The sequence below is a fragment of the Mesorhizobium sanjuanii genome, from assembly GCF_002529485.1.
GTDB classification, from domain to species: Bacteria; Pseudomonadota; Alphaproteobacteria; order Rhizobiales; family Rhizobiaceae; genus Mesorhizobium; species Mesorhizobium sanjuanii.
Map to the genome: position 1 here is coordinate 1 of NZ_NWQG01000052.1, position 45,744 is coordinate 45,744.

Below are 45,744 nucleotides of genomic sequence, written 5' to 3' on the forward strand. Positions count from 1 at the left end.
CGCACATAGCCTTCCTCCGGCGTGTCGCCATAGAGCAGGCCATCTATGCCGGCGAGGAAGGAATCGCGGTCGCGCGAGCCGACGCCGGGCGCGCCGAACTGGCGGGCATGGCGCTGCGCCAGATCGATGCGCTGCGGCGTGTTGGGATGCGTCGCCAGGAAGTCGAGGCTGGCGTCGGTGGCGCCGCTGATCGAGCGGAAATCGGTATAGGCCGACATCGACTGCAGGAAGCGGCCGGCGGCATAGGGATCGAAACCCGCCTCGCCGATCGACTTGATGCCGATGGCGTCGGCCTCGAGCTCCTGGTTGCGCGAGAATTGCGCCAACCTGAGCTTGCCGCGGATCAGCGCCGCCTTGGCTGTCGGGCTATCGCCGAGCACATCGGAAACCACCTTGGTCGCCAACCCCTCCTCGGCCTCCAATTGCTGGCGCTGCAGGCCATGGTTCGCGGTGACATGGCCCATCTCATGCGCGATGACCGCGGCAAGCTCGGCCGAATCGTTGGCCAGCGCCAGCAGCCCGCGGGTGATGTAGAGATAGCCGCCCGGCAACGCGAAGGCGTTGACGTTGGGCGAATTGAGGATGGTGATGCGGTAGGTCTGGGTCGGGTTGGCCGACACCACGGTCAGGCGGCCGACGACCTTGGCGACCATGCGCTCCAGCTTAGGATCGGAATATTCGCCGCCATAGGTGGCCAGGATGCGCGGATGCTGCGCCTTCGCCATTTCGGCGAGCTTGCTGTTGGCGGCGACGTTGTCGACCGTGATCGGCTTGTCGGAAGGCTGAAAGCCGGATTCCTGGACGTCGGGAGGCGTGAACATCTGGCAGCTTGCCAGCGCCACGGCAAAGCCGGCCAGCACGAGAAAGCGCGCCAGCGAATTCATCCTCACTCTGTCAGTGCCAGTTGGCAGAACAGCTTCCTTTCGGGTCTCAACGCACGACTTCGAAAATCGATGCCGATTTTCGGAAAGACATGCACAAAATCAAACTGCTACCGCACCCTTTGCGCCTCGAATAGGGCGCGTGGCGCCGTAGTCGCAAATCACGGCCTGCGCCGGACCGGACCGGTATGGGCCGACCTAGCCACACTACTCACACCATGGCAAGCAAACGTCGCATCGCCTGAAGCCGGTTTGGCCATAAATTATGTCCGCTTCCGGGCAACATCTCGTGATCCGTCGCCAAACGGACCTGCACCGAGATAGCGCCGGAAAGCTTCCGGTCCAGAGCGGTCGAAGAAATCAGCGGCGACACCCGTCGCGGCAACCGTGCCATTGTCCAGGAACACCATGTTCTGACTGACGCGGCGCGCATCTTCCGGCTGGTGCGTGACGAACACCACCGTCATGCCCCGCTCCGCATGAACGCCGGCCACGAGATCGAGCATATCGTCGCGCAGGGCCGGCCCAAGCGAGGCGAATGGCTCGTCGAGCAGGAGCACCGGCCGGTCCCGCACCAGGACGCGGGCGAGCGCCACGCGTTGCCGCTCGCCGCCCGAGAGTTCGCGCGGCAGGCGCTGTTGCTTGCCGGTGAGACCGACGCGCTTGAGCGCCTCGGCGACGGCGGCATGGTCGGCCTCGGTCAGCCTGAGCGAAGGCGAACGGCCGAGCCCGACATTGCGTTCGACGGAAAGATGGGCAAAGAGATTGTTTTCCTGGAACACCATCGACACCGGCCGCGCCGAAGGCGGTTCGGTGCCGACATCGGCGCCGCCGATCAGCACGCGTCCCGATCGCGGCGTCTCGAACCCGGCCACCAGATTGAGCAGCGTCGATTTTCCCGAGCCGCTCGGCCCCATGATCGCGGTTATCTTCGACGCCGCGAACTCGACATCGAACAGGAACGGCGCTTCGCCATAGCTGAACGAGACTTGTTCCAGCCGCACCGCCGCGCCTTTCTCCACTCCGGCAACTTTCCCGGCAGGCGTCATGTTCTTTCTCCTCGTCCCAGCCGGTCGGCGGCAAGGACCAGCGCGAGGCAGACGAAACCGAGCAGCAGCGCCAGCCCGGCGGCATCCGCCGTGCGATAGCTGCCCATGCGCGCCAGCAAGAGATAGGGCAATGTCTGTACCGAATCGCTGCCGAACAGCGCAATGACGCCGAGATCGCCGAGCGACAGCGCCATGGCGAAGGCAAAGCCGGTGGCGAGCGGCCGCCTGAGCGACGGCCAGTCGACCAGCCGGAGCCGGTTCCAGCCGGAAATACCGAGTTGTGCGCAGAGCCGTTCATGGCGTTCGCTCGCCGCATCGTAGGCGGGGCGGACCGCACGGATGGCAAAGGGCATTGCCATCACCGCGTTGACGGCAACGACCATGACCGGAGCGATGGCGAAGACATCGCTGACCGTGCGCAGCAACAGGAACCAGCCGGCGCCGATGACGATGGGCGGCACGACGAGGACGAAGCCGGCGCCGGTATCGGTGGCGTGTTCGAGCAGCGTCCTGGCGCCAATGCCGCGGCTCAAGGCCAGCGCCCGCCGCGCCATGATCAGCGACAGCGACAGCGCCACCGAAAGCAACGCCGACAGCAAGGCGAGCACGGCGCTGGTCAGTGTCGCCTGCCGCACCGCGCTCTCGCCCGCCAGTCGGCCGAGATCGGCGCCAAGGCCTGCAGCCACCGTGGCCGCCATCGGCCCGCCGACGAACACCAGCGCGGCGATGATCACCAAAGCGTTCAGCGATGTCTCGGCGGCGCCCGCCGAAAGATACCGGCGCGGCGCTACCGGCAAATTGGCGTCGCCGACCGTATTGGCGCCAAGCCGCATCAATGCCAGCACCACGACGAATGTCAGGCCAATCTGCAGCAGTGTCAGCGTCACCGCGCGGGCCGGATCGAAATCGAAGCGCAGCGCCTGGTAGATGGCGACTTCCAGTGTCGTCGCGGCCGGCCCGCCGCCCAGCGTCAGCACGATGGTGAAAGAGGTGATGCAGAGCATGAAGACGAGCCCGGCGACGCCGGGCAATGCCGCCCGCAGCACCGGCCATTCGATCAGCCGGAAGGCCGGTCTGGCGCCCATACCGAGTTGGCTCGCCAGCCGCCACTGGTCGGCCGGCACCGTTCCCAGCGCTTCAAGGAACAGCCGCACGCTGAGCGGCAGATTGAAGAAGACATGGGCGACGAGAATGCCGGACAGGCCGTAGATGCCGGGCCAGCTTTGGCCGCCGATCTGACTGAGAATGTCGGCGAAATAGCCGGCCCGGCCATAGAGGGCCAGAACGCCGAGCGCCGCGACGATGGCCGGCAGCGCCAGCGGCACGGCAAAAAGCTGCAGGATGAAGCCGCGACCGAAAAAGCGCGGGTGCCGCGACAGGGCGCGAGCCACAAACAGCGCCGGCACCACTGAAAGCAGAGTCGAGAGAAGCGCCTGCCAGAGAGTGAAGCGGGCGACGCGGAAGAGATAGGGATCGAAGGCGGACGCAGCACCGGACAAGTCGCGCGCGCCTTCGAGGATCAGCCCGGCGAACGCGCCGCCGATCAGAAGCGCGATCGCCGCAAGCGCGATGACGCCGGCGGTGATGCGGGGATCAGTCGGACGCGCCGGCATCGCGGTGGCTATTTGCTCATCACCGCCAGCCACTCGTCGACCCAGGCCTTGCGATTGGCCGCGACCTCATCGGGGCTGAACAGCAAGGTCTTGGTCGGCTTGACCAATTTGTCGAAGGCCGGATTGAGCGGCTTGTCGGTCTTGCCGGCCGGGAACATCCAGTTGGTCTCGGGAATGACGTCCTGAAATTTCGGCCCAGTCATAAAGGTGATAAACTTTTGCGCCAGCGGGTTCTTCGCGCCTGAAGTGGTGATGCCGGCAACCTCGATTTGCAGATACTCGCCCTCCTCGAAGGAGGCAGCCTGGTAGCGTTGGGTGTTTTCGGCAACCATGTGGTAAGCCGGCGAAGTGGTGTAGGACAGCACCATCGGCGCCTCGCCCTTGGTGAACAGGCCGTAGGCCTCGCTCCAGCCTGGCGTCACTGTCAGCACCTTTGCCTTAAGTTTGGCCCAGGCTTCCGGCGCCTTGTCGCCATAGACCGACTTTACCCAAAGAAGCAGGCCGAGACCCGGCGTCGAGGTCCGCGGATCCTGGATGACGATCTTGTCGGCGGCATCGCCCTCGACCAATTCCTTCAGGCTCTTCGGCGGCGTCTTCAGCTTTTCGGTGTCGTAGACGACAGCGAAATAGCCATAGTCGAACGGCACGAAAATATCGTCGCTCCAGCCGCCCGGCACATTGACATCCGAGACCCCGCCATGCGGCGCAAACAACCCGGTCGCCTTGGCCTCGGTGGTCAGATTGGTGTCGAGGCCGAGCACGATGTCGGCCTTGGTCGCCGCCCCTTCCAGCCTGACGCGGTTGAGCAGCGCCACGCCGTCGGCGACCGAGACGAAATCAAGAGTGCAGCCGCATTCGGCCTCGAATGCTTTCTTCACTGCGGGGCCTGGACCCCATTCTGCGGTGAAGCTCTCATAGGTATAGACGGTGAGTTTGTCCTGCGCGGATGCCGGCACGGAGCCAGCAAGCACAATTGCCGAGATAAGGGAGTATAAAAGCGTGCGCATCGGCGCCTCCTTCGTTCGCATTGAAAGGAATTGAGGCGTCGGGTTGTCCGAAACGTCTAATCCCTCCGCCGGTACAAACCGGATCAGGTTCAGCGGGTTGGCAGGTTTGCCTCTCAGCCGGTCCGCGAAGATCGCGTCCGGCACCCCGTTAGAGCGTTTCGACACATAAGCCCGGCCGAAGTGCCGCGCAAGCGGAAGTTTGCCGACGGCCAAGGCATGGCCTTGCGTTTCGTCTTTCGTTTCCGGGGCAGGGCTGGTAAGGGCCACGCGATATGAGCACATTCACCATCCTGCTTGGCGGCGATCTCATCCGCACGCCGCTGCTCGACCGCCAGGTCGAAGGCTCGCGCGTCATCGCCGCCGATGCCGGCATCGGCCATGCTCGTCTGCTGGGCCTGACGCCGGAACTCTGGGTCGGCGATTTCGATTCCGTGCCAGCCGATCTGCCGGACGATCTGGCGGCAGTGCCACGAAAAGTGTTTCCCGCCGAGAAGGACAGCACCGACGGCGAACTCGCCATCGCCGCCGCCCTCGAACGCGGCGCGACCAGCCTCGTGCTCGCCGGCGCGTTCGGCGGCAAGCGCGCCGACCACGCGTTCCTGCATCTGGCGCTCGGCGTCCGGCTGGCTGAAGAAGGGACGAAGGTGCTGTTGACCAGCGGCGCCCAGGAAGGCGTCCCCCTGTTGCCGGGCAAGGCCGGCTTCGACTATGCCGGCGGGACGCTCTTTTCGATCCTCGGCTTCTCCGATCTTTCCGGCCTGACCGTGACCGGCGCCAAATGGCCGCTGAACCATGTCGAGGTCGCGTTCGGCTCATCGCTGACCATTTCCAACGAGGTCAAGGGCAGGCTCGAGATCGCGCTGGACCATGGCCGTGCGCTGTTGCTCGCCCATCCCTACCCGCTTCCCGAAAGTTGATGCATGGCGCCGCCGCTTCTCAATCTCGACGGGATAAAACTGACCTTTGGCGGCACGCCGCTGCTCGACGGCGCGGAGCTGACGGCATCGGCGGGCGACAAGATCGCCCTGGTCGGCCGCAACGGCTCGGGCAAGTCGACGCTGCTGAAGATCGCCGCTGGCCTGATCGAGCCGCAGGACGGCGAGGTGTTCCGCCAGCCTTCGGCAACGGTGCGCTATCTGCCTCAGATGCCCGACATGGATGGTTTCGCCAATGTCCGCGCCTATGTCGAGGCGGGGCTCGGTCCGGCCGACGATCCCTACCGCGCCACCTATCTGATGGAGCATCTCGGCCTCTCCGGCGAGGAGCGGCCGAACGACCTTTCCGGCGGCGAAGCACGGCGCGCGGCGCTCGCCCGCGTCATGGCGCCGGAGCCCGACATTCTTCTCCTCGATGAGCCGACCAACCATCTTGACCTCTCGGTCATCGAATGGCTGGAGGAGGAGCTCAGCCGTACCTCCTCGGCGCTGATCGTCATCTCGCACGATCGCCGCTTCCTCGAGCGCGTGTCTCGCGCCACCGTCTGGCTTGACCGCGGCCAGACCCGCAGGCTCGACAAGGGTTTCGGCCATTTCGAGGAATGGCGCGACCAGGTATTGGAGGAGGAAGAGCGTGAGCAGCACAAGCTCGGCCGCCAGATCGTGCGCGAGGAGCACTGGCTGCGCTACGGCGTGACGGCGCGGCGCAAGCGCAACATGCGTCGGCTCGGCGAATTGCAGACCATGCGCCAGCGCTTTCGCGGCCATCGCGGCGCGGAGGGCACGGCGACCATGGTGGCCAGCGACGCGGCGGAATCCGGCAAGCTGGTCATCGAGGCGAAAAACATCGAGAAGAGCTTTGGCGATCTTACGGTGGTCAAGGGGTTCTCGACCCGCATCCAGCGCGGCGATCGCGTCGGCCTGGTCGGCCCGAACGGCGCCGGCAAGACGACGCTTTTGAAGATGCTGACCGGCGAATTGCAGCCGGATGCCGGAACGGTGCGGCTCGGCACCAATCTGGAGATCGCCACGCTCGACCAGAAGCGCGAGGCCGTCGATCCGCAAGAGACGCTGGCCAACTATCTGACCGACGGGCGCGGCGAGAACCTCGTCATCAATGGCGAGCAGCGCCACGTCGTCTCCTACATGAAGGATTTCCTGTTCAAGCCGGAGCAGGCGCGCACGCCGGTGCGCGAACTTTCCGGCGGCGAGCGGGCGCGCCTGCTGCTCGCCCGCGTGCTGGCACGGCCTGCAAACCTCCTGGTGCTCGACGAGCCGACCAACGATCTCGACATGGAGACGCTGGAACTGCTGCAGGAACTGGTCGCCGGTTTTGCCGGGACGGTGATCCTGGTCAGCCACGACCGCGATTTCCTCGACCGCACCGTCACTAGCGTGATCGCGCCCGACGGCGCCGGCCGCTGGATCGAATATGCCGGCGGCTACTCGGACATGCTGGCGCAACGCGGCGGCACAAGGCTCGACGACCGCAAGGCGCGGACAAGGTCAGAAAACGGCGACGCGGCGGCGGGCAAGGCTGAGGTGGCTCAACCCAAGGGGCCGGCCAAAAAACTGTCGTTCAAGCAGAAATTCGCGCTGGAATCCCTGCCGAAGAAGATCGAGGCGGTGACGGCCTCAATCTCGCGGCTGGAAAACAACATCGCCGATCCCGCCTATTACGAGCGCGACCCGGCCTCGTTCCAGAAGACCATCGCCGCGCTCGACAAGGAGCGCGCCACGCTCGCTGCGCTCGAGGAGGAATGGCTGGAACTGGAGATGCTGCGCGAGGAGATGGAGGGTTAAGTCGCGATTCAAGCACCTTGTCGTTGCGAACTGGACAGGAATGCGCATACATTATGCGCATGTTGCGGAGGTCATCATGCGCAAGATAGCTGTGAATGCGGTTCGCCAGCCGGCAAATCTGTCGATCGACTCAAAGCTCATGAAGGAAGCCAAGGGACTCGACGTGAACGTCTCGCGCGCCGCGGAAGCCGGCATTGCAGAGGCAGTGGCGGCCGAAAAGACGCGGCTGTGGAAGCTTGAGAACCGCGCGACGATAGATGCGTGGAACGAATATATCGAAAAACACGGCATTCCGCTGGCAGAACATCGGCAGTTCTGATGGCGCTCTACGACGTCTTCGCAAGTAGCATCGAAGGCGGCTATCTCCTTGACGTTCAGGCCGATCTTCTCGAGCACTTCAAGACCCGGGTGGTCGTCCCGCTTCTGCCGGCCGCGATGGCGCCATCGCCGATGCGAAAGCTCCATCCCATATTCGAGATCAATGGGCGGAAATTGGTCATGGCCACCCATTTGATCGCCACGGTTGCGACGACGGAACTGGGCGAAAGCCGGCTGAACCTGACGAGGCATCACGACGACATCGTGGCTGCGCTCGACATGCTGTTCCAGGGCTTCTGAACCGTTGAGCCTCAACCCGCCGTTTTGGCTTGCCAGGCCTTCAGCGCCTCGTCGAACACCTTCTCGCCGGGAATGCCCTTTTCCATGGTCAGCAACGCCCGCCGGCCCGTCTTGTAGACGACCGGCACGTCGATCCAGTCCTGGCCCCTGAGCAGGGTCAGATTGGCGTCCTCATCCGCCTTGGTGTCGTTGAGCGCGACCAGGAAGAAGCCGTCGGCGATCTTGGCCGGGATACCGATCAGCGGGCTGCCGGCATCCTGTTCCGAGCTCTTCATGGCGACCCGCAGGATGTTGTCGACCCCGCCGCCGTCGAAGCCTTCTGGTGTCAGGAAGATCATCTCAATGATGTGGCTGGCCGGCAGTGTCTGGTCGGTATTGCGGCGGATGGTCATCCGCAATTGCACGTTCTTGCCGGGAATGGTCGCCTCGGCGCGGATCGCCGGCTCGGGCGGCAGGTTGCCGCCGGGCGACTCCTGCACCAGCGACCAGACAATGCTGCCGGGCTCGGCCGAGCCCTGGGCGGTGCTGGTGCGCTCCTCATAGAAGATAGCCTTCTGGCCGACCGGCACTGCTGTTTCCGCCGGCGCCGCTGCCGGCGTAGCCGGTGCGGCACCTGGGGCTGGAGCTGCCGGAGCGGCTGCGGCATCGGCCGGTGCCGCTGGTGCAGCGCCGTCGGCTGGCGGTGTCGCAGGAGCCGTGCCCGGCGCCGGCGCATTGGCGACGGGCGCCTCGCCAGCGGGAGCCGCGGGCGCGGGCGGCGGCGTGGTCAACGCCGCGACGGATTCGCCCTCGCCGATGCCGGTGTGCCCTGCCGCGGGGCCGGGATCGACCTCGCCGCCCTCGGGCGTCAGGCGCTGGGTGAACTTGGCGCTTTCGGCGGCGTCGTTGGCGGCCGGCGTTGCCGGCGGCGGCGTTGCCGCGGCATCGGTTGCCGGCTTGGCCGGAGCCGGCTTCACCAGCGGTTCGGTGGTTGCGACCTTGGTGTCGCTGAGGCCCAGCATATCGCTGAACGCATCCTTGTTGAGCCAGATACCATAGCCACCGCCGGCGACGACGAGCAACGCGACGACTGCGGCGATCAGACCGCCATAGCCGCGCTTGCGCTCGGCAGGGCGCAAGCGCGGGAAGGTGTCCGCCGCCGGCTCTTCGTCATTGGAAAAGGCGTCGGTCCTGAAGCCATCGTCCCTGGACACATCGTTCCTGTCGACCGCCGCTTGAAAATCTTTGCCCAAGGGCGCCGGATCGACGCGGTTTGGGGGAAGAGGAGCGGGCTGCGGTTTTTGCCAGTTAGGCGCAGGTGTGTTCGGCGCCGTCTTCGCGGCAGGCGCGGGCTGCCATGCTGGCTCGGCCTTTGCCGGCTGCCGGACATGGCTGGACTGGTTCTTGTTGCGGTCGATGGACGAGAAAATGTCTTCCAGTTCGGCCAGCGGATCGGACGCCGGTGCGGGCTTGATATACTCCCGCTCGATACTTTGGATGGCGTCTTCCAGGGTGCGCTTATGCTGGGCGATGGCCGAAGGCGCCAGCGGCGGCGTATGCTTGGCAAGCTTTTCCGCGATGGTGGAGCGAGCCTTGTCATAGACACGCGCGCGTATCTCCGGCGTCGGGTCAACGATGCCACTAAGCGTTTTTTTCAGAGGACTAACAAAATCTACCATGCTTCAGTCGACCTGCATTTTGTCTCTGGGCCGGCCCCCGCAAATCAACCGCGATGCCCGGAAAGGCTGAGAAACTAGTCTTGAAAAGGGTCGGTCACAAGTATCGTGTCGTCCCGTTCCGGGCTGGTGGAGAGGAGTGCGACTGGCGCGCCGATCAGTTCTTCGATGTAACGGACATATTTGACGGCCTGGGCCGGCAGATCGTTCCAGCTTCTGGCGCCGGCGGTGGTACCTTTCCAGCCCTCGAGCGTCTCGTAAACCGGTTCGACGCGCCCCTGCGCACCCTGGCTGGCCGGCAGATAATCGATCATCTCGCCATCGAGCCGATAGCCGGTGCAGACCTTGATCTCGTCCAGTCCGTCGAGCACGTCGAGCTTGGTCAGCGCGATGCCCTTGATGCCGTTGACCGCGACGGCCTGGCGAACCAGCACGGCGTCGAACCAGCCGCAGCGGCGCTTGCGGCCAGTGACGACGCCGAATTCGTGGCCGCGCGTACCAAGGAACTCGCCGATCTCGTTCTTCTGTTCAGTCGGAAACGGACCTTCGCCGACACGCGTCGTATAGGCCTTGGTGATACCGAGCACATAGCCGATGGCGCCCGGACCGACGCCGGAACCGGCGGAAGCCTGGCCGGCGACCGTGTTGGACGAGGTGACGAACGGATAGGTGCCGTGGTCGATGTCGAGCAGCGTGCCCTGCGCGCCCTCGAACAGGATGCGCTCGCCGGCGCGCCGCTTGTCGTCGAGTATCTTCCAGACCCGGTCCATATAGGGAAGGATCTCGTCGGCCACCGAACTCAGTTCCTGCATGATCGCGTCATGCGTGACCTCGTCATGGCCGAGCCCGCGGCGCAGCGCATTGTGGTGCGTCAGCAGCCTGTCGACCTTCAGGGGCAGTGTTTCCAAATCCGCCAAATCCATCACCCGGACCGCGCGCCGGCCCACCTTGTCTTCATAGGCGGGGCCGATGCCGCGACGGGTCGTGCCAATCTTTGTTCCGGAATTGGAGGCGGCGTCCTCGCGGAACCCGTCCAGTTCCCGGTGCAGGGACAGGATAAGCGCGGTGTTTTCGGCTATTTTCAGGCGCTCCGGCGTCACCTCGACGCCTTGTGCCTTCAATTTCGTCACTTCCGCGACGAAGGCGTGCGGATCGAAGACGACGCCATTGCCGATGATCGAAAGCTTGCCTGGCCGCACCACGCCGGACGGCAGCAGCGACAGCTTGTAGACCTTGCCGTCGACAACCAGCGTGTGGCCGGCATTGTGGCCGCCCTGGAAGCGCACGACGACGTCGGCGCGTTCCGACAGCCAGTCGACGATCTTGCCTTTGCCCTCGTCGCCCCACTGCGAGCCGACGACCACCACATTGGCCATGTTTCATTTCCCTTGAGACGCCGCTCGATGCGGCTTGAATGGTTCGAGACGACAGGCCTCTACCGCATCCGCCGGAAAATCGGAATCGATTTCCCGAAATCGATGCGAAGGTTCAAAGCCTTGAGACGCGTACTTTGTGCATCCAATTGGACGCATGTCGCTCTATAGCGTCTAGAGCAGGCTGACGCGACCATTCTTTGCCGCTGAAAACGCCCTGAGGCACAACAATTTTCAGCTTTGCCATCATTTACTTGGGCAGACCGTGGCAATAATGCATGTCGCGCAAAAGTGCGCAGCGGTTTTGCGACAAACGACATGCACAACAACAAGAGCTTAAAGCGCGTCGCATGAACCTGTTTAAACGCGACGCGCTTTAAGGCCGGCGCACACCCTCGACACCCTCCGTCGGCCGGAACTTCAGCCATGCATCGAAGCGCCTATCTGCTCCTGATGATCACCACCTTGCTGTGGGGCGGCAACTCCGTGGCCGGCAAACTGGCGGTCGATCATATTTCACCGATGACGCTGGTCTTCCTGCGCTGGGTACTGGCCGTTTTGATAATGCTGCCGATCGGCTGGCGCGCACTGCGCGAGGACTGGCCCTTGGTGCGCAGACACTGGCTGATACTGGCGGTGCTTGGCGCCAGCGGTTTCACCTTCTTCAACGCGATCTTTTACACGGCCCTCAACTACACCACCGCGATCAACGTCTCGATCGAACAGGCGGCGATGCCGATCCTGATCATCGTGGCCAATTTCCTATTTTTTCGCCTGCGCGTGAATTGGGCCCAGATTGTTGGCGTGGTGCTGACCATCGCCGGCGTGATCCTCACCGCCTGCCACGGCGATCCGCGACGACTGCTGACGCTGGAGCTCAATTTCGGCGATGCGATCATGCTGGTCGCCGTGATTCTCTACAGCGGCTATTCGGTCGGGTTGCGATTGAAACCGGCCATGCGCTGGCAGAGCCTGATGCTGGCGCTGTCGATCGCGGCCCTCGTCACGTCGCTGCCGTTCTTCCTCTGGGAGATCGCCGCCGGCAAGGTCATCGTGCCTGATGCCCGCGGCTGGGCGGTTACGCTCTACACCGCCATCGGCGCCTCGATCGTCTCGCAGATCTTCTACATCAGGGGCAACGAATTGATCGGCGCCAACCGGGCCGGCCTGTTCATCAACTTGGTGCCGATCTTCGGCACGCTGCTTTCGGTGCTGATCGTCGGCGAGACGTTCCACCTTTATCAGGCCCTGGCGCTCGTGCTGGTGCTCGGCGGCATCAGCCTGGCCGAATACAAGGGAAGGAAGATGGCGATATAGCCGGCCTGTGCCCGCGGTTAGGGATCGGGCAAGCCAAAGCCCGTCGTTGCCGGCCGCACAAGCCGCAGTGCAAGATCGCGCCAGCTTCCCCTGCAGATAACGGCGATCAGGCAATTATAGCAAGCCGCTCCGCGCGCCTCCCAAGGCACGCAGGGCTGCCATGATGCGGTGTTCCCAAACGCGATCGACTGGAAACTTCTGACTTCGTCTCACGCACTGCCCACATCGAAATGCAGCCTCTTGGCCGAGTCGATCGATTTGTGCGAACGCACCTGCTCCAGCACGTTTTCCGGGAACGGCGCGTCGAGATAGAGCAGCGCGATGGCGTCGCCGCCGGGCCGGTTGCGGCCGAGCTGGAAATTGGCGATGTTGACGTCGTTCTCGCCGCAGACCGTGCCGAGCAGGCCGATGATGCCGGGCGCGTCGGCATTGGTCGTATAGAGCATGTGCTGGCCGACCTCGGCGTCGAGATTGATGCCCTTGATCTGGATGAAGCGCGGCTTGCCGTCCGAAAAGCAGGTGCCGGCGATCGAACGCGTCATGTGCTCGGTCTTGACCGTCAGCTTGATATAGCCGTCGAACACGCCCGATTTGTCGCGCTTGACCTCGGCGACGATGATGCCGCGCTCCTTCACCATGATCGGCGCCGAGACCATGTTGACGTCGGAGACCTGCGGCCGGATCAGCCCGGCAAGCGCGGCGCTGATCAGGGCGCGTGTGTTCATCGTCGCGGTCGAACCATCGAACAGGATCTCGACCTCCTTGATCGGATCCTCGGTAACCTGGCCGACAAAGGCCCCGAGCACCTCGGCCAGCTTGACGAAAGGCTTGAGCCGCGGCGCTTCCTCGGCGGTGATCGACGGCATGTTGATGGCGTTGGAGACGGCGCCCTTGATCAGATAGTCGGCCATCTGCTCGGCGACCTGCAGGGCGACATTCTCCTGCGCTTCGGTTGTCGAGGCGCCGAGATGCGGAGTCGCCACCACATTCTCCATGCCGAACAGTTCGTTGTTCTCCGCCGGCTCGACCTCGAACACATCGATGCCGGCGCCAGCCACCTTGCCGCTCTTCAGCGCCGCGATCAGGTCGGCCTCGACTATCAGCCCGCCGCGGGCGCAGTTGATGATGCGCACGCCGGTCTTCATCTTGGCGATGGCGGCTGCGTCGATGATATTGCGCGTCTTGTCGGTCAGCGGCGTGTGCAAGGTGATGAAGTCGGCGCGGGCGAACAATTCGTCCAGCTCGACCTTTTCAACGCCGAGCTCTTCGGCACGGCTGTCCGACAGGAACGGGTCGAAGGCGATGACGTGCATCTTCAACCCGACACCGCGCGTGGCGACGATCGAGCCGATATTGCCGCAGCCGATGACGCCCAGCGTCTTGCCGGTGATCTCGATGCCCATGAAGCGGTTCTTTTCCCATTTGCCGGCATGGGTCGAGGCATTGGCTTCCGGTATCTGGCGGGCCAGTGCGAAGATCATGGCGACGGCATGTTCCGCCGTGGTGATCGAATTGCCGAAGGGCGTGTTCATCACGATGATGCCCTTGCGGCTCGCCGCCGGGATGTCGACATTGTCGACGCCGATGCCGGCGCGGCCCACCACCTTCAGTTTGGTGGCGGCGTTGATCAGCTTTTCGGTGACCTTCGTCGCCGAACGAATGGCGAGGCCGTCATACTGGCCGATCACTTCGAGCAGCTTTTCCTTGTCCTTGCCGAGATCCGGCAAATAGTCGACTTCGATGCCGCGGTCCTTGAATATCTGCACGGCGGTGGTGGAGAGTTTGTCTGAGACGAGAACGCGGGGCGCCATGGCGGCCTCCTTCAAATGGGATTGATCCGTTTGGGAATGGGCGGCCCGAGGGCCGCCACTGGAAAACTCAGGCGGCCGCCTTGAGCGCAGCCTTCTGCTGGGCGAAGGCCCAGTCGAGCCAGGGCAGCAGCGCCTCAACGTCGGAGGTTTCGACCGTCGCCCCGCACCATATGCGCAGGCCGGGCGGCGCGTCGCGATAGGCGCCGATGTCGTAGGCGACGCCCTCCTTGTCGAGCGCGGAGACCAGCCCCTTGGCGAAGGCCGCCTGCCCGTCGGCGTCGAGGGCTGCAACTTGCCGGTCGGTGAAGGAAAGGCAGACGGATGTGTTCGACCGCGTCGTTGGGTCGACAGCGAGATGGCCTAGCCACGAGGATTTGCCGACAAAGCCCTCAAGGACGGCGGCATTGGCGTCGGCGCGGGCAATCAATGCGTCGAGCCCGCCGATCGACTTCGCCCAATGGAGTGCATCGAGATAATCCTCCACGCAAAGCATCGATGGTGTGTTGATGGTCTCGCCCTTGAAGATGCCTTCGATGAGCTTGCCGCCCGAGGTGAGGCGGAAGATTTTTGGCAGCGGCCAGGCCGGCTTGTAGCTCTCCAGCCGCTCGACGGCGCGCGGGCTGAGGATCAGCATACCGTGTGCGCCCTCGCCGCCCAGCACTTTCTGCCAGGAGAAGGTGACGACATCCAGCTTGCTGAAATCGAGGCGTTGCGCAAACGCCGCCGAGGTCGCATCGCAGATGGTCAGACCTTTGCGAGCGGCCGGAATGAAATCGCCATTGGGAACGCGCACGCCTGAGGTCGTGCCGTTCCAGGTGAAGACCACATCGCGGTCGAAATCGATCTTTGCAAGGTCGGGCAGCACGCCGTAGCCGGCTTCGATCTTGCGTACGTCGGCGAGCTTCAGCTGCTTGACCACATCGGTGATCCAGCCGGAGCCGAAGCTTTCCCAGGCGACCATGTCGACGCCGCGCTCGCCGAGCAGCGACCACAGCGCCATCTCAACCGCGCCGGTGTCCGACGCCGGCACGATGCCGATGCGATAATCAGCCGGGACCTGAAGGATCTCGCGCGTCAGCTCGATCGCCTGTTCGAGCTTGGCCTTGCCGATCTTGGCACGGTGGGAGCGTCCAAGCGCGGCATTGCTCAGCGCCTCGACCGACCAGCCGGGGCGTTTTGCGCAGGGACCTGAGGAAAAATGGGGGTTCGCCGGACGGAGTCCGGGCTTCGTATGCGTCGTCATCGTGGTCTATCCTTCCAGATAGTGGCCCCTCGTTGGGGAGGGGTGGCCCACGGACGGCGATATGCGTTCAGGTTTCCGGCGTCAAGAGGAAAGTCTTTGTCGCTGGAAGGATACTGGCCGGCTGCGGCGAAAGGGCCGTAACGCAAACGGCGGGCCAAAGACCCGCCGCTGCAATTTGCTTCGCTTCGATCGAGCCTACCAGAGGTCGTAGCGAAAGCCGAGTTTGACAGTCTGATAATCTATACCTTTGTGAATATTGAAAAGGCCCCCATCAAACGCGACGTATTTCGCGTTTGGCACGGAGAAATATTCGTAGCCGAGGTCGACCGACACATTCTTGGTCACCTGGTAGGAAAGACCGGCGCCGATCGAGTAGGCGAGATTGAATTTGGCCTCCGAGTCGGTCGTGCCCCCGTATCCTGCAGGGTCATCGCAGGAGAATCCACCGGTTCCGGAAGGGTCTGGGGCCGCTTCGACGCAATCGCGCGCGCCGAGATTCCTGTAGTACTTGGTGTAGGCCACGCCGAGCCCGCCACCGACATAGGGCGTAATCCCGACGTATGTGCCGAGGTCGACATAGCCATTGGCCATCAGGCTGTAGCCCTTGTTGGACGCGCTGTCGGACCTGTCACAGTTCTGCGTAGCGGCGGCGCTTACAATGTCGTCGTTGGCATCCCTGATAAGCGTCGAACCGTCGCAGGTGGCCGCAAGATCTTGATGGTCGCCGAACTTGTTGCTCGGCAGAATCCCGGCGTTCAACTCCGCGCGAAGATAGTCGTTGAAATGGTACCCCATGCCGATGCTGCCCGTAAACAGGCTGTCATTCGACCAAAAACTGTTCAAGGGATCGATCGCTGTCTCCTGGCGCTCGAACGGATGGCTGAACGCGTAGCCGACATCGCCGCGCAGATACCATCCTGAGCCGACCTCGACCGGCACATAGTCAGGCGCCTGGTCGACATAGACAGGCGGATCGTAGTCGGCGCCGAGCGCCTGCGACAGCGGCGTAAGCATGATTGCGGCGAGCGCCAGCGCTATGCGCGTTTTAAATGTCATGGTCCCCGACTCCCGAACTTGGCACCTTTCGCAAGCGCCATCTCAGGAGGCATTGTTAACCATAGTGGTTAAGTGGGGGTTAAGGATAACAGGGAGTTACCGAATTGATTTGAACGACTCTCGTCTTGTGGATGTCGTGCAAAAGTGTGCCGCGGTTTTGCGACAACGACATGCAATGCGCTTCGCACAAGCTTAGATCGGTTCTCATCTGGAGCAGCCTAAATGAAAACCGCCCGGCGCTGGCCGGGCGGTTCGGGGATGCTTGTCTTTTGAATGCGCTTACTTGGTGTAGACCGGCTCGGGTTCCGGTTCGTAGACAGCCTGCGGCGCGGCACACCCATTGTTACCGCCGAATTGATAGCGCAAACCGCCGCGCACCTCGTGCGTATTGAAGCCGCGATCGAAGCCTGGGCCGGAGCTGCTTACGTCATACTCGAACATGCGGCCTCCCTGGATGTGGGAGAACCGGTAGCCTGCGTCGAGGATCACTTTGTCAGTCAGGCAGTAGGAAGCACCGGCCATCAGAGCGTAAGCGAACCGCCAGTTGGAGGTACCGGGGTTGAATTCGGTGGTATTCGGATCCCTGACATTGTCCCATTTCACGCGTGCGCCGCCGATGCCGGCGCCGACATAGGGGGTGATGCCTTGCCATGTGCCGATATCGACATAGGCGTTGGCGAGCAGCAACAAGGCGCTCATTTTCGACACCTCGGTCGATGTCGTTACGCCATCTGTAGTTGCGCCATCGAAGTCCGAGTTGAACCAGTAGTCGGCGGTCAAATCCGTACGGAAATGATCGTTCATCTTGTAGCCGACACCGCCGCCGAACGAAAAGGCCCCTTTCAGATCGCCGCTGCTGAAACTGTTTGTGCCGGGCGGCGGCCCGTAGGTGATGTAGTCGGCGCCACGGAAATCCGACCAGTGATAATCGATATCACCGCGAATATACCAGCCACCAACATCCACCGGCTGTTCATAGACGGGCGCCGGCGGCGCCTGCTCGACCACGGGCGGCTCCACGAAGTCGGCGGCGAACGCCGGTCCGGCTACGCCCGCCAACAGCGCGGCAAAGAGGGCCATTCTTGCTGTATTGAACATACTTGTCACCCCTAAGAACCCTCGGAACGGCGAATGCGTCCGGCTGCGGTTGATTTCAACGTGGATAATGAATTGCAAAGGTTAAAAGGCATTTAACCCTATTGCTTAACCACGAATCTTTAGAATTCCAGGGATTGGGACAGCCGTGGCTGCAGGTGGCGGACGCGCAAATCAAACGAAAAAGCCCGCCGGAGGGCGGGCTTTCTAGCAGACTTCAGTTTGGACAGGCGCAGGGATCAGGCTGCGCTGCGCGCTTCCGAAATGACCCCGACGATGTCGTTGACGACCGCCTCGACCAGTTGCTGGTCGTCGCCTTCCGCCATGACGCGAATGAGCGGCTCCGTGCCGGACGGCCGGATGACCAGGCGCCCGGCTTTGCCGAGGCGATGGCGCGCATCCTCGATCGCCGCCTTGACCGGGGCTTCCTCGAGCGGCTTGCCGCCGGAAATATGGACGTTCTTCAGAAGCTGCGGCACCGGCTCGAACTTCTTCGACAATTCGCTGACCGGCCGGTTCTGCCGTTTGATGCAGGCGAGCACCTGCAGCGCCGAGACGAGGCCGTCGCCGGTCGTGGAAAAATCGGACAGCACGATGTGGCCCGACTGTTCGCCGCCGACATTCAGACCATGCGCGCGCATGTGCTCAACGACGTAGCGGTCGCCGACCTTGGTGCGGTGCAGTTGCAGGTTCATGTCGCCGAGGAAGCGTTCGAGGCCGAGATTGGACATCACCGTCGAGACGACGCCGCCGCCGGCCAGTCGTCCGCTCTGCTGCCAGGACTCCGCGATCAGCGCCATGATCTGGTCGCCATCGACGATGGCGCCATTTTCATCGACGATGACGACGCGGTCGGCGTCACCGTCGAGCGCAATGCCGATATCGGCGCGCACTTCGTGCACCTTCTTCTGCAGGCCGGCCGGATGGGTCGAGCCGCATTCCTTGTTGATGTTGAAGCCGTTGGGGTCGACATTGAGGGCGACGACATCGGCGCCGAGTTCCCACAGCGCCTCGGGCGCCACCTTGTAGGCGGCGCCATTGGCACAATCGACGACGATGCGCAGCCCCGAAAGCGACATTGACCGTGGCAGCGTGCGCTTGGCGAATTCGATATAGCGGTCATGCACGCCGTCGACGCGCTTGGCGCGGCCAAGCCCGTCCGAATCGGCGAGCGCCAGCTCGATGTCCTTGTCGAGCATCCCCTCGATGCGCTCCTCGATCTCGTCGGAGAGCTTGTAGCCGTCGGGGCCGAACAGCTTGATGCCGTTGTCGTAGTAGGGATTGTGCGAGGCCGAGATCATCACACCGATATCGGCGCGCAGCGAGCGCACCAGCATGGCGACAGCAGGCGTCGGGATCGGGCCGAGCAGGAACACGTCCATGCCGGCGGCGCACAGGCCAGCCACCATCGCATTCTCGATCATGTAGCCGGAAAGCCTGGTGTCCTTGCCGAGCACGACGCGGTGGCGGTGGCTGCCGCGCTGGAACGAAAGGCCGGCGGCCATGCCGACCCTCATCGCGACCTCCGCCGTCATTGGAAACCTGTTCGCGCGCCCGCGAATACCGTCCGTGCCGAAATAACGTCCTGCCATGCCAGCCACCTTCCTCGATGGTTCTTCCCGAGAACTCATGCCACAATTGGCCGGAGCCCCTATCATCACATTGAATGATTGTGCGTTATCAATCCTTAGAAAATCATTGTTTTGTGTGTTTTGTGTCACGCCGGCGCGGTGGATTTAAAGCTTTCGCCAATGAAACCGCGTCGGGGTTCAGGAACTCCAGGCCAAACCGGGCGATTGCTACCACAGGACGGCCTTGCTGCGATAGTCTGGTACCGGCAAAAGCGCAAATTGGTGCGAATGCAGCCGCCAAAACCTCTTGCCTGGAACCGATGATCGGCAACGATTTCATCACCTTGTCGCAAAGAACGCGTTTTCTTTACGCTCCCTGCGGACTAGCATCTGGCGCAACCGCCCGTTGAGCGCTATGGATTTTGCTAGGGACATAATATGGGCGGCAGCAACGGAGAAAACGCCATGCTCATCCATCGACTTGCCACTATGACGGGCCTTGCCGTCGCGACCTTGTTCCTGGCGGCGCCGGCCAACGCGCTGACCATGGCCGAGTGCAGCACCAAGTACAACGCGGCCAAGGATGCGGGAACACTGAACGGGCAGAACTGGAACCAGTTCCGCAAGGCCGAATGCGGCGCCGACGCCAGTGCCACCACCACTGACACCAAGCCGGCCAAGAAGACGGCAAAGGCCACCGACACGACCAAGGCCGCGGCCACGGACGACGCGGCGCCGGGTCTGACGGCGAAGGAATGCAGCACCAAGTATCAGGCCGCGAAAGCCGCCGGTACGCTGAACGGGATGAAGTGGAACGATTTCCGCAAGACCGAATGCGCCGCCGGTACCACCGCCGCGGTCGACACAACGCCTGCCAAGACGACCAAGTCGGCAGCGGCGGCTGATGACACCGCACCAGGGCTGACGGCGAAAGAATGCAGCACCAAGTATCAGGCCGCGAAAGCCGCTGGCACGCTGAACGGCATGAAGTGGAACGACTTCCGCAAGAGCGAATGTGCCGCCGGCGCCAACGCCGCGGCAGAACCCGCCAACACGACAACCACGGCTGCGACCACCACTGACACCGGCAAAGGCCTCAGCATGGCCGATTGCAGCGCCAAATATCAGGCTGCCAAGGCCGGCAACACGCTGAACGGCATGAAGTGGAACGATTTCCGCAAGAGCTCGTGCGGCGCCGGTGCATCCGACGACGACACCGTACCGGCTCCCGATGAGGCAAGCTATACCAGCGACCCGGAAACACCGACCGTCACGGCGCCCAGGGGCGTCAAGTTCCCGACGGCGATCTCGAAGAAGTTTGCCGGCGAGACTCCCGCCAAGGGCCGCATGCACACCTGCCTCGAAACCTACTATGCCAACAAGGACGCCAATACGCTGGGCGGCCTCAAGTGGATCCAGAAAGGCGGCGGCTTCTACAGCCTGTGCAACGCCAGGCTGAAGAGCTGATCGGCGACAGTACGATCTGAACGAACCGAAAGCCCGCGAACCGCAAGGTTCGCGGGCTTTTTGCCGCCGCGCGGGGGGCATGTCGGCTGAGTCGAAGCAGTTGGCGATGACATTCGCGAGCGCTGGTGCCGCCCCCTCATCTGCCGGCATCATTTCCCGTATAGTGACGGGGCCCTGTCAAGAACGATTCCGCCAATCACCAACGTTGCGGGAAAGGCGCCGAGGTTGCGGCCAGCCCCCTTCTCGCTGTCACTATACGGGCAGTAAGGTGCCGGCAGGCGGATGAGGGGCAGCACCAGTTTCGACAATTGGTCCGTCCTGACGTCAAATCCAAGCGAACAGCGCCCACCCTTGCGGCAAGATTTCAAGCTACGACTGACCGACAACGAGGCCTTCCAAACAAAAACGCCGCGGTCCAGCCGCGGCGTTTCGAAATCAATTGTCCCGGCCGACCTCAGCTTGACGGCTGGGGCTCCATGCCGCCTTCGGGCTCCGGGCCCTTCTTGCGGCGGCCGGACTTCGGCACGGCCGAGCCTCGGCTCGGCGGCGTGTCGTCGCCGAGATCGCGCGCTGGCTTGTGGCCGGCGATCAGCTGCTTGATCTCCTCGCCCGACAGCGTCTCGTACTCCAGCAGCCCTTCAGCCAGCGCGATCCATTCCCTCTTCTTCTTGGTCAGGATGGACTTCGCCGTCGAATAGGCCTCGTCGATCAGCCGGCGCACTTCGGCGTCGATGATCTGCGCCGTCTCTTCAGAGACGTTCTGCGTTCGGGCCACCGAGTGGCCGAGGAAGACTTCTTCCTGGTTGTCGCCATAGGCAACGTGCCCGAGCTTGTCGGAAAAGCCCCAGCGCGTAACCATGGCGCGCGCCAGCTTGGTCGCCTGCTCGATGTCCGAGGAGGCGCCGGAAGTGATGTTTTCCTTGCCGAACTTGAACTCCTCGGCGACACGGCCGCCCATCATGATGGCAAGGCGCGAGATCATGTATTTGTAGCTCATCGAATAGCGGTCGCCCTCCGGCAACTGCATGACCATGCCAAGCGCGCGGCCGCGCGGGATGATGGTCGCCTTGTGCAGCGGGTCGGCCGACGGCACGTTGAGCGCCAGGATCGCGTGGCCGGCCTCGTGATAGGCGGTGAGTGCCTTCTCGGCCTGGGTCATCGCCGACGAGCGGCGCTCGGCGCCCATCATGATCTTGTCCTTGGCGTCCTCGAACTCGGCCATGGTGACGAGACGCTTGTTGCGCCGCGCAGCCATCAGGGCGGATTCGTTGACGAGGTTCATCAAATCGGCGCCGGAAAAGCCCGGCGTGCCGCGCGCGACCACCTTGAGGTCGACATTGGGCGCCAGCGGCACGTTGCGCACATGCACCTTCAGTATCTTCTCGCGACCGACGATGTCGGGGTTCGGCACCACCACCTGGCGGTCGAAACGGCCGGGCCTGAGCAGCGCCGGGTCGAGCACGTCGGGGCGGTTGGTGGCGGCGATCAGGATGATGCTTTCGTTGGATTCGAAACCGTCCATCTCGACCAGCAACTGGTTCAGCGTCTGTTCGCGTTCATCGTTGCCGCCACCGAGGCCGGCGCCGCGATGGCGGCCGACCGCGTCGATTTCGTCGATGAAGATGATGCAGGGGGCATTCTTCTTGGCCTGGTCGAACATGTCGCGCACACGGCTCGCGCCGACGCCGACGAACATCTCGACGAAGTCCGAGCCGGAAATGGTGAAGAACGGCACATTGGCCTCACCGGCGACCGAGCGGGCAAGCAGCGTCTTGCCGGTTCCGGGAGGGCCGACCAAAAGCACACCGCGCGGAATCTTGCCGCCGAGCCGCTGGAACTTCTGCGGATCGCGCAGGAACTCGACGATCTCTTCCAGATCTTCCTTGGCCTCGTCGACGCCGGCGACATCCTGGAACGTGACGCGGCCATGCGCCTCGGTCAAAAGTTTGGCCTTCGACTTGCCGAAGCCCATGGCGCGGCCGGAGCCGGACTGCATCTGGCGCATGAAGAATATCCAGACGCCAAGGATCAGGATCATCGGCAGCCAAGAGATGAGATAGCCGAACAGCGAATTGGAGCCATCGGATTCGGGGCGCGCATTGATGGTGACGTTCTTGTCCTCCAGCCTTGAAACCAGCGACGGATCGCCCGGCGAATAGGTCTGGAAGCCGGTGGAACTGTCCGTATAGGTGCCGGAGATGCGGGCACCCGCGATCGTCACCGTCTTGACCCGGCCCGCCGCGACGTCCTGCAGGAACTGCGAATAGGGGACATCGCTCGATGCGCCGCGCGTCTGCGGCGTCTGGAACAGATTGAAGAGGGCGATGAGCAGGACCGCTATGATCGCCCAGAGCGCGAGATTGCGATAATTCGGATTCATCAATTGTCCCGTTGGTGTCCGCCGGCGGACACGCGTCATAAGAGGAAGCTTGAGCCTAACATAGGGAGGGCGCCTCCCCTTGCCAAGCCAAACAGCATGTCTCGGTTAAGCTTTCGCCCCATCATGAACCGGCACTGCGGCGGCCGAAAGGCAGAACCGGAGCAGGCGGTGCGCCGACAAGCTCGGCAACTGCCCCGGCCGGCTCCAGATCGAAGGATGGCAGGAAGCGGGCAAAGGGCGCAACGACCGGCTGGAAGGCGACGGCGGCCGCAACTTGACTATTCCCCGATAAACCAAGGCATTTGCCGCCGCGCCACAGCGCCGGTTCGACCGCCAGCGCAGCGCGGACGAGGTTTGGTGGCGTGCCGTCCCTGGCATTTGCGTGCTTTGCGGCGGAGGCCACCCCGAGCGGGGCGATCGACAGCGATGCGATCACCAATGCATCCGATTTGTCGCTCAATGTGATCCGGCGGCGGCCATCCCAGAGGGCATTTTCCTCTGCTGGAGCCGCGGGTGGCAAGTTGCGGGCTTCGCGACGCAGGAAGATGCCGGCGCGCCGCGCGTCGACTGCCGTCCGCGACAATGTGGCGCGAAACGGGGCGGCGCCAAAGGGGGTGGCGCGAAACGGCTCGCCCCTCAGCCGGTCGAACAAGACTTCGCTGCGGGCCTGGTCGGGCAGGAAGCCAACGCCGCCGACGGTCGCCAGCAGGATGCGCAATGCATAGACGACAGCGCGGTCGTCGCCGGATGTCACAAAGTCCGGATCGAGGCGGATGAGGCCATCGGCCGGCTGGGAGGCGTAACCGCGGATCAGCGCGGCCGCCCGACGGCCAAGCTCTTCGCGCTCGGTGGCCGCGCGGCCGGCCAGCGCTAGCGCGTTGCCCATGCGCTGTCCGCCATCCGCGGCCGCGAGCGCTGCGCGGATGCGAGGCCGCTCGAAAGCATCGTCCTCATTGGTCGGATCTTCGGCCCAGCCGACACTTGCGCGCCGCAGGATTTCGCGCAGGGTCGCCCGCTGTGTATCAAGCAGCGGCCTTACGATCCAGCTTTGCCAATCATAGAGGGTGGCCGGCGCCATACCGGCAACACCTCGTCCTTCCTGCTCGTCACGTGCTTGTCGCATCAGCACGGTCTCGGCCTGGTCGTCGGCCGTGTGCCCGGTCAGGATCAGGCCGATGCCTTCCCCCTCGGCGGCCTCGGCCAGCAGCCGATAGCGTGCCTCGCGCGCGGCGGCGGGCAGGCCGCTCGACGGCTTCGGCCCAGACCAGGCCAGGATGCGATGAGCAATGCCGCGTTCCGCGCAGACGCCGGCCACCGCTCGCGCCTCACTTGCCGCATCCGGCCGCAGGCCGTGATCGATCGTCACCGCCAGCAGTTTCGTTGCGGGCGCGGTACGGTCGAGATGGTCTTTGAGGAGGAGGAGGAGGGCGGTCGAATCGCTGCCGCCGGACACGGCTGCAACAGCGCCGTTGGTAAAATCGATCTCAAAAAAAAGGCGTTCCGAAAGATCCGGCTCGGTTTGGAGCATCAATGCATGTCGCCCAAAAGCGGGGCCGGGGCAACCACATGCAGGAGAAAAACTAGCACGCCGCCAGCGCCCTTTCCTGCTTGACGCGTTCCTTGAGCGCGCCCGAGATGCCGGGATAACGCTTGCCGATTTCGCCGAAGGTGGCGCAGGCCACGTCGCGCTGGTTCAACCCGACCAGCGACACGCCGAGCTTCAGCAGCATGTCCGGCGCCTTCTTGGCCTTCGGATAGTCCTTGCTGGCGGCGAGGAACGTCTCGGCCGCGTCGCGGTATTTCTGCTGTCCGAGCAGCGATTCACCCAGCCAGTAATGCGCGTCCGCTGCCCTGGCGTCCTTGGGGAAACGAGCGATATGATCGCGAAACCCCTGTTCGGCGGTGCTGTAGTCGCCAGACAGGATGAACTGGTAGGAGTTGCGGTAGAGCTCCTCCGGGTCATTGGTCGAAGGCAGCGCCGCGACCACCGTGCCATCGGCCTTGCCGGTATTTGCGCCGGCGGCCGGTGCGGCAGACTCAGCCGGAGCCGTCGTCGTGCCGTCGGCGTTGACCACATTGCCGTTCTTGTCGACGGTGATGGTGCCGAATGTCTTCGGCGGTGCGCCGGTCACTACCTTGCCGGGATCGCCTGTGGGCGATTCGACGATGACCTCTCCGGCGCTCTGGCCACCGGCGGGTGGTGTAGCCGCGTCGGCCGGAGCCTCGGCGACGCTGCTGTCGGTGTTGTTATCCTGAGGAGGGGCTTCCGACTTCTTCTGCTCGGGCGGCTGCTGCGCACCCTGCGAACCGCCTTCCAACTGCTGGAAGCGGAATTCGTTGTCTTCCTGCTGCTTGCGGATCTGTTCCTGCATCTGCAAGATCTGGAAATTGAGTTCCTCGATCTTGCCGTTCATCTGCCGGAGCTGGTCTTCCAGGCCGGTGACGCCAGCCCCGCCCTGCTGCGCGATCTGCTGTTGGTCCGCCTTCTTCTTTTCGCCGAAAATGCCAAGCGTCGGCAGATGGAAGGAGAACCCACTGTCTGCTGGCTGGCCGGTGGCGCTTGCCCCGGTACCGCTAGCATGTGTGGCGGCGCTTGATACGAGCAGCAACGCAAGCGTGCCGCTCAAGACCGTTCTGAAATGCATGTGCCTCTCGCCGTGAAAATTGTTTGTCTTTTGCGCCCTTCGGTCAGAGTGGGACCAAGCGCTCTCGGCTCTTAGCAGGACGTGAGACTTCGGCCAAATTTTGTTTCCGGAGGTCACATATGAAAAAGGCGGCCAGATGGCCGCCTTTCGTATCGAGGTGTGGCATTTCTGCCGATCAAGAACCGGCGCCGCTGAGCGTGGTGACGGCGCGGCGGTTCTGCGACCAGCAGGAGATGTCGTCGCAGACCGCGACCGGACGCTCCTTGCCGTAGGAGATGGTCTTCAGGCGGCTGGCCGAAACGCCCCGGGCGACGAGGAAGTCGCGGGTGGCGGCGGCGCGGCGGGCGCCGAGCGCCAGATTGTATTCGCGCGTGCCGCGCTCGTCGGCATGGCCTTCGATGACGATGGCGTATTGCTTGTACTGGTTCAGCCACTGTGCCTGGCGCGAAAGCGTCGTCTGCGCGTCGGCGCGAATCGAGGACGAATCTGTGTCGAAGAAGATGCGGTCGCCGATGTTGACGGTGAAGTCCTGGGCCGATCCGGGCGTGGCAGCACCAGCGCCGTTGAGGCCAAGGTCGGCGGCGCTGTTCGGGGTCTTCTTCGAGGCGCAACCGGTGATGGCGAGCATCGCGACCAGTGCGATCATCACCGGGTTTGTGGTAAGTCTTGCGATACGGCCCATGCCGCCTCTCCTTCGCATTTCGAGTGATTTCGTTGATCACCCAGTAACCACGTTTGGGTTAACCGGCATTCAAGAAACACGGTTAAAATTTGGTTTCGGCCGCCGTCCGCAGCCGAAATGGCCGAGCGCCACAGTGGTCGCGGACCGTAGGCGGAAATGCGGCCAAAACGCGTCCTTGACGTGAAAAAAGCCCCAAAACGGGGCTTTTGAGGCACTGTTGCCAAGTTGCAACGAAGCTAGCGGGAGGCTCGGTCGAAATCGCCCTGGTTTTATTCCAGCAGTGGCGACCAAGCCGGGTCCGAAGCGAAATTCGCCGTCGGGATCGACTGTTCGTTGCGGCCGGTGAGATCGACCGAAACCAGTTTCGGCCCACCGGCCGAATCCCGGAAGAACATCAGCACGCGGCCATTGGGCGCCCAGGTCGGTCCCTCCTGCTGGAAGCCGGAGGACAGGATGCGCTCACCCGAACCGTCGGTCTTCATGACGCCGATCTGGAATTCGCCGGCGGTCTGCTTGGTGAAGGCGATGAGGTCGCCGCGCGGCGACCATACCGGCGTCGAATAGACGCCGTCGCCAAAGGAAATTCGGGTCTGGCCGGAGCCGTCGGCGCCCATCACATAGATCTGCGCGCGGCCGCCTCGGTCCGAGGTGAACACCACCTTGCTGCCGTCCGGCGAATAGGACGGCGAGGTGTCGATGGCCGTCGAATTGGTGAGCCTGGTGGTCGAGCGGCTTCGCAGATCCATGGCGAAGATGTTGGAATTGCCGTCGTCGCGCAGCAGGCTCATGATCACCTTCTGTCCGTCGGGCGAGAAGCGCGGCGCGAAGGTCATGCCGGGAAAGTTGCCGACCAGTTCGCGCTGCCCCGTCTCGATCTGCAGGAGATAGACCCGGGGCTGGCCGCTTTCATACGACATATAGGTGATTTCCTGCCGGTTCGGCGAGAAGCGCGGCGTCAACACGATCGACTTGCCGTTCGAGAGATAGCGAACGTTGGCGCCATCCTGGTCCATGATGGCGAGCCGCTTCTTGCGCGCGTTCTTGGCGCCGGATTCGTCGATGAAGACGACGCGTGTGTCGAAATAGCCCTTCTCGCCGGTCAGCCGCTCATAGATGGCGTCGGCGATGATATGGGCGACGCGTCGCTGATTGGCATCGTTGGCAAAGAACTGTTCGCCCGACATCTGCTGGCCGGCGAAAGTGTCCCAAAGCCGGTATTGGGCGCGGATGCGGCCGTCGGCTTCCTTGGTAACGCTGCCAGTGACCAGCGCCTGCGCGTTGATCACCTTCCAGTCGTCGAAGCGCGGTGTCGCATCCGGACTGGAAATCTTCTCGATGAAGGCGCTCTTGTCGATCGGCGCGAACAGGCCGGAGCGTTTCAGATCGGCGCTGACGATGCCGGAAATCTCCGCGCCCAGCGCATCGCCACCCTGGAAATCGGTGATGGCGATCGGCAGCGGCTCGACATTGCCCTTGTTGACGTTGAGCTCAACCAGCGCATACGCAGGCAAGGTGGCGGCAGCGGTCATGCCCAGCGCCATCGCTGCGATCGCCAGGAACGGCTTGAGAATGGATTTCATATCTTCTCGCTTCTCTTCCTTGATTGTGTCGACGCCCGGGCCTAGAGGCCAAGCATCTCCCTTGGGTCGAACGTGACCCGGATGTCGGACCAGATGTCTTGCTTGCCGGCCGGAACCTGCAGGCCGGCCACATCACATTTCTGAACCGCGCGCACGGCACTTTCGTCGAACGGTCGGTTGCCGCTCGATTTTTCGACGGCCGGCCGGCCGGTCAGCTTGCCGGAGGCGTCCAGATTGAACCGGACCACGACGACGAAATTCTCCGAGCCTTCGAGCCCGACCGGAAGGGTCCAGCAGCCGCCGAGCTGAGACTCCAATGCTCCCTGCTCCGACCTGGAGAGCTTCTGGCCCTGGTCCTTTTCGCCGCCGAGCGAGGACTGCTGGGTCGAGCGCTTGGCGCCGCCGCCCGACGGCTTCTGCTTGTCGAGCAAGGCGGAAATTTCGTCGGCATTGAATTGCTTGTCGTCCGATTTCGGCTTGGACGAGGCTTCCTTGACCGGCTTGTCGGCGTCCTTGCGGTCCGGCGCCTTGGCGCTTTCGGCCTGCGCCGGCTGCGGCTTCGGGCGAGCTTGAGGCGCCGGCGCTGAATCCGGCAGTTGCGTCGTCTCGGTCGGCGGCTCCTGGGCAATCGCCTCGGCCACGGCATCGGGCTTGACCTCCGGCTTCGGCTCGATCGCGGCGGTCTTGTCCTGCGGCGGGGCCGGCGGCGGCTCCTTGGCCGGTGTCGGCTTGGGCTCCGCCTGCTTGACCGGTTCGGGCTTGACCTCTTCCTTCGGCTGCGGCACCGGCGCCACCTCCGTCGCCGGAACCGGCTTCGGCTGCTCCTTCGGCTTCGGCACGTCCTCGGGCTTCGGCTTTTCGACCGGCGTCGGCGCTGGCGGCGGCGCTTCCGCCAAATCGACCGGCTTCGGCTTGGCTTCGTCCGTTATCGGCTTGTCGGTATCGACGCTGTTTTCGCCGACCTTCTGGGCATCGGGAACGATGTCCGGCCGCTTGGTCGGCGTCGGCGCCGGCTTCTCGTGCATCACCGCTTTCTTGTCGCCCTGCAGGGCCTGCGCCATCGCTTCCATCGGCACAATGTCGACCGCCACCGATTCCACATCGGAGGCGGGCATCGCGGGCGGTGAGGACAAGGTGAAGAGGCCGAAGGCCAGCGCCACCGTATGCAAGATCACCGATGTGGTGAGGCCGGTCCTCATCTTGGGGTTATTGATCCTGTTCCTGTAGCGAAACCAGGCCGATATTCTTGTAGCCGGCAGCCGAAATACGGGCCATCACCTTCATGGCGGTGCCATAGTCGGTCGACTTGTCGCCGCGGATGAAGATGCGCTCGTCGTAGCCGGTCTTCGAGATCGCCTGCAGCTTCGCCACCAGTTCCTCGATCGGGATCTCGGTTTCCTGGAGATAGATCTGGCCGGTGGCGTTAATCGAAACGGTGATCGGTTGCGTGTCGACGTTCATCGCCTTGGCCTGCGTGTCCGGCAGGTCGATCGGCACGCCGACCGTCAGCAAGGGTGCGGCGACCATGAAGATGATCAGCAGCACCAGCATCACGTCGACCATCGGCGTGACGTTGATTTCCGATATCAGCGCGTGATGGCGGCCACGCCGCCTGTGGCCGCGCCCGCCGCGCCCCGCCATGCCTACGGACATACCCATCTCGTTACTCCTCAGGCCTTCGGCGCTACTTTTTCATCGATTTGGCGCGAGAGTATGGCGGAGAACTCGTCGGCGAAGCCCTCCATGCGCATGGCGATCTTGTTCGCGTCCGATGACAGCTTGTTGTAGGCGATGACGGCGGGGATTGCCGCGAGCAGGCCGATGGCCGTGGCCAGCAGCGCTTCGGCGATGCCGGGTGCCACCACCGACAGGCTGGTGTTCTTGGAAGCAGCGATCGCCTGGAACGAAGTCATGATGCCGATGACGGTGCCGAACAGGCCGATGAAGGGCGCGGCCGAGCCCGTGGTGGCGAGGAAGCCGAGGCGGCCTTCCAGCCGCTCCATCTCGCGGGTCAGCGCCAGGTCCATCGCTTTGTCGATACGGGTCTGCAGGCCGAGTGGCGACTTCGCGCCCTTCTCGAAGCTCTTCTTCCACTCGCGCATGGCGGCGACGAAGATGGCGCCCATGCCAGTGGTCTTGCGGTCGGCGAGCGTGCGGTAGAGTTCCTCCAGCGACTGTCCCGACCAGAACACCTGCTCGAAGCGATTGAGCGCCAGCCGCATACGGGCATAGGCGACGAGCTTGTCGACGATGATCGCCCAGGTCCAGATCGAGGCGCAGAGCAGGCCGATCATGACCAGCTTGACCACCCAGCCGGCCTGCATGAACAGCGCCCAAATCGACAAATGCGCGCCCGGTTCGGCGAGTGCGATGTTTTCCATGGTTACGTCCTTAAGAATTTTCCGGGCATCGCTGACGGCTGGCCCATGGGCATCCCTTGTGGTCCGTGCGCGCAAAGCTCGCGGAACAACCCCAAATGCACCGTTGGCGGCCTTTTCGGGGCAAATATTGGTGAAAGGAAGGCGCGTGGATTCTTCCAATCTTCACCAATCTCTTCATGAACCGTTATGGTTAAGGATGGGTTAGGACGCATAGCGCGGCGCATTGCCGCGCCTCTGGCGCACCAGCCGCCGGATCTACCAGGGCCTTCCCTCGTGCCAGGAAGAGAGTTCTAGCCAGCGGCTCGCGGCATGAACGCGGCCACCCATTCCTTCGGGAAGCGGCGCGGCCGGCCGTTCTCGCCCATGATCGCCGCTTCGACCCGCGCCTCGACCAGCACCTCGTCGCCGCGCTTCAGTTGCTGCGCCATGAAGATGCGGGCGCCGGAAATGTCCTCGGTGCGCGTATCGATGGTCAGGATGTCGTCCATGCGGGCGGGCGAGCGGAAATCGATCTCCATGCGCCGCACCACCCAGACTATCTTCTCGCCATGCTTGCCGTCGGCAAGCTCGGTATGGTGGACACCGGCGAGCCTAAGATAATCGGAACGGCCGCGCTCGAAGAATTCGAGATAGCGCGCGTGGTAGACGACGCCGGAGAAATCGGTGTCGGCGTAATAGACCCGCGCCAACAGCCGGTGGCCGAACTCGGTCAGCGCCCCGGAAAGCCCTGCGGACAGAGCCGCCGATTCACCATGATCGTCCATCGCGCTTTCCTTTTCTGGCCCGAGCGGGCAGGTGTTTGTGGGCGCAGGAACCCGATGGCACTGTTGACGGCGATGATCAAGACCTTGATGGCAGGGCTGCTTATGCTCGTCGCGCTGGCGCTACCGGGCCAGGCCGCGACCTTCTCTATGAAGCGCGGCCTCAACCTCGACCAATGGACGACATGGCCGGGCGAGGACAAATGGGGCGACCGGCAGGCCATATTGCCCTATCCAGAATGGCGCAAATTCCTCAAGGAGGATGATCTCAAGGCGCTGAAGAGCGCCGGCTTCGATTTCCTGCGCATGCCGGTCGATCCTTCGCCGTTCCTGTCCGGCGAGACGCTGGCGCTGCGCGACGACCTCTATGCCAGCGTGCTGGACTCGGTGCGCATGGTCAATCGCGCCGGCTTGAAGGTGATCGTCGACATGCATTTGATCCCGGCCGGTGGCGGCCGCAAGATCGGCATGGGCCAGGTGATGGACGACCCCAAGATTTTCGACGCCTATGTCGAAATGGTGCGCAAGATGGCGCGCACGCTGGCGGCGGAAGATCCGACAAAGGTCGCCTTCGAATTGATGAACGAGCCGATCGTCGACTGCGACGGTGACGGCACCAGCCTGTGGCCGGAGCGTCAGCAAAAACTGTTCGCGGCGGCGCGTGCGTCGGCGACGAAGCTGACCCTGATCCTGACCGGCGCCTGCTATTCCAATGCGACATCGCTGGCCAGGATCGACCCGAAGGCGATTCCCGACGACAACATCATCTGGACCTTCCATTCCTACGATCCGTTCCTGCTCACCCATCAGGGCGCCACCTGGGCCGGCGATTTCATCCCCTATGTCACCGGCCTGCCCTATCCGCTGACCGCTGTGCCGCGTGCTGAGCTTGATATGACGCTCGACACGATCCGCGCCAGGATCAAGGCCGAGGCGCCATGGGCGCGCCAGAACGGACTGCTCGCCTACCTTGATGAACAGGTGGCCAGCATGGATACGGACGAAAGGCTGCTCGCTGTCATGGACGCGCCGTTCAAGACCGTCGAAGCCTGGGCCAAGGCCAATGGGATAGAACCGGAAAACATCACGCTCGGCGAGTTCGGCATGATCCGCCAGGAATACGGCAATGCCTATGTGATGCCGGGCCAATACCGCGCCGCCTATGTCAAGGATATGATCGCGCGCGCCGAGGCGCACGGCTTTTCATGGTCGGTGTGGAGCTATGGCGGCGCCTTCGGCATCGTCGATGCTTTTGACGGCGACAAGGCCGAGCCGGACGTGATGGACGAAATCACGTCGCTTCATTGAAGCCGTTCATGCCAAACCCAGTTCGATCGAAAGAATTTCCGGGCGCATCCCAAAACGCACCGGCAGGATGCTGAAGCCGAGCCCGCCAGAGACGATCAGGTTGCGGTTCTCCTCCACGACATGGCCATAGGCGAAGCGGTTGCCGAACCGCGATGGCACGACCGGGGAATAACCGAACAGCCGCACCTGCCCGCCATGGGTATGGCCGCAAAGCGTCAGCGAAACGCGCCGCGGCACCTTAGGAAAGATATCCGGCTCATGCGCCAGCAGAATGACGGGAGCGCCGTCGCTCGCCTTGGCAAGCGTGCCATCGAGATCGTCCAATCCCTTGAACCCATCGTGATCCTGGCTTGGAAGGAAGGCGAGTTGGTCCGCCAGCCCGGCGATCCAAAAGTCGTGCCCGTCCTTTTCCAGACGCACGACATCGTTCTCCAGCACCGGAATGCCGACATGTTCGAGCGCACTGCGCGCCACGACCGGCCCGGCGCCCGCCTTCTGTGCTTCGAGATCCGACCACCAGTCGTGATTGCCGAGGATCGAGAGCACGCCGAGTGGCGCCTTTAGCCCGGAAAGCGCCTGCGCCCATTCCGGTGCCGGCACCCCGTCCGTCACCAGACGCATGCTGGCTGTATAGTCGCCAAGCAGCACAATGAAGTCTGGCCGCAATGCATTCGCATCCCTGACAAGCGAAGCGATCCTTTCAGGCGTCATCCAAGGGCGGCAGGCATGAATGTCGGCAAGAGCGACAATGCGGAGCCGCAGGCCTGCCGGCCAGTTTGGCGGCGTCAGTGAATAGCGCGTCACATGGGTCAACAGCATCGGCTCGATGCCGATCGCATAGGCGCTGAGCGACACCATCGAAAAGAACGAGCCACCGACGAGGCGCAGGAAACCACGTCTGGAGATCATCGGTCAGCTCCGGCTGTTCCAGGGACCGGCGGTCCCCCTGGGCGAGACCTGGGTTAAATCTCGGAATTGCGCCGGCACGCTGACCGAGATGAGGAGATTTTGCGCAAGAACCGCGCAGGAAAGCCGAGAACCTACTGCTCTTCCTGGAACAGGCTGATCTGCTGCTGCGCCAGATCCTTCGGCGCATCTAGGCCGAGATGCCGCCAGGCATTGGCCGTCAGTACGCGGCCGCGTGGCGTGCGCTGAATGAAACCCTGTTGGATCAGATAGGGCTCGATGATGTCCTCGATGGCGTCGCGCGGCTCGGAAAGCCCGGCCGCGATGGTCTCGATGCCGACTGGCCCACCGCCGAAATTGCGGGCGATCATTGAGAGGTAGCGGCGATCGAGCGCATCGAGGCCGAGCGCATCGACCTCCAGACGGGTCAGCGCCTCGTCAGCGATCCTACGGTCGACATGGCCGTCACCAGCGACCGATGCAAAATCGCGCACGCGGCGCAAGAGCCGGCCGGCGATGCGCGGCGTGCCGCGGGCCCGCCGCGCGATCTCCAGCGCGCCGTCGTCGCCGAGCGGCATCTGCAGGATGCGAGCGCCGCGCCGCACGATCTGCTCGAGTTCCTCGACCGAGTAGAAATTGAGCCTGACCGGAATGCCGAAGCGGTCGCGCAGCGGATTGGTGAGCAACCCAAGCCGCGTCGTAGCTGCAACGAGGGTAAAGCGGGCGAGGTCGATCTTGACCGAGCGCGCCGCCGGCCCTTCGCCGATGATCAGGTCGAGCTGAAAATCCTCCATCGCCGGATAGAGGATTTCCTCGACCGCCGGATTGAGCCGATGGATTTCGTCGATGAACAGGACGTCGCGGTCTTCGAGATTGGTGAGCAGTGCCGCCAGATCGCCGGCCTTGGCGATGACCGGACCGGACGTGGAGCGGAAATTGACGCCGAGCTCGCGCGCCATGATCTGCGCCAGCGTCGTCTTGCCGAGACCCGGTGGTCCGACGAACAGCACATGGTCGAGCGCCTCGCCGCGCCCCTTGGCGGCGTCGACGAAGACCTTGAGATTGGCCCGCACCGCTGCCTGGCCAACAAACTCGCCGAGCGTCTGCGGACGCAAGGTCTGCTCGGCATCCTCGCCGCGCTTGTCGGGAGCAATGAGGCGGGGCGAAAGGCTCATCTCGCCTTCCTTGCATATGGCAGGGAACCGGACAAGCAAGGTCTCACCGCGCCAGCTCCTTCAGCCCGAAGCGGATAAGCTTGGATGCATCGGCGCCCTCGCCCGCCGCTTTCAGCGCCGCCGCCACCGCATTGGCGGCGATATCGCGCGAATAGCCGAGATTGACCAGCGCCGAGACGGCGTCGGTGATCGGCGCCGGCGCCACCCCCTCGCCGAGTTCCTGCTTCAGGCCGATCGTGCCGGAAGCAGAACCGGCATAGGCTGGCGCCTTGTTCTTCAATTCGGTGACGATGCGCTCGGCCACCTTCTTGCCGACGCCAGGCGCGCGGCTGACCATGGCGATGTCCCGCAACGCAATCGCATTGGCGAGGTCGGCCGGCGCCATCGTCGACAGCACTGCCAGCGCCACCTTGGCGCCGACGCCTTGCACATTGTTCAGCAGGAGCCGGAACCATTCGCGTTCCAGCACCGACTGGAAGCCGTAGAGCCTGATCATGTCCTCGCGCACATAGGTCTCGATGAACAGCACCACCGCCTCGCCAGGTGCGGGCAGCGCCGCCAGCGTGCGCGCCGAACAGTAGGCGACATAGCCGACGCCATGCACGTCGACGAGGCAGAAATCCTCGTCAATCTCGTCCAGCGTGCCCCTGAGCTTGCCGATCATCCTTGACTAACGCTCCCTCATGCCAACGCGGCCAACCGATAGGCGACGCTCTGCCGGTGATGTGCATGGCAGATGGCGATGGCCAGCGCGTCGGCGGCGTCGTCGGTGTCGAAGACCGCCTTCGGCATCAGCACCTTGACCATCATGTGGATCTGCTTCTTGTCGCCATGGCCGACGCCGATCACCGCTTTCTTCACCGCGTTGGGCGCGTATTCCGCGACCACAAGCCCCGCGCGCGCCGGCACCAGCATGGCTATGCCGCGCGCCTGGCCAAGCTTCAGCGTCGCTGCGGCGTCCTTGTTGACGAAGGTCTGCTCGACCGCCGCCTCATGCGGCATGGCGGAATGCAGGATTTCAGTCAGCCCGTCATGCAATTGACAGAGCCGCGTCGCCAGCGCCGCCTTGTCGTCGGAACGCACGGTGCCGGAGGCGACGAAGCGCAGCGAATTGCCGAGGCTCTCGACGATGCCCCAGCCGGTGCGCCTCAGCCCCGGATCGATGCCGATGATGCGAATCGTTTCCCCCATCCGCCAAGTTTACCCACGGCGGAAAGCGACGCCAGCGAAATGTGAACAAACCAGAAACAGGCTCAGGCAACGTCCAAGGGAGCCACCGACAGACGGTTTCGAAAGTCGATCCGGCGTGTCGGATGGCCGCCGGAGTAGAATGTCCAAATAGTCTCTTAGCCGCGGGCAAAAGCCGTATTGAGCAACGTAATCTGGTCGGAAACCGGATTGACGCGGCGGCTTGCCGGCGGCGTGTCGGCCATCGCGCTGCCATAGACTTCCTCGTCCATGCGGCGCACCAGCGCCTGCAGGCGCAGCGAACGATTGACGAGGTCGACAAAATCCTTTGGCAGTTCGGCCCAGCCTGTCGCTTCGTCATGGGCGGAGGCGGTGTCGAGACGCACCTTGGATTTTTCGGAAGCCACCTGATCGCGCGTCATCTCGCCGGAATTGGCCGCCCGTTGCAGAAGCAGCCAGGAGGCAACCTGCATCAGCCTTGTGGTCAGCCGCATCGATTCGGCCGCATAAAGCGTCGCCGCCAGTCTCGAAAGCTTCTTCGCCTCGGCCCTGCCCTTGCCGTCCAGATATTCGGCCGCCTGTTCGACCAGGCCCATGCCTTCCTGGTAGAGCGGCTTGAAGGATTGGGAGAAAACCCGGCGCTCAGCCAGTTTGATGGTTTTCGCGTTTCCCATCGAAGTCTCGTTCATCGATACCCCAGCACTTGCCTTACAGCCGGCCGATTCGGCTTCCCTGCCGTCACGCCGCACCCTATCAACTGAGGCTTGAAAATGCGCTTCGGGGTCGATGAAGGCAAGCACATGTTTAACAAACGGTTAACGACGCGGTGGGGGCAAAAGTGGGGACAAAAAAAGAGCCGCGGGTAAGGCGGCTCTCAGGAGTTTAACAGGGAGGCGTCAAACAAAGTGGCTCCAACCACTCGGTAAGAATCCAGATCACTGGATGCACATAGTAAACGCCTGTAAAGCTTAATGAATCCTTAACGGCGCGGATATTTTTTGACCGAGCACCGTCCGCCTGTGCCGTAACAGCACAGGATTTCTGCCTGTCAGGATCTCCACAGCGCCGGCAAGGCGATGAAAGCGAACAGCAGCATCCCCGCATAGAAGGCCATCGAGGACGCTGCCACCAGCGGCTCGATCGCCGGGTTGCCGGCAAGCAGGACATAGAGGCCGACCAACAGGCCGATACCGCTGATGGCCGTCAGCCAGAAATGCACGGTGGCCAGCCTCTTGTGCCCGATCGCCGGAAACAGATGATAAAAAAACGCAAACACCGCCGACATCAGCCACCCCGCCACCATCGTGTGGGCGTGGGTCGGCATCTGGTCATGATTCTGGCTGATCGCCATGTAGAGCCCCAGGGCCATGCCGCACAGTGAGTAGATGATGGCCAGTGTGAAGAAATTTCGTGCCGTCCCTTGCATAATATCCCCCGAATTGCCTTTTCCCGTCGCGGGAATGGGTTCTAGTCACAGGCGGTTGGCCCGCCACCGGGTTCCCGGATTCGGCGCATTATCGTCGACAATGTTTCCAATTGATGCCGCCCGGCCCCCACCCGATGGCGTTGCATGGCAAGAAACAACTCCGCACGCTCACGCGTCGCTGAACGTTTCCACGCGGCAGGGCCGAAACAGACTCGCCTCCACGCGACATCTTGCCGAAACAGGCGCCACGCTAAACGCCCGCTCCTCGCAGCGAGGCAACCCACGCCTCGTGTCATTCGCAATGATCAAAAACGTCCAAGGAGGGAACCATGGACTGGTACTCGATTGTCAAATTCCTGCACATTACCTCGGCGGTCCTTTGGGTTGGCGGCGGTTTCGTGCTGTTCCTCCTCGGCGTGCTCGCCGAACGCGCCGGCAACATTGAGGAGAAGCTGCAGGCCATGCGCGCCAGCGGGCAGCTGGGCGGTCGGTTCTTCGCGCCGATGTCGATGCTGACCCTCATCTTCGGCCTCATCATGTGCGGCTTCTGGGTCGGCTTCTCCGAACTGTGGATCATTATCGGCCTTGTCGGTTACGCCACGACCTTCTCGATCGGCATGTTCATCTTCAAGCCGACCGGAGAGCGTATGGGCGCCATGATCGCCAAGGAGGGAGTGACACCCGCCGTTCTCGCCATCGGCCGGCGCATGATGAGCGCGGCACGCTTCGACTATGCGGTGATGCTGGTGATTATCGCTGACATGGTGCTCAAGCCGACGGCGCAGGACCTCGGCATCCTTGCCGGCATGGCACTGGTCGTGGTGCTGGGCGCCGGGCTGGCTTTTGGCGGCAGCCGCATGATGGTGCCGAGCGCTGCCTGAGTGCCGAAGCGGGGCGGCGGAGTTGCCGCCCTTCGCCTATCGGTTACATCAGGCCGGCAACACTGTCCCAGAGCAACTTGACCGCCACCACCGCGACAGTCGCATAGGTGAACGGGTAAAATACTTCCGGCCGCATCCGCCGCACCAGCCAGGCGCCGACGATGGTCGACAGCGGCGCCAGCGGCATAAGCACCGCCGACGCGGTCAGATTGGCGGCATCGAATTGGCCGAGCGCGAAATAGGGGATGAGCTTCAGCGCATTGATGACGGCGAACAGGATGGCGCTGGTGCCGGACAGCACCTTCGGATCGAGCCGGATCGGCAGTGCGTAGACCTGGAAGGGCGGGCCGCCGACATGGGCGACGAAGCTGGTGAACCCGGTGACCGTTCCCCACAAAGCGGCCGCCGTGCGATTGGGCGGCGCCGAATGCGCCGAACCGTGGCGGATCTGCACATAGAACCAGCGCAGCACGAAAAAGATGGCGACGGTTCCCACGATCAGCCTGACCATCTCTTCCGTGACGAACGCCGCCGTCAGCCAGCCGATGCCGATGCCGACGACGGCGCTTGGCATCATGTCGACCAGCATCTTGCGGTCGTAGACGCCCCACCACGTCCATACCGAGACAAGGTCCATCAGGCACAGGATCGGCAACAGGATGGCCGCCGCCTGCACCGGCGGCATGGCCAGCGCCATCATCGGCACGCCGATAAGGCTGACGGCGCCGCCGAACCCGCCTTTCGACAGGCCGACGAGGATGACCGCCGGAATGGCTGCGCCATAGAACCAGGGATCGAGAAGAAGACCGGACATGGGAAAGCAGGCTGGAGGGAAAGGTCGTGATCTCGAATAGACCAGAAGCCCCCGCGCCGCGATAGCGAATATCATCAACGGCCGATATCGGCCATCAACTGTCTGTAACCGGGTTCTCCCGGATTTGCCGCAACCATGCGGCACGTGCATAAATTCGAGACGTGCATGAGGTTCTTGATATGAGCGAAATCAACATCCGCCGTGCGGAACAATCCGATCTCCTGGCCATCGTCGCCATGCTCGCGGATGATCCGCTCGGCCGCGCCCGGGAGGACATGAGCGAGCCGCTTGCCAAGGCCTACCTCCATGCCTTCGCGGCGATTGACAGGGACCCCAATCAATTTCTCGCGGTCATGACCGAGGACGCGCGCGTTATCGGCACGCTGCAGATCTCTTTCCTTGCCGGGATCTCATCGCAGGGCGCCCTGCGCGGCCAGATCGAAGCGGTCCGTGTCGCCGCCGGCCGGCGCGGCACGGGGCTGGGACAACGCTTGCTCGAATGGGCGGTCGCGGAGTGCCGCAGGCGCGGCTGCCGGCTGGTTCAGCTGACAACCAACAAGAGCCGGGCGGACGCGCATCGCTTCTATGAACGGCTGGGCTTCAAGGCCAGCCACGTCGGCTACAAGCTGGAGCTTTAGCTCGGCTCTCGACCGAAGCTCGGGTCAAGACGGAACCGGCCCCCGAGCCCGACCGAAAGCTCCGAAGTCGTCCGATAAGCCGACGATCGTAAACCAAGCCCTATCGCAATGATCCCGCCCGCCTGTTCAAGGTGGGCGCTTTGCTCTATGCCGCAATGCAACCATCTTCGCCCGGCATAGGCGAAAACCGGGATCAAAGATCAATGAACGACGCAACGCCTCCAAATCGCTGCCGCATCGTGCTGATCGCGCCGCCCGGCGCATCGGCCGAGCGTATCGGCGCGGCATTCGAGGGCGGCGACGTCGCCTCGCTGATCCTGCCCGAAAACGGCATGGATGAGGCCTCCTTCCAGGCCTTCGCCGAGAAGATCGTGCCGGTGGCGCAAGCGGCGGGCGCCGCCGTCGTCATTGCCGGCGACACCCGCATTGCCGGCCGCGTCCAGGCCGACGGCATCCATGTCGAGGTCGGCAAGGCCGAACTCGCCGAGACGATCGAACATTTCCAAGCCAAGATGATGGTCGGCTGCGGCGGCGCCAAGACCCGAGACGATGCGCTGGAGCTCGGTGAACTCAGGCCCGATTATATCTTCTTCGGCCGCTTCGGTTACGACAACAAGCCGGAGCCGCACCCGCGCAACCTGTCGCTGGGACAATGGTGGGCGGATGTGATCCAGATCCCTTGCATCGTCATGGCCGGGTCGGACATCGCCTCTGTCGAAGCAGTGGCGGCCACCGGCGCCGAATTCGTCGCTCTGTCCAGCGCCGTCTTCGCCGATGGCGTCGATCCGAAAGCGGCGATCGCCAGGGCCAACGCGCTGCTCGACGAAACCGCACCGCGTTTCGAGGACTGACGTGCTGCCCCGGACAATCCTCTGCCATGCCTTCCTCGCGGCGCTCACGGTGCAGGCTGTCGCGGCTGAAAAGACCGGCCCATTGCCGCAACCCAACCCGGACGCCGGCGCGCGCACGGACAAGCCGATCGACACCCCGTTGCCCCAGCCCGCCACCACGGCCCCGCTGCCGTCGGCCGACGCCATCAATCCCGAACGTTTCGGTGCCAAACCGTCAGACCCCGCCTACGGCGCCTTTCAGCGCGGCCTTTACAAGACGGCCTATAACCTTGCTTTGGTCCGCGCCAAGAACGGTGATCCGGCAGCGCAAACACTGGTGGCCGAGATACTGTCGCGCGGGCTTGGCGTGCCGCTCAACGCGGCGGAAGCGGCAAAATGGTACGCGCTTGCCGCCGAGCAGGGCATACCGGAATCACAGTTCCAGTATGCGCTGATGCTGCTCGACGGCCGCTACGTCAAGAAGGACGAAAAGGAGGCCTATGCGCTGATGCAGTCGGCCGCCGAGGCTGGCAATCGCCTGGCGCAGTTCAACTTCGCGCAGTTGCTGGTCAAGCTGGATCCGGGCGACGCCGGCCTCGCCAAGGCCGCGTCCTATTATGAACGCGCCGCCGCGACCGGCCTTGCCGACGCGCAATACGCGATGGCGCAGATCTATGCCAATGGCGCCGGCGGCAGGCCGCGTGACGACGTCCAGGCGCGTGGCCTGCTGACGCAGGCCGCACGGCAGAACTACGACACGGCGCAGATCGATCTCGCCGCCTGGATGATCGAGGGACGCGGCGGCCCACGCGACCTGAAATCCGGCTTCGGCTGGATGAAGCAGGCCGCCGAGGGTGGCAATGTCGCCGCCCAGAACCGGCTCGCCAAACTCTACATGGAAGGCATCGGCACCGATCCGGATCTGATCCTCGCCGGCGCCTGGTACATCGTCGCCCGCCGCGCCGGGCTCATCGATCCGCGGATGGATGATTTTCTGCAAGGTTTGGACGACGACCAGACCAGGCAAATACTGCAGAAGGCGAACCGTCTGCCCTAACGCAGCCTCCTCTTGCCGCCTCTTGCCACGCTCCCTTGCCTCTTTTGGCGATTTGTGGTCTTGGAGGCCGAAAATCGCCGCCCATCGGCGAACATCTCATTCCGGATCAAACTCATCATGGCCAAGATCAATGGCAACGAAATCCGTCCCGGCTATGTCATCGAGCATGACGGCGGCCTGTGGGTGGCGGTCAGGACCAATACCGTCAAGCCCGGCAAGGGTGGCGCCTACAACCAGGTCGAACTGAAGAACCTCATCAACGGCAGCAAGCTCAACGAGCGCTTCCGCTCGGCAGAGACGGTCGAGCAGATCCGGCTCGATCTGAAGGATTTCTCCTTCCTCTACGAGCAGGATGGGGCGCTGGTGTTCATGGACACCGAAAGCTATGAGCAGCTCGAACTGCAGAAGGATTTCGTCGGCGACCGCGCCGCCTTCCTGCAGGACGGCATGATGGTGACCGTCCAGCTCTATGAGGAAAGGCCGATCGGTATTTCGCTGCCCGACCAGGTGACGCTGACCATCACCGAAGCCGATCCGGTGGTGAAAGGCCAGACCGCGGCTTCGTCCTACAAGCCGGCGATGCTGGAAAACGGCATCCGCGTGCTGGTGCCGCCCTTCATCGGCTCGGGCGAGCGCATCATCGTCGACACCAACGAAATCACTTACGTGCGCCGCGCGGACTGACGCCCAGTGCATGTCGCCCAAAAGTGCGCAGCGGTTTTGGGATAACGACATGCATAAGACAAAGACTTAAAGTACGTCGCATAAATCAGGATAGCCGCGACGTGCTTTAGCAGCAGGAAGAAGCATATGGCGCGTTCAGCACTTCTCAATGTCATGGTCCAGGCTGCCATGAAGGCCGGCCGCTCGCTGTCGCGCGATTTCGGCGAAGTCCAGAACCTGCAGGTCTCGATGAAGGGGCCGGGCGACTTTGTCAGCCAGGCCGACCGCAAGGCCGAGGATATCCTCTTCACCGAACTGTCGAAGGCACGGCCGGGCTATGCCTTCCTGATGGAGGAGCGCGGCGCGGTCGCGGGCGACGACGGCCAGCACCGCTGGCTCGTCGATCCGCTCGACGGCACCACCAATTTTCTGCACGGCATTCCGCTCTTCGCCATTTCGATCGCACTGGAACGCCAGGGCCAGATCGTCGCCGGCGTCGTCTACAATCCGGCGATGGACGAACTCTACACCGCCGAGCGCGGCGGTGGCGCCTTCATGAACGACCGCCGGCTGCGCGTTGCCGGCAGAACGAAGCTCACCGATGCCGTGATCGGCTGCGGCATACCCCATCTCGGGCGCGGCCAGCACGGCAACTTCCTTGTCGAGTTGCGCAACGTAATGGCCGAGGTCTCGGGCGTGCGCCGCCTCGGCTCCGCCTCGCTCGATCTCGCCTATGTCGCCGCCGGCCGCATGGACGGATTCTGGGAAGTCGGCCTCTCGGCCTGGGACATCGCCGCTGGCCTGCTTTTGATCCGCGAGGCCGGCGGATTCGTTTCCGACTTCGCCGGCGGACAGGAGATGCTGGAGGGTGGCTCGGTCGTCGCCGGCAACGAGGTCATCCAGCGCGCGCTGCTGAAGACGGTGAAGAAGCCGGTGACGCCGAGCTGACAATTTGGCGCAGTCGCAAAACCGCAACCGAAACTTGAAATACTGCCCGGTGTCCGCCCAGATAAGGGAGACGCAGGATTTTCATGACCAACGCCGGCCCCGAATCCCAGATCGAAATCCCCTTTGTGGGACGCTGGCACTATTCGCGCGCCGAGATGATCGCCGACGGCATCGTCCATGCGGTCGGCATCGTGCTGGCGATATCGGCCGGTTCGGCGTTGCTGGCGCTGGCCGCCTTCCGTACCGGTCCTGGCGAGTATATCGCCGCCGCCTTCTACGTAGTCTCGCTGCTCACCGTGCTCTCGGTCTCGCTGGCCTATAATCTGTGGCCGATATCCTCACCGGTGAAGTGGATATTGCGGCGCTTCGACCATGCCGCGATCTACCTTTTGATCGCCGCGACCTACACGCCCTTCCTGGCCCAGCTCGACGGCTCGCCGCTGACCGTCTCGATGATCGTCCTGGTCTGGGTTGCGGCAGCGGCCGGCATCGCCATCAAGGTGCTTCTTCCCGGCCGTTTCGACCGGCTGGCGGTCGTCTTCTATCTCGCCATCGGCTGGAGCGGCATCGTCCTGGTCAAACCGCTCGTTGCAACGCTGCCGGCGACCTCGATCGTGCTGATCGTTGCCGGCGGCATCGTCTATTCCTGCGGCGTCATCTTTTTCGCCTGGAAGGGCCTGCGCTTCCACAATGCGCTGTGGCATGGCTTTGTCGTCACCGGCGCCGGCCTGCATCTCGCCGCAATGGTCGACTGCCTGGTCATTAACCGACTCTGATCTTGAGGTTGCAATCGGCGGCCAATATTGCCAAGCGCCATTCAATTTCGTCACAATTGCGTTTAGAGTCGCGCTCAACGTGATCGGCGGCGGCATCGGAAACGGGGCACGGATGGCTTTTCTAAGATCCCTCGGCATAGGCAGGCGCTCCGACGTCCTGGTCTACGACCCCCACAAATTGTCGAGCCCGCAGGTCTTCCTGCTCACCATGCTCATCTTCCTGGTGATCGTCGCCTTCATCGCTGCCATCCTGACCCGTCAGATTTCGACCGCTTTCGCCACCAATCCCGGCCTCAATGGCCTGATCGTCGGCGTGCTTGTGGTCGGTATCCTGCTGGCCTTCGTCCAGGTCGGGCGGCTGTTTCGCGAAGTGCGCTGGGTAAACTCCTTCCGGGCCGGCTCCGAAACCACCGAACCGGTGCTGCTGGCGCCGATGAAAGCCATGCTCAGCCGTTCGTCGTCAATGGCCTTTTCGACCAGTTCGATGCGCACCATGCTGGATTCGATCGCCACCCGCCTCGACGAAAGCCGCGACACCTCGCGCTACCTCGTCGGGCTGCTGGTGTTCCTTGGGCTTCTCGGCACCTTCTGGGGCCTGCTCAACACGATCGGCTCGATCCGCGAAACCATCGAGACGCTCGATCCCGGCACCGGTGACGCCGCCGCCGTGCTCGATTCCCTGAAGCAAGGGCTTTCCGCGCCGCTGGCCGGCATGGGCACCGCCTTCTCGTCCTCGCTGTTCGGCCTGTCCGGCTCCCTGGTGCTCGGCTTCCTCGACCTGCAGGCCGGCCGCGCCCAGACGCGCTTCTACACCGAGCTCGAGAACTGGTTGTCCTCGGTCACCGATCTGTCGTCGGATATCGTCGTTTCCGACCCGACCAAGGCTGAATCCTCCGACGAGATCCGCGTTCTGTCGGAGAAGCTGCGCAGCCTCCAGGAGAATGGCGGCAGCCCCAACCCGCGCGTCGCCACCGCCATGGCCAACCTTGCCGACGGCATTTCCGGCCTGGTCAAGAACATGCGCTCCGAGCAGCAGATCATGCGCGACTGGGTCGAGGCCCAGTCCGACGAGCAGAAGGCGATGCGCAACACGCTGGAGAAGATCGCCGACGCCCTGAAGAAGCCGGGAGTCCACTGACTTGGCCCTGGCGCGGACGCGGCGCAGCGATCGCCGCATCGACTATTGGCCGGGCTTCGTCGATGCGCTGTCGACGCTGCTGCTGGCGATCATGTTCCTGCTGACGGTCTTCGTGCTGGCGCAGTTCCTGCTCGGCCGCGAAATTTCCGGCAAGGACACGGTCCTCAACCGCCTCAACTCGCAGATCAACGAACTGACCCAGCTTCTGGCGCTGGAGCGCTCGACGACGCAGGACAAGGAAGATTCGCTCGCCAATCTGCAGGCCTCGCTGTCGGCGTCGGAAGCGGAAAAGAGCCGGCTCGAACAGTTGCTGGCGCAAGGCGCCGGCGCCGGCGACGCGGCCAACCAGCGCGCCACGGCACTCTCGGGCGAACTCGAAGGCCAGCGCCAGATCAGCCAGCAGGCGCTGAGCCAGGTCGAGATCCTCAACCAGCAGATCGCGGCACTGCGCAAGCAGATCGCGGCACTCGAAGACGCGCTCAACGTGTCCGAAACGCGCGACCGCGAATCCAACACCAAGATCGCCGACCTCGGCCGCCGCCTGAATGTCGCGCTGGCGCAACGCGTGCAGGAGCTGAACCGCTACCGGTCCGACTTCTTCGGGCGCTTGCGCGAAATCCTCGCCGACCGCGAAAACATCCGCATCGTCGGCGACCGCTTCGTCTTCCAGTCGGAAGTGCTTTTCCCGCCCGGCTCCGAGGTGATCAACGACGCCGGCAAGGTCGAGATGAAGAAGCTCGCCGACGCCATCATCGAGCTGCAGAAGGAAATCCCGCCGGAGATCAACTGGGTGCTGCGCGTCGACGGCCATACCGACAACGTTCCGCTGTCGGGCACCGGCCGCTACCGCGACAATTGGGAACTGTCGACGGCGCGTTCGACCTCGGTGGTGAAGTTCCTAATCGAGAACGGCGTGCCGGCCAACCGGCTGGTCGCGGCCGGCTTCGGCGAATTCCAGCCGCTCGATCCCGCCGACACCGAAGAAGCGCGCAACAAGAACCGCCGCATTGAGCTAAAACTCACCGAACGGTGATCGCGCATCACGCGAATTTGTTCGCCGACTCAACGCTAGG

General features: G+C 63.4%; 43 protein-coding genes, 1 pseudogene and 1 riboswitch. Of the genes and pseudogenes, 17 read left to right on the forward strand and 27 right to left on the reverse strand.

Annotated elements, in window-relative coordinates:
• The 4 genes from CN311_RS10480 to thiB all read right to left on the reverse strand — a co-directional run.
• On the reverse strand, positions 1-884 hold an 884-nt coding region (locus CN311_RS10480; protein WP_165779656.1), incomplete at its 3' end, for a M48 family metalloprotease.
• Positions 885-1,144: 260 nt separating this feature from the next.
• The gene (thiQ, locus tag CN311_RS10485; protein WP_097573444.1) at positions 1,145-1,930 is read right to left on the reverse strand and encodes a thiamine ABC transporter ATP-binding protein; all 786 of its coding nucleotides are present in this window, start codon (positions 1,928-1,930) and stop codon (positions 1,145-1,147) included.
• On the reverse strand, positions 1,927-3,543 hold the full coding sequence (thiP, locus tag CN311_RS10490; protein WP_097573512.1) for a thiamine/thiamine pyrophosphate ABC transporter permease: 1,617 nt from the start codon (positions 3,541-3,543) through the stop codon (positions 1,927-1,929). The genes thiQ and thiP overlap by 4 nt, the downstream gene beginning before the upstream one ends.
• 8 nt (positions 3,544-3,551) lie before the next feature.
• Positions 3,552-4,550 (reverse strand): thiamine ABC transporter substrate binding subunit, encoded by a 999-nt coding sequence (gene thiB / locus CN311_RS10495; RefSeq protein WP_097573511.1) that lies wholly within the window; start codon positions 4,548-4,550, stop codon positions 3,552-3,554.
• A gap of 43 nt (positions 4,551-4,593) precedes the next feature.
• Positions 4,594-4,708, reverse strand: a riboswitch (TPP riboswitch).
• 114 nt (positions 4,709-4,822) lie between these two features.
• Between thiB and CN311_RS10500 the strand changes: the two genes are divergently transcribed.
• The 4 genes from CN311_RS10500 (at position 4,823) to CN311_RS10515 (ending at position 7,906) form a co-directional block, all read left to right on the forward strand.
• Positions 4,823-5,467 carry a thiamine diphosphokinase gene (locus CN311_RS10500; protein WP_097573446.1) on the forward strand — a complete coding sequence of 215 codons (645 nt, stop codon included), beginning with the start codon at positions 4,823-4,825 and terminating at the stop codon, positions 5,465-5,467.
• 3 nt (positions 5,468-5,470) lie between these two features.
• Entirely contained in the window at positions 5,471-7,288 is a 1,818-nt protein-coding gene (locus CN311_RS10505) for an ABC-F family ATP-binding cassette domain-containing protein (RefSeq protein WP_097573448.1), read from the forward strand.
• 76 nt (positions 7,289-7,364) lie between these two features.
• Complete coding sequence (locus tag CN311_RS10510; protein ID WP_097573514.1) at positions 7,365-7,607, forward strand: type II toxin-antitoxin system CcdA family antitoxin; 243 nt, start codon at positions 7,365-7,367, stop codon at positions 7,605-7,607.
• On the forward strand, positions 7,607-7,906 hold the full coding sequence (locus CN311_RS10515; RefSeq protein WP_097573450.1) for a CcdB family protein: 300 nt from the start codon (positions 7,607-7,609) through the stop codon (positions 7,904-7,906). Before CN311_RS10510 ends, CN311_RS10515 begins: the two co-directional genes overlap by 1 nt.
• A gap of 11 nt (positions 7,907-7,917) precedes the next feature.
• On the opposite strand, the gene CN311_RS10520 is transcribed toward CN311_RS10515, so the two are convergent.
• Positions 7,918-9,564: a hypothetical protein gene (locus CN311_RS10520; RefSeq protein WP_097573452.1), complete on the reverse strand. Its 1,647-nt coding sequence runs from the start codon at positions 9,562-9,564 to the stop codon at positions 7,918-7,920.
• A 74-nt stretch (positions 9,565-9,638) separates the two neighbouring features.
• Complete coding sequence (locus CN311_RS10525) at positions 9,639-10,937, reverse strand: adenylosuccinate synthase (RefSeq protein ID WP_097573454.1); 1,299 nt, start codon at positions 10,935-10,937, stop codon at positions 9,639-9,641.
• 423 nt (positions 10,938-11,360) lie between these two features.
• Here CN311_RS10525 and CN311_RS10530 point away from each other — a divergent pair, with 423 nt between their 5' ends.
• Complete coding sequence (locus tag CN311_RS10530; protein ID WP_097573456.1) at positions 11,361-12,251, forward strand: DMT family transporter; 891 nt, start codon at positions 11,361-11,363, stop codon at positions 12,249-12,251.
• 209 nt (positions 12,252-12,460) lie between these two features.
• Here CN311_RS10530 and serA read toward each other — a convergent pair whose 3' ends face one another.
• The 5 genes from serA to glmM form a co-directional block, all read right to left on the reverse strand.
• Entirely contained in the window at positions 12,461-14,062 is a 1,602-nt protein-coding gene (gene serA, locus CN311_RS10535) for a phosphoglycerate dehydrogenase (RefSeq protein WP_097573516.1), read from the reverse strand.
• A 67-nt stretch (positions 14,063-14,129) separates the two neighbouring features.
• Positions 14,130-15,305: a phosphoserine transaminase gene (locus tag CN311_RS10540; protein ID WP_097573458.1), complete on the reverse strand. Its 1,176-nt coding sequence runs from the start codon at positions 15,303-15,305 to the stop codon at positions 14,130-14,132.
• 195 nt (positions 15,306-15,500) lie between these two features.
• On the reverse strand, positions 15,501-16,361 hold the full coding sequence (locus CN311_RS10545) for an outer membrane protein (protein WP_097573460.1): 861 nt from the start codon (positions 16,359-16,361) through the stop codon (positions 15,501-15,503).
• A gap of 279 nt (positions 16,362-16,640) precedes the next feature.
• On the reverse strand, positions 16,641-17,459 hold the full coding sequence (locus tag CN311_RS10550) for an outer membrane protein (protein WP_097573462.1): 819 nt from the start codon (positions 17,457-17,459) through the stop codon (positions 16,641-16,643).
• A gap of 236 nt (positions 17,460-17,695) precedes the next feature.
• Positions 17,696-19,048 (reverse strand): phosphoglucosamine mutase, encoded by a 1,353-nt coding sequence (gene glmM, locus CN311_RS10555; protein WP_097573464.1) that lies wholly within the window; start codon positions 19,046-19,048, stop codon positions 17,696-17,698.
• 468 nt (positions 19,049-19,516) lie between these two features.
• Here glmM and CN311_RS33840 point away from each other — a divergent pair.
• Both CN311_RS33840 and CN311_RS10560 read left to right on the forward strand, forming a co-directional pair.
• Positions 19,517-19,741, forward strand: a pseudogene (locus CN311_RS33840) (hypothetical protein); the annotation flags it as partial.
• 90 nt (positions 19,742-19,831) lie between these two features.
• Positions 19,832-20,494, forward strand: coding sequence for a hypothetical protein (locus tag CN311_RS10560; RefSeq protein ID WP_425351063.1), 663 nt, complete (start codon positions 19,832-19,834; stop codon positions 20,492-20,494).
• 454 nt (positions 20,495-20,948) lie between these two features.
• Here CN311_RS10560 and ftsH read toward each other — a convergent pair whose 3' ends face one another.
• The 9 genes from ftsH to ybgC all read right to left on the reverse strand — a co-directional run bounded on the left by ftsH (position 20,949) and on the right by ybgC (position 30,926).
• A complete protein-coding gene (gene ftsH, locus CN311_RS10565) occupies positions 20,949-22,874 on the reverse strand; it encodes an ATP-dependent zinc metalloprotease FtsH (RefSeq protein ID WP_097573466.1) in 1,926 nt (641 codons plus the stop codon).
• 121 nt (positions 22,875-22,995) lie between these two features.
• The gene (gene tilS / locus CN311_RS10570; protein WP_097573468.1) at positions 22,996-24,402 is read right to left on the reverse strand and encodes a tRNA lysidine(34) synthetase TilS; all 1,407 of its coding nucleotides are present in this window, start codon (positions 24,400-24,402) and stop codon (positions 22,996-22,998) included.
• A 52-nt stretch (positions 24,403-24,454) separates the two neighbouring features.
• Complete coding sequence (ybgF, locus tag CN311_RS10575; protein ID WP_097573470.1) at positions 24,455-25,519, reverse strand: tol-pal system protein YbgF; 1,065 nt, start codon at positions 25,517-25,519, stop codon at positions 24,455-24,457.
• A 175-nt stretch (positions 25,520-25,694) separates the two neighbouring features.
• Complete coding sequence (gene pal, locus CN311_RS10580) at positions 25,695-26,201, reverse strand: peptidoglycan-associated lipoprotein Pal (protein WP_097573472.1); 507 nt, start codon at positions 26,199-26,201, stop codon at positions 25,695-25,697.
• 269 nt (positions 26,202-26,470) lie between these two features.
• Positions 26,471-27,781, reverse strand: a complete 1,311-nt coding sequence (gene tolB / locus CN311_RS10585; RefSeq protein WP_097573474.1) for a Tol-Pal system beta propeller repeat protein TolB — start codon at positions 27,779-27,781, stop codon at positions 26,471-26,473.
• A gap of 41 nt (positions 27,782-27,822) precedes the next feature.
• Entirely contained in the window at positions 27,823-28,980 is a 1,158-nt protein-coding gene (gene tolA / locus CN311_RS10590) for a cell envelope integrity protein TolA (protein ID WP_097573476.1), read from the reverse strand.
• A 7-nt stretch (positions 28,981-28,987) separates the two neighbouring features.
• Entirely contained in the window at positions 28,988-29,440 is a 453-nt protein-coding gene (tolR, locus tag CN311_RS10595; RefSeq protein WP_097573478.1) for a protein TolR, read from the reverse strand.
• Between the two features lie 11 nt (positions 29,441-29,451).
• A complete protein-coding gene (gene tolQ / locus CN311_RS10600) occupies positions 29,452-30,162 on the reverse strand; it encodes a protein TolQ (protein WP_097573480.1) in 711 nt (236 codons plus the stop codon).
• 290 nt (positions 30,163-30,452) lie between these two features.
• On the reverse strand, positions 30,453-30,926 hold the full coding sequence (ybgC, locus tag CN311_RS10605) for a tol-pal system-associated acyl-CoA thioesterase (RefSeq protein ID WP_097573482.1): 474 nt from the start codon (positions 30,924-30,926) through the stop codon (positions 30,453-30,455).
• Between the two features lie 54 nt (positions 30,927-30,980).
• Between ybgC and CN311_RS10610 the strand changes: the two genes are divergently transcribed.
• Positions 30,981-32,231 (forward strand): glycoside hydrolase family 5 protein, encoded by a 1,251-nt coding sequence (locus CN311_RS10610; protein WP_097573484.1) that lies wholly within the window; start codon positions 30,981-30,983, stop codon positions 32,229-32,231.
• Between the two features lie 6 nt (positions 32,232-32,237).
• On the opposite strand, the gene CN311_RS10615 is transcribed toward CN311_RS10610, so the two are convergent.
• The 6 genes from CN311_RS10615 to CN311_RS10640 all read right to left on the reverse strand — a co-directional run bounded on the left by CN311_RS10615 (position 32,238) and on the right by CN311_RS10640 (position 36,926).
• Positions 32,238-33,140, reverse strand: a complete 903-nt coding sequence (locus CN311_RS10615; RefSeq protein ID WP_097573486.1) for a metallophosphoesterase — start codon at positions 33,138-33,140, stop codon at positions 32,238-32,240.
• A gap of 131 nt (positions 33,141-33,271) precedes the next feature.
• Complete coding sequence (ruvB, locus tag CN311_RS10620) at positions 33,272-34,312, reverse strand: Holliday junction branch migration DNA helicase RuvB (RefSeq protein WP_097573488.1); 1,041 nt, start codon at positions 34,310-34,312, stop codon at positions 33,272-33,274.
• 43 nt (positions 34,313-34,355) lie between these two features.
• Positions 34,356-34,976: a Holliday junction branch migration protein RuvA gene (ruvA, locus tag CN311_RS10625; protein ID WP_097573490.1), complete on the reverse strand. Its 621-nt coding sequence runs from the start codon at positions 34,974-34,976 to the stop codon at positions 34,356-34,358.
• Positions 34,977-34,993: 17 nt separating this feature from the next.
• Complete coding sequence (gene ruvC / locus CN311_RS10630; protein WP_097573492.1) at positions 34,994-35,503, reverse strand: crossover junction endodeoxyribonuclease RuvC; 510 nt, start codon at positions 35,501-35,503, stop codon at positions 34,994-34,996.
• 155 nt (positions 35,504-35,658) lie between these two features.
• Positions 35,659-36,189: a protease adaptor protein RcdA gene (gene rcdA, locus CN311_RS10635; RefSeq protein WP_097573493.1), complete on the reverse strand. Its 531-nt coding sequence runs from the start codon at positions 36,187-36,189 to the stop codon at positions 35,659-35,661.
• 359 nt (positions 36,190-36,548) lie between these two features.
• Positions 36,549-36,926, reverse strand: coding sequence for a hypothetical protein (locus tag CN311_RS10640; RefSeq protein WP_097573495.1), 378 nt, complete (start codon positions 36,924-36,926; stop codon positions 36,549-36,551).
• Positions 36,927-37,255: 329 nt separating this feature from the next.
• Here CN311_RS10640 and CN311_RS10645 point away from each other — a divergent pair, with 329 nt between their 5' ends.
• A complete protein-coding gene (locus tag CN311_RS10645) occupies positions 37,256-37,807 on the forward strand; it encodes a DUF2269 family protein (protein ID WP_097573497.1) in 552 nt (183 codons plus the stop codon).
• Positions 37,808-37,850: 43 nt separating this feature from the next.
• Here the strand turns inward: CN311_RS10645 and CN311_RS10650 are convergent, their stop codons facing one another.
• Entirely contained in the window at positions 37,851-38,621 is a 771-nt protein-coding gene (locus CN311_RS10650; protein WP_097573499.1) for a sulfite exporter TauE/SafE family protein, read from the reverse strand.
• 179 nt (positions 38,622-38,800) lie between these two features.
• On the opposite strand from CN311_RS10650, the gene CN311_RS10655 reads away from it, so the two are divergent.
• The 8 genes from CN311_RS10655 to CN311_RS10690 all read left to right on the forward strand — a co-directional run bounded on the left by CN311_RS10655 (position 38,801) and on the right by CN311_RS10690 (position 45,704).
• Positions 38,801-39,259, forward strand: coding sequence for a GNAT family N-acetyltransferase (locus CN311_RS10655; RefSeq protein WP_097573501.1), 459 nt, complete (start codon positions 38,801-38,803; stop codon positions 39,257-39,259).
• Between the two features lie 203 nt (positions 39,260-39,462).
• A complete protein-coding gene (locus tag CN311_RS10660; protein WP_097573503.1) occupies positions 39,463-40,110 on the forward strand; it encodes a thiamine phosphate synthase in 648 nt (215 codons plus the stop codon).
• Between the two features lies 1 nt (position 40,111).
• Positions 40,112-41,146 carry a tetratricopeptide repeat protein gene (locus CN311_RS10665; protein WP_097573505.1) on the forward strand — a complete coding sequence of 345 codons (1,035 nt, stop codon included), beginning with the start codon at positions 40,112-40,114 and terminating at the stop codon, positions 41,144-41,146.
• 117 nt (positions 41,147-41,263) lie between these two features.
• Positions 41,264-41,830, forward strand: a complete 567-nt coding sequence (gene efp / locus CN311_RS10670) for an elongation factor P (protein ID WP_097573520.1) — start codon at positions 41,264-41,266, stop codon at positions 41,828-41,830.
• Between the two features lie 126 nt (positions 41,831-41,956).
• Positions 41,957-42,757, forward strand: a complete 801-nt coding sequence (locus tag CN311_RS10675) for an inositol monophosphatase family protein (protein ID WP_097573506.1) — start codon at positions 41,957-41,959, stop codon at positions 42,755-42,757.
• Between the two features lie 83 nt (positions 42,758-42,840).
• Positions 42,841-43,533: a PAQR family membrane homeostasis protein TrhA gene (gene trhA / locus CN311_RS10680; protein ID WP_097573507.1), complete on the forward strand. Its 693-nt coding sequence runs from the start codon at positions 42,841-42,843 to the stop codon at positions 43,531-43,533.
• 112 nt (positions 43,534-43,645) lie between these two features.
• Entirely contained in the window at positions 43,646-44,671 is a 1,026-nt protein-coding gene (locus CN311_RS10685) for a MotA/TolQ/ExbB proton channel family protein (protein WP_097573522.1), read from the forward strand.
• 1 nt (position 44,672) lies between these two features.
• Positions 44,673-45,704, forward strand: a complete 1,032-nt coding sequence (locus tag CN311_RS10690; protein WP_097573509.1) for a peptidoglycan -binding protein — start codon at positions 44,673-44,675, stop codon at positions 45,702-45,704.
• Positions 45,705-45,744: the final 40 nt, after the last annotated feature.

Coding starts and splice junctions, on each gene's coding strand:
- CN311_RS10550 (WP_097573462.1), bottom strand. CDS start 17,459: ATGTTCAATACAGCAAGAATGGCCCTCTTTGCCGCGCTGTTGGCGGGC.
- CN311_RS10520 (WP_097573452.1), bottom strand. CDS start 9,564: ATGGTAGATTTTGTTAGTCCTCTGAAAAAAACGCTTAGTGGCATCGTT.
- CN311_RS10655 (WP_097573501.1), top strand. CDS start 38,801: ATGAGCGAAATCAACATCCGCCGTGCGGAACAATCCGATCTCCTGGCC.
- CN311_RS10640 (WP_097573495.1), bottom strand. CDS start 36,926: ATGCAAGGGACGGCACGAAATTTCTTCACACTGGCCATCATCTACTCA.
- ruvC (WP_097573492.1), bottom strand. CDS start 35,503: ATGGGGGAAACGATTCGCATCATCGGCATCGATCCGGGGCTGAGGCGC.
- CN311_RS10545 (WP_097573460.1), bottom strand. CDS start 16,361: ATGACATTTAAAACGCGCATAGCGCTGGCGCTCGCCGCAATCATGCTT.
- CN311_RS10645 (WP_097573497.1), top strand. CDS start 37,256: ATGGACTGGTACTCGATTGTCAAATTCCTGCACATTACCTCGGCGGTC.
- ybgF (WP_097573470.1), bottom strand. CDS start 25,519: ATGCATTTCAGAACGGTCTTGAGCGGCACGCTTGCGTTGCTGCTCGTA.
- CN311_RS10650 (WP_097573499.1), bottom strand. CDS start 38,621: ATGTCCGGTCTTCTTCTCGATCCCTGGTTCTATGGCGCAGCCATTCCG.
- CN311_RS10505 (WP_097573448.1), top strand. CDS start 5,471: ATGGCGCCGCCGCTTCTCAATCTCGACGGGATAAAACTGACCTTTGGC.
- tolA (WP_097573476.1), bottom strand. CDS start 28,980: ATGAGGACCGGCCTCACCACATCGGTGATCTTGCATACGGTGGCGCTG.
- thiQ (WP_097573444.1), bottom strand. CDS start 1,930: ATGACGCCTGCCGGGAAAGTTGCCGGAGTGGAGAAAGGCGCGGCGGTG.
- CN311_RS10510 (WP_097573514.1), top strand. CDS start 7,365: ATGCGCAAGATAGCTGTGAATGCGGTTCGCCAGCCGGCAAATCTGTCG.
- tolR (WP_097573478.1), bottom strand. CDS start 29,440: ATGGGTATGTCCGTAGGCATGGCGGGGCGCGGCGGGCGCGGCCACAGG.
- CN311_RS10610 (WP_097573484.1), top strand. CDS start 30,981: ATGGCACTGTTGACGGCGATGATCAAGACCTTGATGGCAGGGCTGCTT.
- CN311_RS10615 (WP_097573486.1), bottom strand. CDS start 33,140: ATGATCTCCAGACGTGGTTTCCTGCGCCTCGTCGGTGGCTCGTTCTTT.
- serA (WP_097573516.1), bottom strand. CDS start 14,062: ATGGCGCCCCGCGTTCTCGTCTCAGACAAACTCTCCACCACCGCCGTG.
- trhA (WP_097573507.1), top strand. CDS start 42,841: ATGACCAACGCCGGCCCCGAATCCCAGATCGAAATCCCCTTTGTGGGA.
- efp (WP_097573520.1), top strand. CDS start 41,264: ATGGCCAAGATCAATGGCAACGAAATCCGTCCCGGCTATGTCATCGAG.
- thiB (WP_097573511.1), bottom strand. CDS start 4,550: ATGCGCACGCTTTTATACTCCCTTATCTCGGCAATTGTGCTTGCTGGC.
- CN311_RS10530 (WP_097573456.1), top strand. CDS start 11,361: ATGCATCGAAGCGCCTATCTGCTCCTGATGATCACCACCTTGCTGTGG.
- CN311_RS10540 (WP_097573458.1), bottom strand. CDS start 15,305: ATGACGACGCATACGAAGCCCGGACTCCGTCCGGCGAACCCCCATTTT.
- CN311_RS10685 (WP_097573522.1), top strand. CDS start 43,646: ATGGCTTTTCTAAGATCCCTCGGCATAGGCAGGCGCTCCGACGTCCTG.
- rcdA (WP_097573493.1), bottom strand. CDS start 36,189: ATGAACGAGACTTCGATGGGAAACGCGAAAACCATCAAACTGGCTGAG.
- CN311_RS10560 (WP_425351063.1), top strand. CDS start 19,832: ATGAAGTGGAACGATTTCCGCAAGACCGAATGCGCCGCCGGTACCACC.
- pal (WP_097573472.1), bottom strand. CDS start 26,201: ATGGGCCGTATCGCAAGACTTACCACAAACCCGGTGATGATCGCACTG.
- tolQ (WP_097573480.1), bottom strand. CDS start 30,162: ATGGAAAACATCGCACTCGCCGAACCGGGCGCGCATTTGTCGATTTGG.
- CN311_RS10500 (WP_097573446.1), top strand. CDS start 4,823: ATGAGCACATTCACCATCCTGCTTGGCGGCGATCTCATCCGCACGCCG.
- glmM (WP_097573464.1), bottom strand. CDS start 19,048: ATGGCAGGACGTTATTTCGGCACGGACGGTATTCGCGGGCGCGCGAAC.
- tolB (WP_097573474.1), bottom strand. CDS start 27,781: ATGAAATCCATTCTCAAGCCGTTCCTGGCGATCGCAGCGATGGCGCTG.
- CN311_RS10525 (WP_097573454.1), bottom strand. CDS start 10,937: ATGGCCAATGTGGTGGTCGTCGGCTCGCAGTGGGGCGACGAGGGCAAA.
- CN311_RS10660 (WP_097573503.1), top strand. CDS start 39,463: ATGAACGACGCAACGCCTCCAAATCGCTGCCGCATCGTGCTGATCGCG.
- ruvA (WP_097573490.1), bottom strand. CDS start 34,976: ATGATCGGCAAGCTCAGGGGCACGCTGGACGAGATTGACGAGGATTTC.
- ruvB (WP_097573488.1), bottom strand. CDS start 34,312: ATGAGCCTTTCGCCCCGCCTCATTGCTCCCGACAAGCGCGGCGAGGAT.
- tilS (WP_097573468.1), bottom strand. CDS start 24,402: ATGCTCCAAACCGAGCCGGATCTTTCGGAACGCCTTTTTTTTGAGATC.
- thiP (WP_097573512.1), bottom strand. CDS start 3,543: ATGCCGGCGCGTCCGACTGATCCCCGCATCACCGCCGGCGTCATCGCG.
- ybgC (WP_097573482.1), bottom strand. CDS start 30,926: ATGGACGATCATGGTGAATCGGCGGCTCTGTCCGCAGGGCTTTCCGGG.
- CN311_RS10675 (WP_097573506.1), top strand. CDS start 41,957: ATGGCGCGTTCAGCACTTCTCAATGTCATGGTCCAGGCTGCCATGAAG.
- ftsH (WP_097573466.1), bottom strand. CDS start 22,874: ATGAATCCGAATTATCGCAATCTCGCGCTCTGGGCGATCATAGCGGTC.
- CN311_RS10515 (WP_097573450.1), top strand. CDS start 7,607: ATGGCGCTCTACGACGTCTTCGCAAGTAGCATCGAAGGCGGCTATCTC.